49 protein-coding genes, 2 pseudogenes and 1 riboswitch (2 of these 52 cut by a window edge) are annotated in these 57671 nt (G+C 38.5%); of the genes and pseudogenes, 27 read left to right on the forward strand and 24 right to left on the reverse strand.

Annotated features, from left to right (window positions below):
* From C7H19_RS13725 to C7H19_RS13745, 6 genes and pseudogenes are all read left to right on the forward strand, one after another.
* Positions 1 to 1307, forward strand: partial view of a GTP-binding protein gene (locus tag C7H19_RS13725; protein ID WP_106457449.1) — the 3' portion only. 115 nt of this gene lie to the left of the window's left edge; the window shows 1307 of its 1422 coding nt (coding positions 116-1422); its start codon lies off the left edge, out of view; the stop codon is at positions 1305 to 1307.
* Positions 1283 to 2239: a chromate resistance protein ChrB domain-containing protein gene (locus C7H19_RS13730; protein ID WP_245927520.1), complete on the forward strand. Its 957-nt coding sequence runs from the start codon at positions 1283 to 1285 to the stop codon at positions 2237 to 2239. Before C7H19_RS13725 ends, C7H19_RS13730 begins: the two co-directional genes overlap by 25 nt.
* A 78-nt stretch (positions 2240 to 2317) precedes the next feature.
* Positions 2318 to 3529, forward strand: coding sequence for a chromate transporter (locus C7H19_RS13735; RefSeq protein WP_106457450.1), 1212 nt, complete (start codon positions 2318 to 2320; stop codon positions 3527 to 3529).
* Positions 3530 to 3674: 145 nt separating this feature from the next.
* The gene (locus C7H19_RS13740) at positions 3675 to 4562 is read left to right on the forward strand and encodes an Hpt domain-containing protein (protein WP_106457451.1); all 888 of its coding nucleotides are present in this window, start codon (positions 3675 to 3677) and stop codon (positions 4560 to 4562) included.
* A gap of 125 nt (positions 4563 to 4687) precedes the next feature.
* Positions 4688 to 4878, forward strand: a pseudogene (locus C7H19_RS25705) (hypothetical protein); the annotation flags it as partial.
* A 198-nt stretch (positions 4879 to 5076) separates the two neighbouring features.
* The gene (locus tag C7H19_RS13745) at positions 5077 to 6273 is read left to right on the forward strand and encodes a Coenzyme F420 hydrogenase/dehydrogenase, beta subunit C-terminal domain (RefSeq protein ID WP_106457452.1); all 1197 of its coding nucleotides are present in this window, start codon (positions 5077 to 5079) and stop codon (positions 6271 to 6273) included.
* 2 nt (positions 6274 to 6275) lie between these two features.
* On the opposite strand, the gene C7H19_RS13750 is transcribed toward C7H19_RS13745, so the two are convergent.
* Positions 6276 to 7331, reverse strand: coding sequence for a D-alanine--D-alanine ligase family protein (locus C7H19_RS13750; protein ID WP_106457500.1), 1056 nt, complete (start codon positions 7329 to 7331; stop codon positions 6276 to 6278).
* Positions 7332 to 7430: 99 nt separating this feature from the next.
* Here C7H19_RS13750 and C7H19_RS13755 point away from each other — a divergent pair, with 99 nt between their 5' ends.
* Positions 7431 to 8291 (forward strand): polysaccharide deacetylase family protein, encoded by an 861-nt coding sequence (locus tag C7H19_RS13755; protein ID WP_106457453.1) that lies wholly within the window; start codon positions 7431 to 7433, stop codon positions 8289 to 8291.
* Between the two features lie 50 nt (positions 8292 to 8341).
* Here the strand turns inward: C7H19_RS13755 and metK are convergent, their stop codons facing one another.
* The 7 genes from metK to C7H19_RS13790 all read right to left on the reverse strand — a co-directional run bounded on the left by metK (position 8342) and on the right by C7H19_RS13790 (position 14455).
* Positions 8342 to 9604, reverse strand: a complete 1263-nt coding sequence (gene metK, locus C7H19_RS13760) for a methionine adenosyltransferase (RefSeq protein WP_106457454.1) — start codon at positions 9602 to 9604, stop codon at positions 8342 to 8344.
* Positions 9605 to 9674: 70 nt separating this feature from the next.
* Positions 9675 to 10418 carry an HAD family hydrolase gene (locus tag C7H19_RS13765; protein ID WP_106457455.1) on the reverse strand — a complete coding sequence of 248 codons (744 nt, stop codon included), beginning with the start codon at positions 10416 to 10418 and terminating at the stop codon, positions 9675 to 9677.
* A 26-nt stretch (positions 10419 to 10444) separates the two neighbouring features.
* Positions 10445 to 11128, reverse strand: a complete 684-nt coding sequence (locus C7H19_RS13770) for a hypothetical protein (protein WP_106457456.1) — start codon at positions 11126 to 11128, stop codon at positions 10445 to 10447.
* A complete protein-coding gene (locus C7H19_RS13775; RefSeq protein WP_106457457.1) occupies positions 11125 to 12288 on the reverse strand; it encodes an ATP-binding protein in 1164 nt (387 codons plus the stop codon). The genes C7H19_RS13770 and C7H19_RS13775 overlap by 4 nt, the downstream gene beginning before the upstream one ends.
* A gap of 154 nt (positions 12289 to 12442) precedes the next feature.
* Positions 12443 to 13498: a 30S ribosomal protein S1 gene (locus C7H19_RS13780; RefSeq protein WP_106457458.1), complete on the reverse strand. Its 1056-nt coding sequence runs from the start codon at positions 13496 to 13498 to the stop codon at positions 12443 to 12445.
* Positions 13499 to 13700: 202 nt separating this feature from the next.
* On the reverse strand, positions 13701 to 14240 hold the full coding sequence (gene nrdR / locus C7H19_RS13785) for a transcriptional regulator NrdR (RefSeq protein ID WP_106457459.1): 540 nt from the start codon (positions 14238 to 14240) through the stop codon (positions 13701 to 13703).
* Between the two features lie 119 nt (positions 14241 to 14359).
* The gene (locus C7H19_RS13790; RefSeq protein ID WP_106457460.1) at positions 14360 to 14455 is read right to left on the reverse strand and encodes a photosystem II reaction center protein T; all 96 of its coding nucleotides are present in this window, start codon (positions 14453 to 14455) and stop codon (positions 14360 to 14362) included.
* A 692-nt stretch (positions 14456 to 15147) separates the two neighbouring features.
* On the opposite strand from C7H19_RS13790, the gene C7H19_RS13795 reads away from it, so the two are divergent.
* The gene (locus C7H19_RS13795; protein ID WP_106457461.1) at positions 15148 to 17580 is read left to right on the forward strand and encodes a VCBS domain-containing protein; all 2433 of its coding nucleotides are present in this window, start codon (positions 15148 to 15150) and stop codon (positions 17578 to 17580) included.
* Positions 17581 to 17629: 49 nt separating this feature from the next.
* On the opposite strand, the gene C7H19_RS13800 is transcribed toward C7H19_RS13795, so the two are convergent.
* The 3 genes from C7H19_RS13800 to C7H19_RS13810 form a co-directional block, all read right to left on the reverse strand.
* Entirely contained in the window at positions 17630 to 18643 is a 1014-nt protein-coding gene (locus C7H19_RS13800; RefSeq protein WP_106457462.1) for a DnaJ C-terminal domain-containing protein, read from the reverse strand.
* Between the two features lie 98 nt (positions 18644 to 18741).
* Positions 18742 to 20622, reverse strand: coding sequence for a glutamine--fructose-6-phosphate transaminase (isomerizing) (gene glmS / locus C7H19_RS13805; protein WP_106457463.1), 1881 nt, complete (start codon positions 20620 to 20622; stop codon positions 18742 to 18744).
* A gap of 46 nt (positions 20623 to 20668) precedes the next feature.
* Entirely contained in the window at positions 20669 to 21205 is a 537-nt protein-coding gene (locus C7H19_RS13810; protein ID WP_106457464.1) for a DUF3172 domain-containing protein, read from the reverse strand.
* A gap of 206 nt (positions 21206 to 21411) precedes the next feature.
* On the opposite strand from C7H19_RS13810, the gene C7H19_RS13815 reads away from it, so the two are divergent.
* The 4 genes from C7H19_RS13815 to hisA all read left to right on the forward strand — a co-directional run bounded on the left by C7H19_RS13815 (position 21412) and on the right by hisA (position 26460).
* Positions 21412 to 23229 carry an SLC13 family permease gene (locus tag C7H19_RS13815; RefSeq protein ID WP_106457465.1) on the forward strand — a complete coding sequence of 606 codons (1818 nt, stop codon included), beginning with the start codon at positions 21412 to 21414 and terminating at the stop codon, positions 23227 to 23229.
* Between the two features lie 101 nt (positions 23230 to 23330).
* Positions 23331 to 23482: riboswitch (cyclic di-AMP (ydaO/yuaA leader) on the forward strand.
* Positions 23483 to 23715: 233 nt separating this feature from the next.
* Positions 23716 to 25059 carry an ArsB/NhaD family transporter gene (locus C7H19_RS13820; RefSeq protein ID WP_106457466.1) on the forward strand — a complete coding sequence of 448 codons (1344 nt, stop codon included), beginning with the start codon at positions 23716 to 23718 and terminating at the stop codon, positions 25057 to 25059.
* Positions 25060 to 25074: 15 nt separating this feature from the next.
* Complete coding sequence (locus tag C7H19_RS13825) at positions 25075 to 25683, forward strand: exopolysaccharide biosynthesis protein (protein ID WP_106457467.1); 609 nt, start codon at positions 25075 to 25077, stop codon at positions 25681 to 25683.
* Between the two features lie 3 nt (positions 25684 to 25686).
* Entirely contained in the window at positions 25687 to 26460 is a 774-nt protein-coding gene (gene hisA / locus C7H19_RS13830) for a 1-(5-phosphoribosyl)-5-[(5-phosphoribosylamino)methylideneamino]imidazole-4-carboxamide isomerase (protein WP_106457468.1), read from the forward strand.
* A 2-nt stretch (positions 26461 to 26462) separates the two neighbouring features.
* Here the strand turns inward: hisA and C7H19_RS13835 are convergent, their stop codons facing one another.
* A complete protein-coding gene (locus tag C7H19_RS13835; protein WP_106457469.1) occupies positions 26463 to 28301 on the reverse strand; it encodes a CARDB domain-containing protein in 1839 nt (612 codons plus the stop codon).
* A 372-nt stretch (positions 28302 to 28673) separates the two neighbouring features.
* Positions 28674 to 29480 (reverse strand): HpsJ family protein, encoded by an 807-nt coding sequence (locus tag C7H19_RS13840; RefSeq protein ID WP_181280610.1) that lies wholly within the window; start codon positions 29478 to 29480, stop codon positions 28674 to 28676.
* Between the two features lie 405 nt (positions 29481 to 29885).
* On the opposite strand from C7H19_RS13840, the gene pgl reads away from it, so the two are divergent.
* The 5 genes from pgl (at position 29886) to C7H19_RS13865 (ending at position 35766) form a co-directional block, all read left to right on the forward strand.
* A complete protein-coding gene (pgl, locus tag C7H19_RS13845; RefSeq protein ID WP_106457471.1) occupies positions 29886 to 30608 on the forward strand; it encodes a 6-phosphogluconolactonase in 723 nt (240 codons plus the stop codon).
* A gap of 493 nt (positions 30609 to 31101) precedes the next feature.
* A complete protein-coding gene (locus C7H19_RS13850; protein WP_106457501.1) occupies positions 31102 to 32313 on the forward strand; it encodes a site-2 protease family protein in 1212 nt (403 codons plus the stop codon).
* 584 nt (positions 32314 to 32897) lie between these two features.
* Positions 32898 to 34034: a Re/Si-specific NAD(P)(+) transhydrogenase subunit alpha gene (locus C7H19_RS13855; RefSeq protein WP_181280608.1), complete on the forward strand. Its 1137-nt coding sequence runs from the start codon at positions 32898 to 32900 to the stop codon at positions 34032 to 34034.
* A 37-nt stretch (positions 34035 to 34071) separates the two neighbouring features.
* Positions 34072 to 34362, forward strand: coding sequence for an NAD(P) transhydrogenase subunit alpha part 2 (locus C7H19_RS13860; protein WP_106457473.1), 291 nt, complete (start codon positions 34072 to 34074; stop codon positions 34360 to 34362).
* On the forward strand, positions 34363 to 35766 hold the full coding sequence (locus tag C7H19_RS13865; RefSeq protein WP_106457474.1) for an NAD(P)(+) transhydrogenase (Re/Si-specific) subunit beta: 1404 nt from the start codon (positions 34363 to 34365) through the stop codon (positions 35764 to 35766).
* Between the two features lie 38 nt (positions 35767 to 35804).
* Here C7H19_RS13865 and C7H19_RS13870 read toward each other — a convergent pair whose 3' ends face one another.
* The 4 genes from C7H19_RS13870 to C7H19_RS13885 all read right to left on the reverse strand — a co-directional run bounded on the left by C7H19_RS13870 (position 35805) and on the right by C7H19_RS13885 (position 38840).
* Positions 35805 to 36368, reverse strand: coding sequence for a hypothetical protein (locus C7H19_RS13870; protein ID WP_106457475.1), 564 nt, complete (start codon positions 36366 to 36368; stop codon positions 35805 to 35807).
* A gap of 10 nt (positions 36369 to 36378) precedes the next feature.
* Positions 36379 to 37146, reverse strand: coding sequence for a hypothetical protein (locus C7H19_RS13875; RefSeq protein ID WP_106457476.1), 768 nt, complete (start codon positions 37144 to 37146; stop codon positions 36379 to 36381).
* Positions 37147 to 37661: 515 nt separating this feature from the next.
* Positions 37662 to 38111: a nucleoside-diphosphate kinase gene (gene ndk / locus C7H19_RS13880; RefSeq protein WP_106457477.1), complete on the reverse strand. Its 450-nt coding sequence runs from the start codon at positions 38109 to 38111 to the stop codon at positions 37662 to 37664.
* A gap of 72 nt (positions 38112 to 38183) precedes the next feature.
* A complete protein-coding gene (locus C7H19_RS13885; RefSeq protein WP_106457478.1) occupies positions 38184 to 38840 on the reverse strand; it encodes a hypothetical protein in 657 nt (218 codons plus the stop codon).
* A 114-nt stretch (positions 38841 to 38954) separates the two neighbouring features.
* Here C7H19_RS13885 and C7H19_RS13890 point away from each other — a divergent pair, with 114 nt between their 5' ends.
* From C7H19_RS13890 to C7H19_RS13910, 5 genes are all read left to right on the forward strand, one after another.
* The gene (locus C7H19_RS13890) at positions 38955 to 40514 is read left to right on the forward strand and encodes a phytoene desaturase family protein (protein WP_106457479.1); all 1560 of its coding nucleotides are present in this window, start codon (positions 38955 to 38957) and stop codon (positions 40512 to 40514) included.
* Positions 40515 to 41288: 774 nt separating this feature from the next.
* Entirely contained in the window at positions 41289 to 42527 is a 1239-nt protein-coding gene (locus C7H19_RS13895; RefSeq protein ID WP_106457480.1) for a sedoheptulose 7-phosphate cyclase, read from the forward strand.
* Positions 42527 to 43321, forward strand: a complete 795-nt coding sequence (locus C7H19_RS13900) for an O-methyltransferase (RefSeq protein ID WP_106457481.1) — start codon at positions 42527 to 42529, stop codon at positions 43319 to 43321. The genes C7H19_RS13895 and C7H19_RS13900 overlap by 1 nt, the downstream gene beginning before the upstream one ends.
* Positions 43322 to 43443: 122 nt before the next feature.
* Positions 43444 to 44724 carry an ATP-grasp domain-containing protein gene (locus tag C7H19_RS13905; protein ID WP_245927524.1) on the forward strand — a complete coding sequence of 427 codons (1281 nt, stop codon included), beginning with the start codon at positions 43444 to 43446 and terminating at the stop codon, positions 44722 to 44724.
* Positions 44725 to 44825: 101 nt separating this feature from the next.
* Positions 44826 to 46184 carry an MATE family efflux transporter gene (locus C7H19_RS13910; RefSeq protein WP_106457483.1) on the forward strand — a complete coding sequence of 453 codons (1359 nt, stop codon included), beginning with the start codon at positions 44826 to 44828 and terminating at the stop codon, positions 46182 to 46184.
* Here the strand turns inward: C7H19_RS13910 and C7H19_RS13915 are convergent.
* Both C7H19_RS13915 and C7H19_RS13920 read right to left on the reverse strand, forming a co-directional pair.
* On the reverse strand, positions 46175 to 47437 hold the full coding sequence (locus C7H19_RS13915) for a glycosyltransferase family 4 protein (RefSeq protein ID WP_342752295.1): 1263 nt from the start codon (positions 47435 to 47437) through the stop codon (positions 46175 to 46177). The genes C7H19_RS13910 and C7H19_RS13915 overlap by 10 nt on opposite strands.
* Positions 47438 to 47444: 7 nt before the next feature.
* A complete protein-coding gene (locus C7H19_RS13920) occupies positions 47445 to 48305 on the reverse strand; it encodes a phytanoyl-CoA dioxygenase family protein (protein ID WP_106457484.1) in 861 nt (286 codons plus the stop codon).
* Positions 48306 to 48660: 355 nt separating this feature from the next.
* On the opposite strand from C7H19_RS13920, the gene C7H19_RS13925 reads away from it, so the two are divergent.
* Positions 48661 to 49689, forward strand: a complete 1029-nt coding sequence (locus C7H19_RS13925; RefSeq protein WP_106457485.1) for a D-alanine--D-alanine ligase family protein — start codon at positions 48661 to 48663, stop codon at positions 49687 to 49689.
* A gap of 33 nt (positions 49690 to 49722) precedes the next feature.
* On the opposite strand, the gene C7H19_RS13930 is transcribed toward C7H19_RS13925, so the two are convergent.
* Complete coding sequence (locus C7H19_RS13930) at positions 49723 to 50094, reverse strand: HEPN domain-containing protein (RefSeq protein WP_106457486.1); 372 nt, start codon at positions 50092 to 50094, stop codon at positions 49723 to 49725.
* Positions 50091 to 50411 carry a nucleotidyltransferase domain-containing protein gene (locus tag C7H19_RS13935; protein WP_106457487.1) on the reverse strand — a complete coding sequence of 107 codons (321 nt, stop codon included), beginning with the start codon at positions 50409 to 50411 and terminating at the stop codon, positions 50091 to 50093. Before C7H19_RS13935 ends, C7H19_RS13930 begins: the two co-directional genes overlap by 4 nt.
* A gap of 115 nt (positions 50412 to 50526) precedes the next feature.
* On the opposite strand from C7H19_RS13935, the gene C7H19_RS13940 reads away from it, so the two are divergent.
* Complete coding sequence (locus tag C7H19_RS13940; RefSeq protein WP_106457488.1) at positions 50527 to 51396, forward strand: SMP-30/gluconolactonase/LRE family protein; 870 nt, start codon at positions 50527 to 50529, stop codon at positions 51394 to 51396.
* Here the strand turns inward: C7H19_RS13940 and C7H19_RS13945 are convergent.
* Both C7H19_RS13945 and C7H19_RS13950 read right to left on the reverse strand, forming a co-directional pair.
* A complete protein-coding gene (locus C7H19_RS13945) occupies positions 51368 to 52915 on the reverse strand; it encodes a GMC family oxidoreductase (RefSeq protein WP_106457489.1) in 1548 nt (515 codons plus the stop codon). The two genes, C7H19_RS13940 and C7H19_RS13945, sit on opposite strands and share 29 nt — an antisense overlap.
* Positions 52916 to 53284: 369 nt before the next feature.
* Positions 53285 to 55102, reverse strand: coding sequence for a VWA domain-containing protein (locus C7H19_RS13950; protein ID WP_106457490.1), 1818 nt, complete (start codon positions 55100 to 55102; stop codon positions 53285 to 53287).
* Positions 55103 to 55272: 170 nt separating this feature from the next.
* Here C7H19_RS13950 and C7H19_RS13955 point away from each other — a divergent pair, with 170 nt between their 5' ends.
* Together C7H19_RS13955 and C7H19_RS26785 are read left to right on the forward strand one after the other, a co-directional pair.
* Entirely contained in the window at positions 55273 to 55566 is a 294-nt protein-coding gene (locus C7H19_RS13955) for a type II toxin-antitoxin system TacA family antitoxin (protein WP_106457491.1), read from the forward strand.
* 151 nt (positions 55567 to 55717) lie between these two features.
* Positions 55718 to 56053 (forward strand): annotated as a pseudogene (locus C7H19_RS26785) (GNAT family N-acetyltransferase); the annotation flags it as partial.
* Position 56054: 1 nt separating this feature from the next.
* Here the strand turns inward: C7H19_RS26785 and serS are convergent.
* The gene (gene serS, locus C7H19_RS13965) at positions 56055 to 57341 is read right to left on the reverse strand and encodes a serine--tRNA ligase (RefSeq protein WP_106457492.1); all 1287 of its coding nucleotides are present in this window, start codon (positions 57339 to 57341) and stop codon (positions 56055 to 56057) included.
* Between the two features lie 89 nt (positions 57342 to 57430).
* Between serS and lnt the strand changes: the two genes are divergently transcribed.
* Positions 57431 to 57671 carry the start of an apolipoprotein N-acyltransferase gene (gene lnt, locus C7H19_RS13970; RefSeq protein WP_106457493.1) on the forward strand. Its footprint extends 1289 nt past the window's final position, so only the first 241 of its 1530 coding nucleotides appear in the window; the start codon lies at positions 57431 to 57433; its stop codon lies beyond the right edge, outside the window.

The following is a 57671-nucleotide window of genomic DNA, read 5'->3' on the forward strand; positions in this document are numbered from 1 at the left end:
AAAATTTGGTCATTCATATTGATCTTTGTGAACAAGAAAAAATCGGTTTAGAATCAAATATTGCTCATCTAGTTTCAATGCTAGAAAAAATGGAGCAATCGGTTGTACAAATTGCCGCTTTTGGTATGGTAGGACGCGGTAAATCATCGGTTCTTAATGCTATCCTCGGACAAGAAATATTTGTTACTGGCCCTTTACATGGGGTGACTCGTTCGGTTGATGCGGCTAACTGGAAACTCACACAGGATGAAAATTATCCCGAAGTCCAAAAATTAATTATTTCAGGAATGGGGAATGCTCAAATTCAATTGATTGATACACCTGGAATTGATGAGGTAGACGGCGAAACCAGAGAACTTTTAGCTAAGGAAATGGCAAAACAGGTCGATTTAATATTATTTATTGTGGCAGGAGATATTACTAAAGTCGAGTATGATGCGTTGTCTCAGTTGCGAGAAGCGGGTAAACCGATGATTTTGGCTTTTAATAAAATTGATCAATATCCGGAAGCCGATCGCATGGCTATTTATCATAAAATCAGAGATGAGCGAGTTAAACAATTACTCTCACCCGATGAAATTGTCATGGTGGCTGCGTCTCCCTTGGTAACAGAAGTTATTAAAGACAAAGACGGCAAAATAAAAAGTAAAAAGATTCGCTCTAAATCCCAAGTTGATGCTTTAAAACTCAAGATTTTAGAAATTTTACATCGTGAGGGTAAATCCTTAGTCGCACTAAATACGATGTTGTACGCCGATGAAGTGAACGAACAAATTGTACAACGTAAATTAGTGATTCGAGAAGAAGCGGCTAATCAACTAATCCAAAAAGCGGTTATGACAAAAGCTGTAGCGATCGCACTTAATCCAGTAACAGTCATTGATTTATTCAGTGGTGCTATCATTGATGTGGCAATGATTTTAGCCTTATCTCATCTTTATGGGATGCCGATGACTCAACAAGGCGCAATTTCTTTACTACAAAAAATTGGCTTTAGTATGGGCAGTATCAGCGCTTCGGAGTTTTTAGCGACGTTAGGATTAAGTTCTCTCAAAGGGTTACTGAGTTTATCGGCTATTCCGACAGCAGGGGTTTCACTCATTCCCTATGTTTCTGTTGCCATCACACAAGCTGGTGTCGCGGGAGTTTCTTGTTATGCCATTGGACAGGTGACTAAAAAGTATCTTGCTAATGGGGCTTCTTGGGGGCCAGACGGTCCGAAAGCAGTAGTTATGAGCATTTTGGACTCTTTGGACGAAACATCGATTTTAAACCGCATTAAATGGGAATTGCAACAACGGCTATGAATTGGCTGGTTTTCTCCTATTCTCTGCCATCAAAAACGCCATCTAGCCCTAGAGTAACTCTGTGGCGACGCTTACGCCGTATTGGTGCGATAACCGTTAAAACAGGGGTTTATGTTTTGCCGGCGAAAGATGAATGTATCGAAGCTTTTCAATGGTTAGCACAGGAAGTACAACAAGCAAAAGGAGAAGCTTTAGTTATTCATGTCGAACAGTTTGAGGGTTTAAGCGATGAACAACTTATCCAACTGTTTCGAGATGCTCGCTATGATGATTATGGGGAAATTGAGCAAAAAGCTACTGAGATAGAAAATACGATTGATACGGAGCTAGAAGCAGCTATTAAAGAGCAAATACGAGAAAAGCTCACTAAAATTCGGAAACGTTATACAGAAATCCTTAATATTGATTTTTTTGATTGTCCTGCTGCGACTTCTGTGGCGATTCGTCTGAGAAGAATTGAGCAATTACTACAACCTTCTTTAGTTAATTCTTCGATCTCAGTTCTTTTATCAGACTATCACGATAAACAATGGGTTACTCGTCCTCGTCCTTTTATCGACCGTTTAGCTTGTGCTTGGCTGATTCGTCGTTTTATTAATCCTTATGCTATTATCCGATATTCTCTACATCCTCAGCCCTCTGAAATTGCTTTTGATATGAAAGAAGCAGAATTTAGCCATCAAGGTAATTTATGTAGTTTTGAGACGATGTTGTTACGGTTTGGTTTAGAAGACTCCGCTTTGCAGTCGATAGCGATGATGGTTCATGAACTAGATTTAAAAGATGGAATTTATCTATCACCCGAAGCTATGGGGGTTGAAACAATTGTTAGAGGATGGTTACTGGCAAACTTATCAGATACCGAGTTAGAAACCAGAGGCTATCAGTTGTTTGAGGGTTTGTATTTGGCTTTTTCCCAACTCAAAAAATAAATGTAATATTTGTTGCATTGAATAGCAATATATTTTACATTAATACAGAAAAAGTATTTTTGTTGGTGCAATCTAATCATGAACAATCATCCAGAGGAAGAGATTTTATTAGAGTCTCCCGAAACAGTCCCTTATTCTTTGTGGCAAATCACTCTTTATGCACTCAAATTAGGTTCTATCGGTTTTGGTGGCCCTATTGCTTTAGTGGGCTATATGCACCAAGATTTAGTCGAAAAAAAGAAATGGATTTCTGAAAAAGACTATGCTGATGGATTAGCACTCTCTCAACTTGCACCAGGCCCTTTAGCTGCACAATTAGCGATTTATCTCGGTTATGTTCACTATTACATCTTGGGAGCTACTTTAGTTGGGCTGGCTTTTGTTTTGCCGTCTTTTGTAATAGTTGTTGCATTGGGCTGGACGTATACCCGTTATGGTGGCATTAGCTGGATGCAAGCGGTTTTTTATGGTGTGGGAGCTTGCGTCATTGGCATCATTGCAAATAGTTCTTACAAACTTAGCCAAAAAATGGTCAAAGGGTGGCTATTGTGGGTGATTTATCTGATTAATGTGGCAATTACTGTAATTACTGAATCAGAAATTATCTGGACATTTTTAGTAGCAGGGATTTTAGTCTGGTTAGCCGAAGCACCGCCCAAAGACTGGTTTAAAGGGTCAAAATCTTTTTCAATTTCTTTAACTCCTTTATGGATATTGGCTCAAAGCGGAATTCCTGCGGTTAATAATGGAATATTAGGGAAAATTTTCCTATATTTTGCCCAAGCAGGGGCGTTTGTTTTTGGTAGTGGTTTGGCAATTGTACCGTTTTTGTATGGTGGTGTTGTTAAAGAGTTTCAATGGCTTACAGATAAGCAGTTTTTGGATGCTGTTGCTGTAGCAATGATTACACCAGGTCCAGTTGTCATTACAACGGGTTTTATCGGTTTTTTGGTCGCTGGTTTTGCTGGTGCTTGTGTTGCTGCTTTAGCTACATTTCTGCCTTGTTATTTTCTCACGATTATTCCTGCACCCTATTTTAAAAAGCATGGCAAACAGCCGAGTATTGCTGCTTTTGTCAAAGGTGTTACGGTTGCTGCTACTGGCGCAATTACGGGAGCAGTCATTGTTTTAGGAAGACGAACTCTCGTTGACTGGCCAACGATTATTATAGCTTTGGTTAGTTTAACTCTGCTTTGGAAGTTTAAGAAACAATTACCTGAACCTTTACTGGTTTTAGGGGCGGCTTTAGTAGGATTATTGATTTATCCGTTAATTCATCATTCTCCATAATATGATGATGCGCCTTGAAATCAATCATTGTAAACTTTTTTTTCTTTAAGAAATTTAAGTGAGATTGTTACTTTAACTCTTCAAACTGGGAAATCTATCAGTAGAGTCTCTGCCGAATGAAGTTGGGCAAAGGGGGTTAACAATTTTGGATAATGTAAATACACAAAAGATTCTCGGCTTTTTTATTGAAGAATCCAAAGAACATTTAGAAACCATTGAGCAGGGTATTCTCAATTTATCTGCGACAGCGAATGATGCAGAGCAAGTAAATGAGATGTTTCGTGCCGCACATTCGATTAAAGGGGGTGCAGCAATGTTAGGATACAATCGCATCCAAAAAACTGCTCATCGTCTTGAAGATGCTTTTAAAGTATTGCGAGAACACCGTGTAACTATCGATCAAAAGTTAGAATCGTTACTACTTAAAAGTTATGATGCACTCAATGAATTGATAGAGAAATTACAAGGGCCATTCGGATTACAAGATGATGAAGCAGAAGCAATTATTAGTCAAGTTGAACCGACTTTTGGCGAGTTACAAAATCACCTCGCAAGTCTTTTAACCCCAAGTGGCGTACCAAAAACGTCTCCAAATGAAAAAGTACAAAAAGATTGGGGAACAAAAGTTAGAGATTTGTTAAAACAAATGTTACAACTATTTAAACTTGAAGCCAATACCGCTACTCGTCAGCAACTCCAAAACCTTTGTACTCAACTTGGACAGTTAGCTCCTCATGATTCGGGTTGGCAAAAACTGATTAAAATGGCACAAACAGCGATCGCAAATCCTAAACATAGTTATCATACACTAGCGCCTGTTATTATTAAAGAGTTAAAACTGGCCAGTGATTTTATCGAATTGGGACAAAATCAAAGAATTACTCCTAGTACAGAACTACAATATCTTGCTGCTGCGAAACTACCGCAAATATTAGTTACTTTAGAACCCAAATCAGTCGCTAATACTCTTTTGCAAATGTTCAATCAACAGCAAGTGTCACAAATTATCCAACTTTTGCAATCTGCTCAGTAAAAAATAGTACACTGTTGCGTCACTCGATTGAGTTTAATTACATAATAGAATTGGCTCCCTAGACTTCGTACTTCTGGGGAACATCAAAAAATTTTTCTTGATAGGACGTATCATCAATGAGCGATGAAGAAATCAGACAACTTATTGCATCTAATGCTAAAGCAATTCAAGCCTTAACAGGTAGCTTCAGTGATTTAAAAAACAAGAATGGCAAAAAGACCGCGAAGAATGGCAAAAAGACCGAAAAGGACTCTATCAACTCTTAGGACATTTGACTCGTTCGATGTCAGATTTTTATGAGATACAGTCCGACTTTTAAAACCGTTTTGACCAAATAGACGAGCGACAAGCTGATATCGCGCAAATATTACGGGAATTGAAAGACTCAAAAGATACCAACGAAAACGAATAAACTGTTAACTTCTTTAAAAAGCCTGACAATTGGGTGAGGTTCTAGGGTAAGGTAAACAATTGTTAGCAAAAGTCAGTTAACAACTTACTATACTTAATATTTATGACCTTGGTTGCACCTCACAAAAAAGCAAAAGCCCTAAAAAATGGAAGTCGTCGCCCTGCTAAAGAACTTTGTAGCGAATGCGGACTCTGTGATACATACTATGTACATTATGTCAAGGAAGCTTGTGCCTTTATTCATCAACAAGTTGCCGAATTAGAAGAACAAGCACATAGCAGAAGTCGAGATTTAGATAGTTCTAATGAACTATATTTTGGTGTACATCTAGATATGATGGCAGCGAAAAAGAAACAACCGATCGATGGGGCGCAATGGACTGGTATCGTTAGTACTATTGCCTGTGAAATGCTTACCCAAGGGTTCGTAGAAGGCGTGGTTTGTGTGCAAAATACTCAAGAAGACCGTTTTCAACCTGCACCCATTCTAGCCCGTACACCAGAAGAAATCTTAGCCGCTAGAGTCAATAAACCTACTTTATCCCCTAATTTATCGGTATTAGAAGAGATTGAAAAATCGGGCATGAAACGCCTTTTAGTCATCGGTGTTGGATGCCAAATTCAAGCACTAAGAGCAGTCGAAAAACAATTAGGATTAGAAAAACTCTATATTTTAGGGACACCTTGCGTCGATAATGTTTCTCGTGCGGGGTTACAGAAATTTCTCGAAACCACCAGTAAATCACCCGATACAGTCGTTCATTATGAGTTCATGCAAGATTTTCGGGTACATTTTAAGCATGAAGACGGCTCAATCGAAAAAGTCCCCTTTTTTGGCTTAAATACTAAAGAATTAAAAGATGTTTTCGCACCCTCTTGTATGTCCTGTTTTGATTATGTTAACTCTTTGGCTGATTTAGTCGTTGGCTATATGGGTGCGCCTTTTGGGTGGCAATGGATTCTAATACGCAATGAAACGGGACGAGAAATGTTAGAGTTAGTCCAAGATCAGCTAGATACTCAACCTGTGATGTCTAGTGGAGACAGAAAAGCCGCAGTACAAAACAGTATTCCTGCCTATGACAAAGGCGTTACCCTACCGATGTGGGCTGCGAAAATGATGGGTATAGTCATTGAAAAAATCGGGCCCAAAGGTTTAGAATATGCCCGTTTTTCCATTGATTCCCATTTCACCCGCAATTATCTTTATCTCAAGCGCAATTATCCAGAGAAATTAGAATCTCATGTACCCGAATATGCTAAACGAATTGTCAGTCAATATGAATTACCCGAAAAGTAAGTCTAGGTATGACGTTCTAAGGCTAATTGGATCAATTGATCTACTAATTCTGGGAAAGATACCCCTGATGCTTGCCACATCTGAGGATACATACTAAATGCTGTAAAACCGGGTAAGGTGTTAATTTCATTAATAAACACCTCACCTGTGCTTTCTACATAGAAAAAGTCAACTCGCCCAATTCCTGCTGCATCTACCGCAGTAAAAGCCTTTATCGCCATTTCTTGAATTTGAGTTGAAATATGAGATGGAATTGCTGCGGGAATGCACATTTGAGAACATCCATCTGTATATTTTGTTTCATAATCATAAAAATCGCTATTAAAGGTAATTTCGCCAACGACTGACGCTTTGGGATTATCATTCCCTAAAACGGCACATTCTATCTCACGAGCAATAACACCCGCTTCTACAATAATTCTACGATCGTAACTTGCCGCATGATCCAGCGCTTTTTCGAGTTCTTGACGAGTACGCGCTTTACTAATACCCACCGATGAACCCAAGTTAGCGGGTTTAACAAAGCAAGGATAACTGAGATTTTGCTCGATTTCGTCACATAGTTTCGGAAATACACAAGGATTTGAGTAAATTTGAGCGCGGGTAATTGCCATATAGTTGACTTGGGGTAAACCCACCGCAGCGAAAGCAGTTTTCATGGCTATTTTATCCATTCCCACCGCAGAACCGAGAACCCCGCTACCCACATAGGGACATTGCATCAATTCGAGTAAACCCTGTAGTGTGCCATCTTCGCCGTTTGGCCCGTGTAAAATAGGAAACCAAACATCAATTTCTGTGACTTGTGGAGGAAACTGCCAAAGTTGTTGCGGAGTCGCTGTATCAGATGAAAGAGGTTGCGCTGAGTCTAAAACGTGTTGTGCGATATCTGTGGCTTGCCAAACGCCATTTTTTTCGATATATATGGGGAAAACTTCGTATTTATTTTGATTATTATCTGATTGTAGGGCTTTTGCGATCGCTCTTGCTGAATTAATCGATACTTCGTGTTCTCCAGAACGTCCCCCAAATAATAGACCAATTTTTAATTTACTCATAGCATCAACCATTAACGTAACTCATTCAAGATAATTTATCTTATCAGTAAATTAGCTAGACGCAATAAGATCAAGTTAGTTTCTTTTTGATTAGATTAGATGTTTAGATTATTTATTGTTCGCAAAAATATTATCTTCAATTTATTTGCACTTGTTTTAATTGGTGTTATATCTATTAGCAGTATTCTTCAATTTATTCTTTTACCTTTACCTGTTTTTGGCTTTCATGGCATTATTGAGCAAAACCGTCCTAATGAAATGCCCTCAAGATCCTCTTCTCTTGATTATTCTCTACAGAATATCGAAAAACTACTAACATATTTAGTTAAAAATGATTACTGGTTTTTATCAACTCAAGAATTTTATGATTATTTCGTAAGCAAATCTAAAACAATTCCCGAAGACAAGCAAAACAGTAAACCTGTCATGCTAACTTTTGATGACGGCTATAAAAATATTGATCTGTATTTACTTCCTTTACTGCAAAAACTTCAACAACAATCAAATAAGCCTATCAAAATCGTTCTTTTTATTAATCCTAAACATATGAATAGCGATGATTCACAAAAAAAAGTTAAGTATCTAAAATGTGAAGACTTAAAACGAGGGACAGAACTAGGATTTTATGATGTTCAGTCTCATGGCTATAGTCATGTTGATGTAACTCGCCTTACGCCCCAAGAATTAGAATATGAATTATCAGAATCTCAACAAGCTTTAAAAACCTGTATTTCTAATTTGCCCTATAGTAAAATTGTTGCTCAACACATAGCATATCCTTACAATAAAGTCAATAAAAATGTTGAAAAAATAACCTCTAATTATTATCAATCTGGTTATCTTTTCAACAGTCGTTTAAGAAATTTATTGTTTTTTACTAACCCCTACAAAATTCCTCGAATTGGAGTTTATAAAAAGGATTGGCCAGAAAACCTCATTCAATTCGCTAAACGGTATTAAACCAAATCGTCTTGACAAATAATGTAGGAATTTGGTCTCCAAACACATGATTAGGTGCGGGCTGCACTAGCAGTTGTTTTTAAAAGAGATTTCAAGAGTTCTGCTTTGTCAGTTTGTTCCCAAGGTAAATCGAGATCACTGCGCCCCAAATGCCCATAGGCTGCGACATCCTGATAAAAACGTCCGCCTCTAGAGGCTGGTAAACTTCTCAGATTAAAGGTTTGAATAATTCCCGCAGGACGTAATTCAAAATTTTGGGTGACAAATTCTAATAAAATCTCTTCATCAACCTTACCAGTGCCAAAGGTTTCGATGAGAATACTAACAGGACGAGCTACCCCAATAGCATAACTCACTTGTACCTCACACTTATCCGCTAAACCCGCAGCTACAATATTTTTAGCCACATAACGACAAGCATAAGCCGCCGAGCGATCGACTTTTGTAGGATCTTTACCAGAGAACGCACCACCACCATGACGGGAATAACCACCATAAGTATCTACAATAATCTTACGTCCTGTTAATCCTGCGTCGCCTTGGGGTCCACCAACGACAAATTTACCCGTCGGATTCACTAAATATTTGGTATCGTTATCCGGTTTAACGTCAATATCAGCGAAAACGGGCTGTACAACAGCTTTTTCTAGGTCATCTTTAATTTTTTTCTGAACTTCGTTATTATCGGTAATCTCACCAATAGCCGCATCATGTTGCGTCGAAATTAAAATCGTATCAATCCCGACTGGTTTTCCATCTTCGTAGATTACAGATACTTGAGTTTTGCCATCGGGACGCAAATAAGGTAATTCTCCTGTTTTGCGAACTGCTGCTAAACGACGAGCGATTCGATGAGCTAAACTAATGGGCAAGGGCATAAATTCGGGGGTTTCGTTACAAGCAAAACCAAACATTAACCCTTGATCACCTGCACCAATTTTATCGAGTTCATCATCACTAAGAGATTCACGGTGTTCTTGGGCTGCGGTGACTCCTTGAGAAATATCGGGAGACTGTTCATCGAGTGCGACTAAAACGGCACAGCTATTAGCCGAAAAACCATTATCGGCATCTATATAGCCAATTTCAGCGATTTTTTTTCTCGCCAAGTCAACAAAGTTAACCTGCGCTTTTGTGGTTACTTCTCCAGTAATGAGCACTAAACCCGTATTAACTACGACTTCGGCGGCAACCCGACTATGATCATCTTGAGCTAAGAGAGCATCTAAAATAGTGTCTGAAATTTGATCACAGATCTTATCAGGATGTCCCTCGGTAACAGATTCGGAAGTAAATAAGTAGCGTCTAGACAATTTGATTAAGCCTCACTTGGGTACAGAATTCGGTTTTAGATATTAATGAATATTTCCATATAGGTTAACATCAAGCGTCAAGAATTGAAATCTGATCGAGATGAGAAATGATTACATCGGCGTTTTTTAAGATTGATGCGGCACTTTGTCCCCAACAAATGCCAATGACTCCGGCTGCATTGGCTTGTTTTGCCATTTCGATATCAACTTGTGCATCGCCAACCATTAAAGTTAATTGTGGCTCAACATTTAAGATTTGACACGCTTGTAAAAATAAGGCTGGATCGGGTTTTTTAAATCTTTGATCTGCTCCGCTCATGAATTGTATGATGTCACTTAACTGATGATGTTCGACAAAACGCTGGATATTAGCCGTTGAATCAGCCGAAAGGATTCCTAACTTTAAACCTGCCTGAGAAAGTGCTTTTAATACGTCTAGACAACCCGCAAAAATCGGAGATGTACGAGGATTTCTTTGTAAGTATTGATCGGCTTCTTGAAAGGCATGGTGCGCGATCGCTCTTGACTCAAACCAGCCTCGCCCCGTTTCTGCAATATAAGCCGCCGCCGCTATTTCATTTTCTTGACGCGTTCCAACTGCCATTAAGCCTGTTAAATCTAACTTATTATCTAAAATGCCAAATGACATTAATAGAGGTTCTCCAATACCTGGTATTTGAGCATCAATTAATCTAGCCCGTTTAATGCCTAATTCTCTTAAAAAACTTTGTGAGTCTTCTAATGTGCCATCTTTATCAAAAAGAACAGCTTGGATATTTGTAAATATTTGATTTTTACATTGAATGGTGACCAAAATCTTCTCCTAATTATTAATTAATTTTAAATACTATTTTTAATTAAACTACAAAAATTTATAAATTCTTGAAATGATTTAAGATGACTGTTTTGCTGTTGTGTCCGTTTTATTAACTGTTCTAAATAATACTGGTCTTGAGCTTCACCAGGAAAATGTTTAGTATAAGTTGTATTTTTAGCTTGAAAAATAGCTTGTAAGTAAGCATAATGAAAGTCAGCATGATTTCTTCGGTTATATGAACCTAATTTTTCTGGATCATTTTGAGACACATCATAATACTGTGCATAATCTGATAACGGACTTTGTCGAGGTTGTCTAGAATCAAAAACTTTATTGTTTCCTAATAACCATGTTTCAATACATCTATTTTGAATAAATATTTTTAATTGTGTATTCCCTAAATCTAACTTTTTATCTATTATAAACTGCTCAACATCATCTTTTCTTTCTGCTATAGTATCTTCATCCGCATCTAGGCAAATCACTAAATAATTGTATCTTCCCACTTCTTGAATATGATCTATTACAGTTGGTATTCCCTCTGATAGAATTTTAGGATATCCATTACCACTAAGAATAAAATAATTATTTTGAATAACTTGAGTATACAATTTAACTCGCTGAAGTTTAGGAACTATATATTGTAACCATTTAGGATAAAGCTTTTTTTCTGTACTTCGTCCCTCGACTAAAAAATAAAGATTCATTCGTTATCAATACCTTCAGGAAAATCTTCTAATACATTAATTAGCTCAATAAATGCTTTTTGTCGAGTTGGCGAAATATGGAAATCTTCAGCATTATGGACAGTAATAGTACTACCTTTTCTAGTTACAATTTTCCAATATTCAGGGCTAATATTGTTGATAATATACGGATGATGGCTAGTAATAATATATTGTCTATCATAATTACTAAGTAAGATATCATTAGTAATACTATTAAGACAGTTAACTCCTAAACTATTCTCAAACTCATCAATTAATATAACGCTTCCTTCAGAAGATAAATAAAGTTCTGCAATAAACATTAATGATTTCAGCATTCCTGAAGAAATGTTACGAATAATCCATTGATTTATCCCTCTTTCTTTAATCTGTATTACTGCGGCATCTCTTAACAAATTAGCAAGAGAAATAGGTATATTAGTTGAATCAATCGATTTCCAAGAAGCTATTTTTATATCTTCTACTTTTGTAAATATATTAGTGAAGCTATCTTTAATTTGCTGAAAAACTTGCGGATGATTTTGATAGGCTATAAAAAGCTTATCCTCAATTGGTATATTACTAGCTTTTAGCTGATCTATATTTAATTGATCATATTTGTTCAACCTATAAATTGGCCCAATAAATAAATTTTCTAAATCACCATCAGATTGACTAAAAATAATTTTTTTAAAAGCATCTCTAATTGGTAAAATTTTATCTTCTTGACTAAGTAGCTCAACAATACTTGTAACTGGTGATAATTTTGGAGTTTGTTTATTATCAAAAATAATTTTATTTTCAGTTCTATCTAAAATTACATCATTATTTACATATATATTTTCTTGAATTATTTTAAAACGATTCTTTTCTTTTGATTCTTCATCTTCTCCAGAAATATATATTTGAGATTCTTGAGTTTCAAACTCGCCAATCCAACGATACTCAGTATTCTCATCTGTTAAAAATAATACATCCCAACCAACACCATTTAAAGATTCACCAGTAGCAATGGCTTGAAGACTTCTAATAGCTTTTAAAATCGAAGTTTTTCCAGCACCAGAAATACCGACCAAAAGATTTAGATTTGGCAAAAATTCAACAAGTTCTAACTTCCACTCATATTCTTTATCGTAATATTCTAACTTTTTAATTTTCATTGTTGCTTTTACAACTTGAATTTAATAATTGAATGTGAGCAGTATAAATGTATTTAATATAAAGATTTTGCTCTACTTTTTATGGTTAGTATATAACAAAAAAGAGGGAAAGCCCCCCTTTTTTAATTGCTTGTTTTTTAAACAAAGATAGTTTTTATTCTTGGGCACCCGCCATAACGACTTTTTCTGCTGTATCTTCTGGTGCATCTTCTGGTGCATCTTCTTCGAGGGCGGGTGGTACTTCCATTTCTGAAGAAATAACTTCTTCTGCTGCATCGGGAACATCTTCTGCTATGGGAATTCCGGCTGCTTGCGCTCTAAGTTTTTCACGGTATTTTGCGGCCATATCTTCCGCTTGATCGATGACTGCTTGTCGGTTTTTCAGCATATCACCGGGCTCGGGTTCAAGTTGCTTGGTTGATAGAGAAATTCTTCCTCTTTCAGCATCTAAATCAATAATCATGACTTTTATTTCATCATTGACATTGAAAACACTATGAGGCGTATCAATATGATCATGGGAAATCTCGGAGATATGAAGTAGTCCGCTTACACCACCAATATCAATAAAGGCACCGTAAGGTTTAATTCCTCGAACCGAACCAATCACCACTTGTCCGACTTCTAAACCGTTCATCTTCCGTTCTACTAAAGCGCGGCGATGGCTGAGAACGAGACGGTTACGATCTTCATCGACTTCTAAAAATTTTAGGGCTAAATCTTGTCCAACTAAATCTTCTTTAGCTTCTTTGGTGCTAATATGAGAGCCAGGAATAAAACCTCTTAATCCTTCAATTCTGACCAAGGCTCCACCTCGGTTAGTCGCAAAGACTTGAGAGCGCACGGTAGCGTCTTCGGCTTGCAGTTGACGGACTCTCTCCCAAGCCCGCATATACTCAATACGACGAATTGAAAGAGTTAATTGTCCATCTTCATTTTCATCCGTTAAAATGAAAAATTCGCGGGTTTCATTGGATTGTAAAACTTCATCGGGATCATCAACCCGATTAATGGACATCTCTTGAACAGGAATAAAGGCGGCCGTTTTTGCGCCAATATCAATTAAAGCCCCTCTCGGCTCCATGCTGAATACCGTTCCAGGAACAATATCTCCTGGATTGAAATGATAGTCGTATTTATCTAGAAGGGCGGCAAAATCGTCATGAGTAAAGCCTATATTTTTAGTTTTTGCGGTTTTTTGACTGATCATGTAGTTTTGTTATCCTTAAGGTTCTCTCCGTAATGGTTGGACTGGGTAGCGTTTCACAGTTTCTAGCCGTGCTAGTTAACAAGGGATAACTGCGATGCCCTTTTCCTCTGGGTATGAGCAGTGCTATACTTAGATTCTAAGATAGTTAACCCGTCTAACTTTTAGGATACAGAATTATAATTATACTCCACTATTGACCTTTTCAGGTACAATTATTCGGTGTTAAGACCGAAGATGTGTTTTGATTTGTTGTGCGATCGCTCCAATTTAGATTAGATTCACTTGGCTCAGAAGAGTTCTGTAAGTGGTCTAGTGTAGAAATAAAATCTTTAATACCTTGAAAATTGCCGTAAACTGATGCAAAACGGACGTAAGCTACCTCATTCTCTGCTCGTAAACTTTTTAGGACTAATTCTCCAATTTGTTGCGTAGATACATCTCGTATTAAACGATGTTGCAATTGAGTTTCGATCTCGTCTACAATCATGGACAGCCTTTCAAGAGAAACTTTGGTTTTCTCGCAAGCTCTTACCATTCCTCGTAAAATTTTTGAGCGATCAAAGGATTCTCGGCTACCATCTTTTTTTATCACCCTAATCGGCACATATTCGATCCGTTCATAAGTCGTAAAGCGATGTTTACATTTTAAACATTCTCGACGACGGCGAACACTTTGACCATTTTCAGTAGAACGAGACTCCAAAACACGGCTATCGGTATGCTGGCAATTAGGACAGTGCATGAGGGATTCTTATAATAAAATAGGAAAAATCGAGCCGTTGCTTGCCTTCTATTAAAATGATAGAACTAGGCGGCTCAGAAAAGAGTGAATCAATAATTAAAGAGTCAACCCGATTAAAATTATTTTTCAATCCGAGGAGGCTCACGAAAGGCAATGGCGAAGAAAAGAACAGCCAATGACATTGTTAAAACTAGAATGTAAGCTACGCTTTCCATGTGAAAAATTCCTAAAAAATACTTCTATCTCTTTAGTCTACCAAAGTTTGAAACACAATCAATAGATTTAGCCGTTAATTATGGCAGAGCCGAAAACCCTCTGCTCTAAGTTTAGTCAATACAAGTCTAGGATGATACCACATTTCCTTATGGTATTCAAGAAGCATTACTTAAGGAATCACCTGAACCAGAAGGGGAATTTTTTAAAGTGTCTCAAATTTTGAGTACAGACGACGAAGCTTAATAAATATAGGTGGGATTTTTTTCACCTTTTTTAATTTTATCTTAAAACTTATATTGTAAAAATTGAATCTCTAAACCATCTATAATTTTTATCCCAAATCTAATCAGATTCAGAGAAACTGCCCTAGTTTGCTCCTTTGCATTTTATTGAGCAGAAGATTTAGAGACTAAATCCCTACAGAGTGTGACGAAAAACACAGGTTGATGGTGAGCGAGATCACTGCGCTCAAAGCCGATTACTGATTAAATTAAAAAATTACTTAATGTAATCGAAAACTATTTTAATAAGGCTTTTTATTGTCCATGCTGCCTTCAGCACATCCCTGACTGGAGCGCTTTTTTAAATATAGAGCAATTATTTATCATAAAAATGATAATTTGTCAAGAATTCGCCAGTAAACCAAAGTTTTCTTTCACCTTCTATTTAATAAACTATTAGGAGAAAAACCATGTTATATGTCCAACTTATTGGCACAGCAAACCCCTTTAATGGAATTGATGTAGGGGCTTTTAGTACGCCCACTTTGGCTGACATTGATTCGGATGGCGACCTTGATCTGGTGGTCGGCGAAGTATACGGCAAGCTCAAATACTATCAGAATACAGGGACAGCAACCAACCCCGTCTATACGGAGCAAACTGGAACACTTAACCCATTTAATAAGATTGATGTGGGGTTTTCCAGTAAGCCCACCTTTGCTGACATTGACTCGGATGGCGACCTTGATGCGGTGGTCGGCGAAGTATACGGCAAGCTTAAATACTATCAGAATACAGGGACGGTTACCAATCCCGTCTATACCGCGCAAACTGGAACACTTAACCCCTTCAATGGCATTGATGTGGGGGGGGCCAGCAAACCTGCTTTGGCTGACATTGACTCGGATGGTGATCTTGATGCAGTTATCGGCGTAAATGACGGCACTTTATACTACTATCAAAATACAGGGACGGTTACCAATCCTGTCTATACATTACAAACTGGAACACTTAACCCCTTTAATGGCATTGATGTAGGGTCTTGGAGTACACCCACCTTGGCTGACATTGACTCGGATGGCGATTTTGATGCAGTTATCGGAGAATTGTACGGCAAGCTTAAGTACTATCAAAATACAGGGACGGTTACCAATCCTGTCTATACATTACAAACTGGAACACTTAACCCCTTCAATGGCATTGATGTAGGTTCTTACAGCACGCTCACTTTAGCTGATCTTGACTCGGATGGGGATCAAGATCTGGTTGTTGGAGCATCTAACGGCATCCTCAAATATTACATCAATAACCAAACTCCCGTTGCAGTCAACGATAGTTCAACAACCGATGAAGATACCGCCATTACAACCTTAAATGTTTTGCTTAATGATAGCGATCCAGATGCCCAAGATACCCTCAGTATATCCCAAGTCAACGGCACTGCTATCACCCTCGGTAGCTCCATCACACTCTCAGATGGCGCACTACTAACCCTCAACGCTGACAACACCTTCACTTTTGACCCCAACGCTCAGTATAATTTCTTGAAACTAGGAGAAGTATCAACCCCCAGCTTTACCTACACTATCAGCGACAGCAAAGGGGAAACGGCTACCACTACTGTTACAATTACTATTAATGGCGTAAACGATATCGCTACAATTACAGGAATTAATAGTGCATCTGTTAGTGAAGATGATAGTGATCCTGATCTAACAGCAACTGGTTTCCTCACCGTTAGTGATCCTGATACCGAAGAAAGTTTTTTTAGCACAACTGTTACAGATGTAGGAGTAAATTTAGGTAGCCTCAGCATTACAGATCTAGGAGCTTTTACCTATACCGTTGCTAATAGTGCCGTAAAGTACCTAGGTGCGGGCGTTACCAAAACCGAAATCTTTAACATTTATAGTATTGACGGAAGTGCAACCCAAAACATCACTATTACCATTAATGGTATCAACACTGCACCGATCGCCACTGATGATAGTGCGACAATTTATGTTAATACTCCAGTCGTCATTCCCGTGTCTTCATTATTAAGCAATGACACTGATGCCAATGGAGATATCTTAAGCATTACCAGCATATCTAACATTACGGGTGGCACAGCAACCCTCAGTGATAACGATACACCAAGTGATCCCAGTGATGATTTTATTACCTACAACCCAACAAGTATCGGTAATTTTAGCCTAGACTACACCCTAGATGATGGACAAGCTGGTACAGATATTGGTACTTTAAATTTGATTGTATCGGGATTTCTGATCGGCACTAAATACCCTGATACGCTTTCTGGTAGTGATGGTGATGATTTGATCAGAGGACTAACAAGTAACGATCTTGTCTCTGGTTTGGGCGGAAATGATACACTCTATGGCAATGATGGAGATGATACACTCGATGGCAATGATGGAGATGATCTCCTTGAGGCTAGTAATGGCGATGATCTGCTTTTTGGTAGCAATGGAAACGACACCATTTATGGAGGGAATGGGCTAGATACTATCTATGGCGGTGACGGTGATGATCTTCTCTATGGGCGCTCAGGTAATAATGTACTAATTGGTGGGGCGGGTAATGATATCATCTATAGCGGTTCACAGGTTAACCAAATTGTCTATCAACAAATCAGCGATCGCGGCACTGCAACAACTGGCGATAAAATTAATCAGTTTGATTATACCCAAAATAAGCTAATTCTAACGGAATTATTCGACAATATCGGCTATAGTGAAATTGATCCCGTTACTGACGGTTATTTACGCTTGTTCCAGTCAGGAAATAGTACCTTATTACAAATTGACACTGATGGTGGGGCTAATAGTTTCGTCAGAATGGCGACTCTGTATAATGTGACTGCAACTAATCTAGTCGTTGGGATAAATGTAATTATTTAGTCTGTTTAAATATTAGAGATAGATATAAGATTTAAACATTCTAAAAAACTTATAAAGCTGTTTGCTGTAACTTTTTACGAGGTTCATAAGTTCTATTTGCTCTAATTTTTTCATACAAATCTTTTTCAATTTGACTTAAATCTTTAGGAGTATCTATTAGAATTCGGACTAATTGATCACTTTTTGCACCTTGGGAATTTGGCCAACCTTTCCCGCGTAAACGGAGAGATTGACCCGAACGTATTCCCGATGGTATCTTCATTGTCACCATACCATCTGGTGTGGGAACTTCAATGGAACCGCCTAAAACTGCTTCATCTGGAGTAATTGGTACTTCACAAACTAAATTATCACCCTCAAACTGATAAAAAGGATGAGCATCTAATTCTATTTTGAGATATAAATCGCCTCTTTGCTGATTATTCGGACTACTTTGCCCTTTTCCTTTGACTTTGAGACGACTTCCTGTTTTAACCCCTGCTGGAATACGAATATCTATAGTTTCAGTTCCGATACTAATGCGCTTTTGAACGCCACGATAAGCTTCTGATAAGTTTAAACGTAGAACCGCTTCTCTGTCTAATTGGCTAGTTGATTGGGGAGTATTGCCAAATCCTGCCGAAAAATCATTAAAATTACTATAATCATTAAATCCAGTGCGTCCGCCTGATGATGTGCGATAATAACTTCCGGTTCCCGTTGCTCCTGGTGTGGCAAAACGACCGAGCAATTCATTGATAAAATCTTCAAAGCTACGATATTGGTCGAAATTAAAGTTACCGACATCTACACCCACATTACCGAAACCGCCACCCGTTTGATTCGCTTGCTTCCAATATTGCCCAAATTGGTCGTATTTCTGGCGTTTATCAGGGTCTGATAGGACTTCATAGGCCTCACTAATTTCTTTGAAGCGTTCCTCTGCTGCTTTGTCTCCGGGGTTACGATCGGGATGATATTTTACTGCTAATTTACGAAAAGCTTTTTTAATTTCATCATTACTAGCACTTTTGCTGACCCCTAAAACAGCATAATAATCTTTAAAGTCGGTAGTTGAAGCCATGCGATCGTTTTCTCCTCTAGATAAATTTACACTACCCCTTAATCTAGATTAACAAAACAACCTAGAAACATTGGTACGGTTTCCCGATATGTAATTAACTATTCAACGGTAACGCTTTTGGCGAGGTTACGCGGTTGGTCTACATCTAATCCTCGGCGGGCTGCGATATGATAGGCCAATAACTGTAAGGGAATAACAGCAATAATAGGCGATAATAACTCATCGACTTCAGGAACCGACAATAAATCATTAAAAATATGAGTCGCTTCTAGGTCATTCATCGCAACAACTCCAATTAGTCTAGCATCTCTAGCTTTTGCTTCTTGGGCATTGGAGAGAACTTTATCATATACTTTACCTGGAAGGGCGATCGCAACGACGGGTACTTTAGAATCAAGTAAAGCAATAGGCCCATGTTTCATTTCACCTGCTGGATAACCTTCCGCATGAATATAACTTATTTCTTTGAGTTTTAATGCACCTTCTAAAGCGATGGGGAAATTAATTCCTCGTCCAACAAAAATAAAATCTTGAGTATCATTAAACTCATGGGCTAAATCTTCGATATGTTTTTCTTGCTTTTCTAAAATAGTTTCAATTTGTCGCGGTAAATGGTGTAATCCTTCAACGATACGATAAATTTGCTCTAATGATAGGGTTTGACGACGATAGGCTAAATCTAAAGCTAATAAATAAAATCCCATCAACTGAGCGATAAAACTTTTGGTTGCTGCGACCCCTATTTCAATTCCAGCCTGAGTATTGATAATTTGGTCTACCATATAGGATAAAGTACTTTCAGGTCGATTTGTAATCCCTAAAAGTCGAGGTCTGTATTCCCTTGGTAATGCCAAACGACGCTGTTTTTCGGTTTCGAGTGCAGCTATTGTATCTGCTGTTTCGCCCGACTGAGTAACGCCAATGGTTAGAGTATTGGTTGTAATGGGAGAGGGAGCATAACGAAATTCTGAGGCATATTGTACAACAGTGGGAATATTCGCCAATTGCTCAATTAAATATTTTCCAATTAAACTAGCGTGCCAACTCGTCCCACAGGCTAAAATCTGTACATGATCAATATCATCTAATAAGTCAAATAAGCCCAAATTAATCGGGTTTAAGTCAGTATTTTGCTCATTCCATGTTGGATTAATGTAAGCTTCTAAACAAGTCCGAATTACATTAGGTTGCTCATAGATTTCCTTAATCATAAAATGACGAAATCCGTGTTTTTCTACTGTTGTCGGATTCCAATCAAGAGTACGAGGCATCTTTTTAAGGCGTTTACCCGCAAAGTTATATAATTCTACTCCTAATGGAGTTAAACGGGCTATTTCGCCATTTTCCATCGCTAAAACGGCGTTAGTATGGGGAACTAAAGCTGTCACATCGGATGCACAGAAAAATTCACCTTGACCAAATCCGATGACTAAAGGGGCTTGTTGACGTGCGACAATGATTTCATCGGGGTAATCTGCACAAATCACAGCGATCGCAAATGCACCCTCTAGACGATGTACTGCTTCTCTAACGGCTATTAAAAGACCATCATCATCATTATCTTGCTTCATTAAATCTGCGATGAGATGGGGAATGACTTCTGTATCGGTTTCGGATTGAAATTTATATCCTTTTGCGATGAGTTCTTCACGTAATGCTTGATGATTTTCGATGATGCCATTTTGGACAACGGCGACTCTTCCAGACATATCTCGATGGGGATGGGCGTTATGTTCTTCGGGTTTGCCATGAGTTGCCCAGCGTGTATGACCAATACCAATATTAGCGGGGTTGATGTCCTGTTCGATCTTTTCTCGCAGATTATATAGTTTTCCTTTAGCCCGTACACAATGTATTTCACCTTCAAGTACAGTAGCGATACCTGCGGAGTCATATCCGCGATATTCTAAGCGTTCTAAACCACTCACTAAGATAGTAACGGCGGTTTGTGTTCCGATATAGCCAACAATTCCACACATGGACTTTTCTCAAAAGAGGGATAAGATTAATGAGATGAGACTGATTTTAAAACTTATCTGTTTCAGGACGAGGGCCAACTGCTCCCGATGGTGTTACAAATAAGTTACCTGCTGCTTCATTTTGGTAGATACAGTCAATTTTCGGTTTTCCTTCCAATGGCCCTGTAAACCCAAAGGTATTCATTCTATTTTTACAATCTTGCACCTGCCGTGAGTCTACAAGTTTTTGTTGTTCGAGTAAAGCCCAGTTATTACGACGCAACACACATCCAGGCTGCATAACGGGTTGAGTGACAAAGACATTAAAAGGGTTTAATGTGACAAATACTCTGACATCTGTTACGATCGCACTTGAGCCAAATTGTACACATAGTTCGGCATTGGGGGCGCTACGGTCTATGACTTCCCTTGATGCTACGTTTTCTGGGCTAAAGTTTGCCGTTGAGTTAAAGACAAGTCCTGCACCAATTCCCAAGACAAATATACCACCCAGCAGGGCGATCGTAGCATAGTTAAGCTTCATGCCCAACGATTCAGAACTAGAAGGGCGAGACGGTGGAGTATAGCGAGGTCGGCGATTCATAAATAATCTTGATAGCTAGGTCAATGTTTAAGAACTTCAATTAATGGTGTATCTATGCTAACAATACTTCTAAGGGTTTGTTGAGCGTGGTATCATCAATCAATTTTGCTTATCCACAATTAAAGTTTGATTTTATTTCTCAATTTTTAAAATACTATGATATCATGTCGTCTAACTTAGCCAATTCTTTTATATTCAATTTATATATGGCCGATTCTACAAATATTTTTCTAACTCTTGGTGTTGTAGTTGTTGCTTTAATCTTTTTTATCGGTGAATGGTTTCCCATTGATTTTGTCGCAATTTGCGTCGCTGTTGTGCTTATTTTGCTCAAGTTAGTAACGCCTGAACAAGGAATTGCTGGATTTAGTAATAATGCCACAATTACGGTTATGGCTATGTTTATTTTGAGTGCCGGCATCAGTCGAACAGGTGCGATTCAAATTATGAGAGACTTATTACTTAGATGGGGCGGAAAAAACCAAACTCAACAAATGCTAGTGATGGGTAGCTTAGTTGGAACAATTAGTGCTTTCATCAATAATACAGCCGTTGTGGCTGTTTTTCTTCCTATTGTTGAAGACTGGTGTAGAAAACAGAGAATTGCTCCATCACAAATGTTAATTCCTCTTTCTTATGTAACCATTTTAGGTGGAATGATTACCGTAATTGGAACATCAACTAACGTTCTAGCAAGCGGTATTTCTGAGAAATTAGGATACGGTCAATTTGGTTTATTTGATTTTACGGTTGTCGGAATTTTAACATTTTTAACTGGCTTAATCTTTTTAGCTCTTTTTGGCTCCAAATTATTGCCTAATCATAAAGTGTCTGATTCAGATAATGTGGGAGAAGAATATTATTTACAAGATTATGTTAGTGAGATTATTATTCCTCCTACTTCTAGTTTAATTGGACAAACCCTCAGAGAGAGTGGAATTCAACGAAAATTCGATCTAGATGTTTTAGAAATTATTCGTGATGATAATCACTTTCCTCAACCTTTAGCCGATCAAACTTTAAGTGCTGGTGATATTTTGATTGTTAGAGGGAAACGAGAAGATTTACTAAAAATACGTGATGAAAAAGGGATTGAGATTGTCGCCGATGTTATATTCAAGAATGATTTATCGCAAGAACTAACAGAAGGACAAGAAAAACTCGCCGAGGTTTTAATTCTTTCTAACTCACGTCTAATTGGTTCAACTCTAAAAGAATTACGATTCAGACAACGTTATAATGCTACGGTTTTAGCCATTCGTCGTGGTGAAGAATTAGTGCGAGAAAGACTAGGAAAAGTTTCTCTAAGATTTGGTGATTTATTATTAGTTCAAGGTCCAAAAGATAGTTTTATCGGTTTACAAACAACCCGTGAATTATTAGTACTTGAGCAAAGAGATGTCGAAACATTAAAATCGAGTAAAGCTTGGATATCTGTAGCTATTATTTCAGGGGTTGTTCTTTTAGCAGCTTTTGAGATTTTACCCATTTTAGTTAGTTCTCTCATTGGTGTAATTTTGATGGTTTTAACGGGTTGTCTCAAACCTGGTGAACTTTATGGGAGTATACGCTGGGATGTAATTTTCCTCCTTGCGGGATTAATTCCATTAGGTACAGCAATGGATAACTCTGGTGCTACTGAATGGTTAGCAAAAGGTTTAGTTTCATTAGGAGGAAGTTTATCGGGTTTTTGGATCTTATTTTTCTTCTATGTCATTACCTCTTTATTAACTGAGATTCTCTCAAATAATGCAGCCGTCGTTTTAATGATTCCCATCGCTGTTAAAGTAGCAGAAACTCTTAATCTCAATCCTTATGCTTTTATGATTGCGATTACTTTTGCTGCATCAAATAGCTTTATGACTCCCATTGGCTATCAAACGAATACGATGGTTTATGGTGCGGGAGGTTATAAATTTATGGATTTTGTTAAAATCGGTGCACCCATGAATATATTATTAGCCATTGTCGCCCCAATTCTAATTACTTGGTGGTTTGGTTTAGCACCAATACCAAAACCGTAATCTACAACACAATTATCAAAGGGAAACTGAGCAATTTTTCGGCTCTGTATTATCCCTTTGGTATTATTTTAAAGTTTTTATGTTATCTTAAGGATGAAACTAGAGTAAGTCAGCCTAATTCTATTAATAGATAGAAGCGGAGGAACCACATCAGGGGCGTATTTCTATATTGATTTAAGACAATCATTATAGAGAAGGATATCTCCTAATCCTAGCCCGTCAGCTAACTTCGTCGGCATCAGGGGAAGACTGAACAATCACTTCATTTCTAATCTAATGTTTTGATGATTTCAGTCAATTATTATATTACTTGTACGGCTCAGTTATCGGCTTATTTTTTTAACTGATAAATTTGCTCGGTTCTGTTTCGATATTAATTAGGTGTGACATTTTAGTTTTGCGCTCCGATTCTACACAATTAAGTTAGTCTAATTTTCTGACGACTTATTGTAAAAATATTGTCTAAATTTTGCACGCTTTAATTAAATGTCTACAGAAAACATACAAGCTATTATTGCTGCTGCTACTTTTATTGGTGCGATCGTTCTAATTATGTTAGAACAATTACACATTACTGTCATTGCTTTACTGGGTGCTTTAATCCTTGTTTTTACTCACGTAATGACACTCAATGAAGCAGTAGGATACATCAGTCGAAGTCATGCGACACTTGCTTTATTTTTTGGGGTAATGGTATTGGTTCGCTCTTTTGAACCGACTAAAATTTTTGATTATTTAGCCACCCAAATTGTAACAATAGCCAAAGGTCAAGGAAAATTATTATTACTGGGAATTGTAGCGATTACTACGCCAATTTGTGCAGTATTACCAAATGCAACAACAGTCATGTTACTTGCGCCCTTAATTCCTCCTATTGCTCAAGATATTGGCATTGATTTTATTCCGTTGCTGATTTTAATGGTTTTTATCGCTAATAGTTCTGGTTTATTAACCTTAGTCGGTGATCCTGCTACTTTTATTGTCGGTGATGCGATTAATATAACTTTTGTCGAATATCTACAAAAATTAAGTTTAGGAGGTGCGATCGCTGTTTTAACGGTTACACTAATGTTACCTTGGTTATTCCCGAAAATTTGGCGGACTAAATTTGAGCATTTAGAAGATTTACCCCATCCTGAAATTAATCATCCTAAAGTCTTAGCATTAGGTGGAATTTTAATCGCATTTGTCCTCATCTTTTTTGTCATTGGAGAATCATTTCCTGTTCCCATTTCTCCTGCTGCGGTGGCTTTATTTGGGGCTACATTCGCCTTACTTTTAGCCCATCAAAGTAAAATTGATACCGTACAAAATATCCTCAAAGATGTTGACTGGAGTACACTGATCTTTTTTATGTGTATTTTTGTACTAATCGGTGGATTAGAAAAAACAGGTGTAATTAATGGTTTATCTGGAATACTCGCCAGTATTCTCGGAAAAAATATTGCATTAGGTTCACTTGTTTTACTGGTTGTTGTTGGTTTACTGTCTAGTGTCGTGCCAAATATACCTCTAGTTGTAGCAATGGTTCCACTTTTAAAACAATATTTAGTTAATGTCGGATTTGTCGGTACAGAAGTCTTAGATCCTAGCTATTCGGGACAATTTCCGCCAGAAGTATTACCACTTTTCTACGCTATGATGTATGGTGCGACACTTGGGGGAAATGGTACATTAGTCGGCGCGTCCTCAAATATTGTTGCAGCAGGGATCGCGGAACAACACGGGGGAAAAATGACCTTTAGAACCTTTTTAAAATATGGAATCCCTGTTATGATCATGCAATTACTAACAGCCAGCATCTATGTAATTATTGTTTTTTTATTATAAATATTACTTAATCTTATGGAGTTAAAATTCTCTCACGAATTAGAAACACTGTTAAAGAAATTAGCCGATCAACCTTTAACGATTAGAGAACTTTTAGACGGAACATCAGAAAAAGGGTTAATGTTACTTTCGGGTTTATTCGCCTTTCCTTTCCTCTTACCGATGCCCCCAGGAGTATCTAGTATTTTAGGTGGAAGTTGCTTTCTGCTTTCATTACAGTTAGCTTTGGGTAAAAAAGATCTTTGGCTACCGAAAAAACTCGCTAATTTTCGCTTTCCCGATAAAATCATTTATCCCCTACTCAGATTTATCAAAAAGCTAAGTCTAGGGTTTGAAAAAATTACCGCACCACGCCTCAAAGTGATCGCTAAAAATCCCTATATTTGGCGTATTAACGGAATTTGGATCGCATGGCTGGCTATTTTATTAATGTTACCTATTCCCCTAACCAACCCTTTACCCACAATTGGCATTGTGTTACTGGTGATCGCCACCATCGAATCAGATGGCTTATTGATGTGTGTCGCTTATCTTTGGAGTATAATAGTTAGTCTTCTCTTTATTCTCATGCCCACCCTTTTAGTTAGATGGGCAGAACAATTAATACAACAATTTTTTGGCTAAAACATGGATGTTATCCCCGCGATCGACTTACTAGATGGACGTTGTGTGCGCTTGTACCAAGGAGATTATGAAAAATCGCAAGTTTTTAATGAAAATCCTCTAGAAGTCGCCCGTCAATGGGTAGAACAAGGTGCTACTCGTCTGCATTTAGTTGATTTAGATGGCGCAAAACAGGGCAAACCCATTAATTTACCCACCATTGCCAAGATTGTTCAAGAAATACCGATCCCAGTACAAGTCGGCGGAGGATTACGAGATTTTCAAAGCGTCGCTAATTTACTAAAGTTAGGCGTAGAACGAGCTATTTTAGGAACCATTGCCGTCGAAAAAGTTAGCATAGTTGAGCAACTTTGTCAAGCATTTCCTCATCAAATTGTTGTCGGCATTGATGCCCGTAATGGAAAAGTAGCAACCAAAGGATGGCTCGAAACCTCAGAAGTTAACGCCACCGACTTAGCCCAACAAATGGAATCTTTAGGCGTTGCGGCAATCATTTTTACTGATATTCATCGAGATGGCACCCTAAGCGGGCCAAATCTAGAATCTCTGCGCGAGTTAGCCCATGCCGTCAATATTCCGATTATTGCTTCTGGTGGTGTTAGTTCACTCACCGATTTACTCAGTTTACTGTCTCTTGAACCATTGGGCGTAACGGGGGCTATTGTCGGCAAGGCTTTGTATACGGGTGATCTCAGTTTATCAGAAGCGATTCAAGCAGTAGGTCAAGGTCGTTGGCAGGATGTACCGCCTAACTTGGGTTTTTCGTCTTTCGCATGAGATTAACCAACGCTTTGAAAGAAGTTTTCGGTGACATATTCACCAATATTTAAACCAGTGGGTAAGGAATCAATAACCGTCGCTTCTCTCGTGTGAACCCCGCCATAAATCCGACTAAGCGCGTTTTCATAAGCCGCCTCATAAAAACTATCAAAGCTACGCTGCACACTTGGTAATTCTTGGGAAACAGCCGTAAAGTTGTAGTCTTCGCCAAAGAAATGATTCATCACGCCAGCCCATGCTCCACCAAAAATCGAATGACCCGAAATATAATCAGGAAAAGGAGGTGTATTAAGCAAGGGTTGCCAATTGGGATCGCCTACAGTAGAAGCCATACCATCATTAGCAGCAATTCCTCCAGCAATCACATCTTCGGGTCGAGGCTGCATATATTTGTACTTAGCTTCCCAGGCAACGATCGCCGCGTCTGCTATCGCCACATTCAACGCAGCAAATAAACGAGCATTATCTAAGATAGAATTTCCTTCTCTAATAGCAATTTCTTCAGTAATTTGATTTAATTGCCCATAGGGACGAAACGTATCTGCGCGATCGTAAGCCCAAAACACAGCAATTTCCGTTTGATCAGCCGTACGAGTGAGTGTGGTTAGATCCGTGTTATTTCTGCCGCCAAAATGACGAACTTCTTCAATTTCTTGGGCATATAGTATCGGATCGACAGTGGGAGCGCAATCCATCCCATTAGGCGAAAAATCCGCCATACTAGGAATGGCAAACGTTTTTACTTTTCCCCAATTTGCCCCAACAGCTAAAAAATCTGGTGCTTTAGGATGCCAAATATAGTCACCAGTGGGCGGAATATAGGGATCGTCATTATCTGAGCCATCACTAGATCGTAAAAAGAGAAGTCTATTAGCGATCGCTCGTCCGAATTCTTCACCTATCAATTCATTCGCGGGTAAGTCATTGATTTCTTTATTGAGAGAATGAGACAGTTGTTGATCTAAAAAAGAAGCTTGTTTAGGTATTAAAGTGGTTAATACTTGATGGGCAGCACCAGCAACAGAAGCGGATAGAGAAGCATTAGCAGGAGCAACCAGATCAAGGGCATAAGCATTACGGTTTGATTGAAAGGCGTTTACTGTGTCATATATTGCCGTAGACAGGATAGCGAGTAAGCGAGAGCCTACAGTGGGTGGAATTCCTCGCCCCGCCTCACCTTCAGCTTGAATGGCATTTAAAGCGGCGGCATTCCAATCAATAACGACATCTGTTCCTGGTGCCGAAAGCAGTTTACTGGCGCGATTATTCTCTTCGTTGCGTTCTAAGATCTGATTTTTCGTGTCAACTTTTGCGATTAGATAATATGAACCAGGGGCGATCGCAGAAGTATTATTTTGATATTTGAATGATATATTTTTGGACTCGTCAGCACTTAAGTTAATTTTGCTAATTTTACTGGTCAGCAATACATCATTTTGATCTATATTTTCATCAGTGGAAAGCCAAAGCTTAATTTTTACGTCTCCAATAGCGATCGCATTTCCTTTATTGATCACTTTCACTTCAACTTTACCGAAATCGCCAAAATCGATCGTATCTGGTAATTCAATCGAGCTTATTTTCACTATTAGGTCGGGTTGTCCTTGAGTGGTGAGGCTTGCTAAACTCAGAGAATCAACTGAATAATTAGCCTCTTCAAGCTTCACGGAGGAATCTGGCGATGATAAAGGCTGTTGTTCAACTAATAGGATTTTAGACGTTTCTTGGCTCTTAGCTTGTTGTTCTGTAACATTAGATGACACTGTAGCAACAGAAAGATTCTCGTCAAGAAACAGACTGGTTAAGTTTTCGCCAAAAAGAGAATTTAAAGCATTCATAAAAATGATAATCCTTATCTTCATTTACAAAGATGATTGTTTAGACTAAATTGGCTTCGGTATTTAGATAATAATCACAAAAATAATCCGAGAAGAGCGAATAATGCAAGTAAATAAAGATTAAATATTGTTGTGATGATGTATATTCTTACCCGTGGTTTGTAGAATGCTAAAGTCGGAATGTTTTTTTAATCATTTCAGGTTTTTCTACTAAATCAGTCACCAATACCCTATGCAAAAAATCTGTAGGGATTTGAAAATCCAACCCTTGCTTAGTTTAAAATGCTTTAAAAGACAAGATTGTATTAACAAAAATTTATATTTTTTTAAATAAAAAAAATCCCGCAATGGTTAGAATGCGGGAGATTATTTTTAGCGTTTTGCTTCTTTAAGATTTCCTGACATCAGACCTTGCGCCCGTAAACCTAGCCAACCAATGACACTGTAGCCTATAGCTAACATTAAACTACTTAAACAAATTCGTAACCATTGTTTGAGGGATTCAATATTAGCCTGATTTTCTGCATTGCGTCTACGCTCTTCTAATTGAGTTCCCAGTTGATTTTTAATCTCTTCGCGTCTTTTTTTAAATTCTGCTGGTTTTTGCGCCAAATCTCTTAGGTTTTGTAGCTGATCTCTTTGTTGGCGAAGCTGTACTAACTGTTGTTCTGTTAGAGGACGACCTTGAAACTGTCCACTTTCAATTACTTGTGTCCGTTGTGCAATTTCTTGATTTAATAATTGTGGATTTTGGGACAAAGAGTTTAAATTTGCTAAAAATTGTTTAATTTGCTCTCCGCCTTGATCAGCCCCTTTTTGAATTTGCTCTAAAGCATTAGTTTTGACTTGATTAATATTGTTAAAATGAATCGGAATCAACAATAGAAAAATTAATCCTAACAAACTCGCTAGAATAAAAGAAAAAATTCTTAAAAAGGTTGTGGGTTTAGCGTTAGCTGCTGAAATATTAAGGGTACTATCAATCCAACTAGCGATTATAATCAACGCCATTCCTACCATCGGAACAATCCCTCGATCAACAATAGCAGTTACGAAACCGATCTGCCATTGTGGATTCTGCCACTGGAGAGGGATAGCAAAGGTCAAGGTATCCAGTAAAAAGGAGAGAATAAAAATTAACCCAGCTAATTTGAGACAAAGAGTCGTGTATTTTGAAATGTTCATCGCTTTTTATCAGTTGAGTTCATGAAGTTTAGTTAGACCTTTGTGAATCTATTAGAGTTAATCTAGTAATCTCTTTCTATTCAAGAGTTACAAAAGAAGAAACGGTTAAGCTTGATAGCCAAACCTTAGAAAAACCTAAAAATCAAGTCAAATCACCTTCAATTGGTTTATTCTACTTTGATAGTAGGCTAAAAAGAAAGCAATATGGATTATAGATTACACTAGGCGAAGAAGGAAGCTAATTGGTGAAATGCCATCTATGAAATCACATTAGATTTCCCCAATATATATAGTATAGGCAAAATGGAATTCACCCAAAATTTGTTTTTTTAAGCTTGTTTAACTAATCATAAATACTAGCCCATGAATGACACATTTTACTAAATTGATGAAAAATCTATGAAAAAACAAGTAATCACCTTAAACGATAAAGAATCTCTCGTTCAACAAGGATTAACGCTAGTTCTTGAGAAAATAAATCAAGCTATTCAACAAAGAGGAGAATGTACTCTCGTTTTATCGGGTGGAAGTACGCCAAAACCACTTTATGAAGCACTTGCCGAACAATCTCTCCCCTGGGATAAAATTTATATTTTTTGGGGAGATGAGCGTTATGTGAGTCCCGATGATCCTGATAGTAATCAAGGAATGACCCGAAAAGCAATGCTCGATCGCATAGAAATTCCCGCAAGTAATATTTATGGGATGCCGACGGATAGTAATGATCCCGCTCTTGATGCTCAAAAATACGAAACCGCGCTCCAAGAGTATTTTAAGGTGTCTTGGGGTGAATTTCCCGCTTTTGATGTTGTTTTGTTAGGAATGGGAGATGATGGTCATACGGCTTCACTGTTTCCTCATACCGAGGCTTTACACGTGAGCGATCGTTTGATTACGGTGGGAAGTAAAGACGGACAACCGCGTTTAACCTTTACCGCTTCTTTAATTAATCATGCCCGTTGTGTGATTTTTTTGGTAGCAGGAGCGAGTAAACAAACTGCTCTAGCTGAGGTTTTTGCGCCCGATGGTGATGCGATGACTTATCCGTCACGACTCATTCAACCAGAAGGTGAACTTTGGTGGCTTTTGGATCGAAGAGCCGCAGAAAACTTAGATCTTTAAATTTTCCTTTCTCTTTTTTCGGCTTTGGATGACTATCCTAGAAATAGGAGTTTGATTAAATCAAAAAAATATTAATTAAACTTCATTAAATGTAACTAGCCTAAATAACTTCAATCAGTTATAATTAGGTAAGTTGCCGAAAACCAAGGCTTAATAATTTTCGGTTTGTAAACCGCAGTCGAGTTAAAACTAACCAGCCTGAAGAAAAGGTCAAACGGAAGCCCACGCTTTGTTAAATAGGTTGAAAATAATGGATAACCAAAGACTAAAAGATTCAAACAAAATTTTAATTTATACATTTTTAATTTATACATAGGGAGGGCTACTCCCAAATTAACGCTTGTGGACAAGAAGAGGCCGACCTCCTTGGTTGAAGCAAGAAGCAGACTCTTCAGAAGTAATTCTGATTAAATGGGAAGACTTAAATAAGTTTGACCAAGTTTTGTATAGCAGGACTTGTCTTTCAATAAAAGTAGGACGACAAAAAATCATTATGCGATCAAGCTGGCGAATTGGTACTTTATTTGGTATTCCTCTTTATATTGATGCGTCTTGGTTGTTGATTTTAGTCTTTGTGACGCTGATTAATGCGGGAAACGTTACAGCAACAGGATTAACTCACGATAATTGGTTTTTAGGTGGATTTTTCGGGTTTTTATTGGCTTTGCTGTTGTTTGTTTCTGTTCTACTTCATGAATTAGGACATAGTTTAGTCGCTCGCGCACAAGGAATTAACGTTAAATCAATTACTTTGTTTCTGTTTGGCGGTCTTGCATCGATTGAAAAGGAGTCTCAACAACCTTTAGGGGCTTTGTCGGTTGCTATTGCCGGTCCTTTGGTTAGTTTGTCTCTTTTTGTCTTGTTTTCGGCACTTTCTCAGTTTTGGTCAAGTTCTACGATTATTGGTTTTCTCACCGAAGATTTAGCCAATTTGAATTTAGTTTTGGCTATTTTTAATCTTATTCCAGGTTTACCCCTTGATGGTGGACAAATTTTAAAAGCTTTGGTTTGGAAAGCAACAGGCGATCGCTTAATGGGGATGCGTTGGGCTTCAGCGAGTGGTCAGATTTTAGGCTGGTTAGGAATGATTCTCGGTGGGTTGGTAGTAATTATAGTCGGTGATGTGGGCGGTTTATGGGTGTCTTTTATCGGCTGGTTTATTCTTCGCAATGCGACGGCTTATGAACGTTTGACGGTTCTACAAGAAAGTTTACTCGATTTAACGGCATCTGATGCGATGAGTCACGATTTTAGAGTGGTTAATGCTCATCTGAGTATACAAGAATTTATTGAGACTTATCTTTTGTCTGGGTTAGCGACTCCAATGGTTTATTATGCGGCTTCTGATGGACGCTATCGCGGCATGATCGAGCAAAACGAAGTACAAGAGATTGAGCGTAGCCAATGGTCTAGTAAAACTTTATCAGAGATTGTTCATCCTTTGACTGTGATTCCATCAGTAACAGAAAAAACCCCTCTTGTTTCTGTGATTAAAGCCTTAGAAGCGAGTAAAGAACGTTATTTAACGGTTTTGTCTCCTGCTGGTGCGGTTTCTGGGGTGATTGATCGCGGTGATCTGGTGAAAGCGATCGCCCAAAAACAGAATATACCGATTACTGAAGCCCAAATCAAGCAAATTAAAAACGAGGGAACTTATCCAACTTATTTACAATTAAGTGCGATCGCGCAAAGTCTGGAAAATTAGCTATCAGCTATTAGAACAATAACAAGTGATAGTAATTCTTCCTGCTTTCATACCTCATACTGATGACTGTAAAGGGTTTGGAGACCAAACCCCTACAATTTCTACGGATTTTATTTCATTAAAACCAAATGAGTCGCCGATGGAATGCTCTTAAATAGATTTGCAAACTGTTGTAAATATTTGATACATTCTCTTTGCTAAATTTAACAATTATTTCAAAAATCGATGTTATGTAATGGTTAATTTATTGTGATTTTATGACAAAATCAGACAAAGAGATTTAAGAGAATTGATATAATGCAAGAGCAGAAAAAAGAGTTTAGACAATCAACATTAAGCTCGAAAAATCTGTCTAATGAGTGATCAATTAGTGTTGTTAATTGAACAATACTGGGTTGAATCGGAAAAATTAAGTATACATACTTAGCTAAACAAGGGGAATCATTAAAACAAAAATATGTTTTTGAAGGATTCTTCATTTTCTCCTGTTAATTAGTTATAGGGAGAAAAAATTTAAACGCTTATTGCAACCGCGATCGCTTACCCATCTAAATTAGCCCTACTACGTCTATGGAGAGTAGATAATGAAAATTGCTGTAGCCAAAGAAAGTGACTTAGGAGAATTAAGAGTTGCACTCGTTCCCGATATCGTAGCCCGTCTCGTCAAACAAGGGTTAGACGTGATGGTACAAAATGACGCAGGTACTGGCTCATTTTTTGCGGATGAAGCTTACGCAGAAGCGGGTGCTACACTCGTTAATGATTCGGTCGCCCTCTGGCAAGAAGCCGATATCGTTCTGAAAGTGGCTCCCCCCAATGAAGACGAAATTAGAAGCCTCAAAGCTGGAACCGTTTTGATTAGTTTTCTAAACCCCTTAAGAAACCCAGAACGGATCAAACAATTAGCCGAGCAAAAAGTAACTGCTTTTAGCATGGAACTGATCCCGCGAACGAGCCGCGCTCAGAGTATGGATGCTCTATCTTCTCAAGCGAATATCGCAGGATATAAAGCCGCCGTCTTAGCTGCCGCTTATTTACCTAAATTATTCCCCATGATGACCACTGCGGCGGGAACCATTCCCCCCGCTAAAGTTTTAGTCTTGGGAGCAGGAGTAGCCGGGTTACAAGCGATCGCCACCGCCCGCCGTTTAGGTGCTGTCGTCGAAGCATTTGATATTCGTCCCCAAGTTAAAGAAGAAGTTCAAAGCGTTGGGGCGAAATTTATCGAAGTGACGATCGAAGAAGATACCGTCGCACACAATGGTTACGCGAAAGAAGTCAACACCAACACCCAAGATCGTATCAGAGAAGTTTTAACCGAACACATCAAAAAAGCAGATGTAGTCATTACAACCGCCCAAGTTCCGGGGAAAAAAGCCCCCGTCCTCGTCACCGAAGATATGGTAAACCAGATGAAACCAGGTGCAGTCGTAGTAGACTTAGCCGCCGAACAAGGTGGAAACTGTGCCTTTACCGAACCTGGTAGAAATATCAATCATAACGGTGTCACCATCTTAGGAACCCTGAATTTACCTGCTTCTGTTCCCACGAATGCCAGTCAGGTTTATGCCAAAAACCTACAAACCTTAATTCAATACTTGATCAAGAACGATATGTTAAACCTTGATTTTGAGGATGACATTGTCAATGATTCTTGTGTAGCACATAATGGCGAAATTCGCAACCAAAAAGTGAAAGATGCTTTGGCGGTTGCTGTCTAGATTTGATTTTGTCCTTTTTCTCAATAATGAATGATCTATGAGTCCAGAACTTTTAACGGGTTTAGTTGTCTTTGTCTTAGCCTCCTTTGTTGGCTTTGAAGTGATCAATAAAGTCCCCCCTACTTTACATACTCCCTTGATGTCGGGATCGAATGCCATTTCGGGTATTGCGGTTGTTGGGGCGTTATTAATTGCCGGTACGCAAGATTGGAATGTTACGACATCCCTCGGCTTTTTTGCGGTTATTCTGGCCACCATAAACGTTGTGGGCGGTTTTCTCGTAACGGATCGGATGTTGCAAATGTTTAAGAAGAAGGAAGCTAAGTAGATGAATAATACTTTATTAACCGGAATTGAATTATCTTATCTCGTTGCAGCAGCCCTGTTTATTGTTGGCTTAAAAAAACTGGGATCACCTGCAACCGCCCGTCAAGGAAATGTGATCGCAGCAGTTGGTATGTTAATTGCGATCGTCGCCACCTTGATCGATCAATCGATTGTGAGTTATGAGTTAATTATTGTGGGGATCGTCATCGGTTCACTCATTGGCGCAGTAACTGCCCAAAAAGTAGCTATGACTGAAATGCCTCAAATGGTGGGGATCTTCAACGGTGTTGGAGGTGCGGCGAGTGCCTTGGTTGCAGTTGGCGAATATTGGAGACTGTTGGATAAAGGCACAAATATTGGATTTGATGCGGTATTAATCGCAATTTTGGGAATTTTGATCGGTGGCGTTACTTTTACGGGTAGTATACTCGCTTTTGCCAAGTTACAAGGTTTAGTTAGTGGTAGCCCTGTTACTTTTCCCTTTCAACAACCTTTTAACGCTTCTCTTTTATTAGCCTTTCTCGCGGGTAGTGTCTATCTGTTTATTCATCCAACTTCCCCAGAGATTTTGCTGGCTTTAGTGGCTATTTCGCTGGTGTTTGGGGTGATGTTTGTACTGCCCATCGGTGGCGGTGATATGCCTGTGGTGATTTCGCTTTTGAACTCTTTTTCGGGAGTTGCAGCGAGTGTCGTCGGGTTTATCTTGTACAACAATATGCTAATTATTGCGGGTGCTTTAGTCGGTGCTTCTGGGTTGATTTTAACTCAGATTATGTGTAAGGCGATGAACCGTTCTTTAACCAGTGTTCTCTTTACTGCTTTTGGTGGCGAAACATCGGGTACTGGCAATGGAGCAACCGCAACGGATAAAACTGTTCATGCGATCGATGCTGAAGAAAGCGCGATGATGTTAGGCTATGCTCGTAATGTTGTGATTGTACCTGGTTATGGAATGGCAGTCGCTCAAGCCCAACATACCATTAGAGAGTTAGCGGAACAACTCGAAAAAATGGGAGTAGAAGTACGCTACGCCATCCATCCCGTCGCTGGAAGAATGCCCGGACATATGAATGTACTCTTAGCTGAAGCGAATGTGCCTTACAATCAACTTTATGATATGGATGATATTAATCCAGAGTTTGAAAGAACGGATGTCGCTTTAGTCATTGGTGCGAATGATGTGGTTAACCCAGCCGCCCGTCATGATAATACTAGCCCAATTTATGGTATGCCGATTTTAGAAGTTGATAAGGCACATCATACAATTGTAATCAAACGTAGTATGAAGAGTGGTTTTGCTGGGATCGAAAACGAACTATTCTACGATGATAAAACCTTTATGCTATTCGGTAGCGCACAAGATGTCGTAGCGAATTTGGTTTCACAGGTGAAACAACTGCAATAGGTTCAAAATTAAATTTTATGATTGTAGGGGTTTGGTTTTCAAACCCTTTTTTTTATCCAATTTTCGATCCCTTTTTTAGTTGGTACACCAGTATTAGTAAATGTCCAAATATCTCGTTTATGTTGGGAACCATAACTAATATGAATTGGTCGATTTTTTCCATAAAAATAGAGGGAATCAAACGGTAATTTTTGATTTAAAATCCATTCGACTAACTCATCACTTGGATAATTAATAATTAAAAAATCGCAAGATGCACCCAATCTATTACAGTAATATTGTCCATTTTTTTTGGTTTCATGAGCCATATGCTGATCCCGACTCGGATCAATACGACCATTTTTGATTCCAGTAATCGGATCTTTTTGATTGAGGTATTTTTTTAAATCGTAAGAACAAAAACCATAAGTTAATTTAAATTGCTCTTTTCCAAAATAATCAATAATTGGATCAATAATAAATTGATTTAAGTTTTGGAGAGCTTGCATCGTATCCGAATTTTTTGGATAAGGATTAATTTGATCAATATGTTTTTGGTAAGTCTTCGTACAAGTACAAAAATCCTCTAATGTTAAATACTTACCAAGAGAGAAATCTAACATTTAACCAAATTTATAATGTTTGTTGTAAGACGGCTTTGAGCTTGGAATAAAGAGCAGAATAATCTAAATCGGGTTTAAATTCATCAATAGTTTGTCCCGACATGATTCGTCTTTCGGTTTTTGCGGGAGTTTCTTCGGGTGATATTGTGGGTTCTGATGAAGGTTCTTTCGTTATTAATTGAGCAAATAATTCTTTGACATCAGTTAGTTGAGTTGCCGAAGAATCAAACCGAGAATTGTCGATAAAAGTAGGTTCATCGTCAGCCAAGAAATTCTCTAAATCAAAGTTATTTTCTGGTTCGATTAATTCATTTTCTTGTACTTCACTTTGGGGTAATTCTTTTGAAGTTTCTTCTACTGCTAAGTCCGATGTTGTAGCAATTTCTTGGCTAGAAGAGAATAAAAAAGTAGTAGATTGTTCCTTTTGGTAAAAACTCGGTAAAGCTGTTTGAGCTTGACGACGTTGGGCTATATCAGTGGAATTTGTCACCACAGAGCCTATCATATTATTACAAATCATCCGTTCAAATTCATGGTTAAAGTGGAATGTCGGATGCCCTCGTCTTAACCACAAACTCAAAATGTGTTCAACAGAAATAACTTTATATCGCCCTTGATATAAAGCTTCTACCACAGCTAAACGTATCCATCTTACTGGGTATAATGGTTGCCACTGCTCTAGTAATTCTTGTGTATTGTTTCCTTTCATCTCAAATTGATAGCGGCTTAGTAAAATAGCTACTTGATTGAGATTGATATCTTTTGTCATCTCTGCCATAGTGAGTACCTAAATAAAAAGAATCTGTCTAAAGGAAGATGTTGATCCTATCTTTAAATTTGTTTAATAATTTGTAGCAATCAATACGTTTCTTTTTTATTTATCACGCTAGTCTTTTTATTTTCAAATCTTGTTACCTAGATAACAAAATCAAAATATCGTTAACTGATCTTACCTTGCAAAAGTATTTAGTATTGTTTACGTTTTCTCAATTTTTAGGGTACACCCATAGCGAGAAATAAACAAGAGTTTGATTAAAAAAATCTAGAGGAGGGTTTGGAGACCAAACCCCCAAAAAATTTATAAGCCGCGCCCGTACACCCGTGACTGAATGTCATGGGATGAGAGGCGGCGAAACTATGGTATAATTATTAAGTACCGCACTCCCGTGCGGAAACTTACGCCCACGGAAAACACTCGTTAAGTGGTGGCTACTCAAAAAGTAGATCATCGAGTGTGAATCAGTTCGGTTGCGAATTGAGTCTGGGAAGCCTTTGACTTTAGTCATAGGTGCTTCACTCGTATAACCAAGGTGTTAGATTTGGTTCCCAGCTAACGAGTTCATCTTCAGTAAACCAAAGACTGATTTCTCTTTGTGCGGTTTCGGTGGCATCAGAACCATGAATTAAATTACGACCAATGCTAACACCATAATCACCGCGAATGGTACCAGGTTCGGAGGTAAGTGGGTTGGTTGCACCGATAATCTTTCTAGCGGAGGCGACAACTCCATCACCTTCCCAAACCATCGCTACAACTGGGGAAGAAGTAATAAAATCAACTAAGCTACCAAAAAAAGGTCTTTCTTTATGAATATCATAATGTTGCTCGGCTAGGGTGCGAGATACTTTAATCAGTTTAAGACCAACTAGAGTAAAGCCTTTTGCTTCAAAACGACGAATAACTTCACCTACGAGGTTGCGTTGTACTCCATCGGGTTTAATCATTAAAAAAGTTCGTTCCACAGTATGTCTCCTTGTTTGGTGGCAAATTTTCCCAAAACCCAGATTAACCCAGATTGTCTCTATTTTGCTAAATCATTGTTGAGGAGTGGTATAAATAGTTGGTTCAGAAATACTCGCTTTTTGCATACTGAAAAAATATCCTATTGATAAACCCGTTAGTAGCCCAATGACGAATGATAATACCAATGGAAAAAGAGATAAAGACGATTTTTGGGGAGGTTGAATCAGTGTTTGGGGGACTTCCTCTGTTATTGATAGATTTTCTTCAATTGTTTCTGTTACTGAGGAAATGTTTTCTACTTCTGTTTGTTCTTCTATAAGATTTTCTTCTTCAGAGGAGATATCAGCAACTATTTCAGATTCGTTTTCTTCATAAATAGAACGTTTTCCTTTAACGACTGCATCGGCTAGGTTTTGAGCAGTAGACCAATCTTGTTCGAGTATAATTGAAGTTTCCCAAGCTGGCTCACTGGTGATATCTGTCAGTGCATAGATTTTGACTTTTTCTAATAATTCTATTCCTAAACTACTGATTTCATCTCGTAAAAACGGAATAAGTTTGTACTGGTTAGGAACTTTCGGCGATACTAATTTGAGTTCTAAACAGTTTTCATTGAGATTGGTTTCTACAAGACTAACTCGTCTAACCTGAAGACATCGATTTAAAAGAATGCTAATTGCTTCGGTGTCTCCTCTCTTTGCTGATTGTAGTAGTTGAGCGTGACTCATAAAAAGCGAGCGAAATACGGAATAGAATACTGTTTTTAATCAGTATTCCCACTTGCGGCACAAAATTTATACGAGCTAATGTTAAGCTTTGTTACAGGAAAAGGATGATTAAAGATGAGTGAATTAACGACTGATATTGTTGTCATTGGAAGTGGCATCGGGGGTTTAAGTTGTGCTGCGTTACTTGCCCGCTATGGCTTTGAGGTGATGGTTTGTGAGAGTCATAGTATTGCTGGTGGTGCTGCACATGGGTTCAAATATCAAGGATTTTTGTTTGATTCTGGCCCATCTTTGTATTCTGGTTTATCCTATAGTCCATCCGCTAACCCACTGCGACAGGTTCTCGATGCGATCGATGAAGATTTAGAATGGGTAAACTATGATACTTGGGGTTGTTGTTTACCCGAAGGCGATTTTAAGACAACGGTTGGAGCCGAGCAATTTTGTGAAGTTTTATTACGGCTACGGGGACAAGAAGCAGTCCAACAATGGCGAAAGTTACAACAAGTCATGAAACCCTATGCTGAAGCGGCTGTTGCGATTCCTCCTGCTGCAATTAGATTAGATTTAGGGGCGATTCTTACTACTGGGCGTTTTTTGCCAACACTTGCCTTACAAGCAGGAAATACGCTTAAATTAACGGGTGCTTTTGGAAGAATTCGAGATGAAGTGATTAGTGACCCATTTATCCGTAATTGGCTAGATTTATTGTGTTTTTTGCTATCGGGTTTACTGGCGGATGGAACTAGCGCGGCAGAAATGGCGTTTATGTTTGCTGATTGGTATCGTCCTGGGGTGGTTTTAGATTATCCTGTAGGGGGTAGTAGTGCGATTGTTAATGCGTTAGTAAGAGGAATTGAAAAGAAAAGGGGAAAAGTTTGTCTCAATGCACACGTAGCAGAAATTTTTATTCAATCTGGACACGCTACAGGAATCAAGTTACGCAATGGCGAAATCATCAAGGCTAAACGGGCGGTTATTTCTAATGCGTCGATTTGGGATACTCTAAAATTATTACCCAAGGATTCAGTATCAGATAGTTTTCGTCAAGAGCGTGAAGCAACACCTAAGTGTGATAGTTTTATGCACCTTCATTTAGGAATTGATGCAAGTCATTTACCTTCAGATTTAGCGTGTCATTATATTATTGTGAATGACTGGGAAAAGGGAATTACTGCACCACAAAATCTAATTTTAATTTCTATTCCTTCGATTTTAGATCCGTCTCTGGCACCACAGGGTAAACATACCATTCATGTTTATACTCCCGGTAATGAACCCTATCAACTTTGGCAGGAAATGGATAGAAAAAGTATTGCATATCAACAACAAAAAGAAAATCGCTCTGAGGTAATGTGGCAAGCTTTAGAGAGAATCATTCCTGATATTCGTTCTCGTTGTGAAGTTACTTTAGTCGGAACACCATTAACTCACGAACGCTTTTTACGCCGTCATCACGGTTCCTATGGCCCTGCAATTGCCGCAGGTAAAGGCTTTTTCCCCAGTCCAAAGACTTCTATTTCGGGTTTATGGTGTTGTGGTGATTCGACCTTTCCGGGTATTGGTTTACCTGCTGTTGCCGCAAGTGGCATGATTACCGCTAATACACTTGCATCAGTCTCGAAACATTTAGAGATGTTGAAAGAGATAGAAATTAACAAATTATTTCGGTGATATGTTAGTTTTACAGACCACCGTGAAATGAATTTCTCATCGCCTAAGTCCATTGATGAAAGTTAAAAAAATAATTCGCTGATCAAGTTAGTTCCATAGACCACCGTGAAATGAATTTCACGGCTTATAGCTAAAGACGGTTCAAACCGTCTCTCTATAAGCTCCTTAGTCCATTTTAATGGACTTGTGCTATGAGACAGAGAATTCATTCTCTGGCGGTCTAGATAATTTGATAATTTGTTGACACTCCCCGCCCTAAAGGGCTAGGATTCTTAGGCTGCCCACTGCCTTAAACTTAGTTAACTAAGTTTTCGGTCTTACACGAGCAAATCTGATCAGCCTCGACTACACCTTTTACAGCAAGCCACTTAACGAGTCACTCCCGTAAGCGTAAATTCGGGTAAGCCCTACCCTATTTAATTATTTTTTGTCCTTGCCGTGTGGATTCATTTTAATACCATTGACGGTTCAGCAACAAGAGTCTACGGAGTGTTTCTTGTTTCTTCACGCCTAGCAGGTCAACGACCAAATTAATTGTAGCACAAAGTCGTCATAAATGACGGGGTTTTTTACCCAATTTTTTGATAATTTTCACATTATTCTCTGGCAATCCTGAAAATTTAGAAAAATCTAAAAAAAGTTCACTCTTGAATGCACTATTTTTTGGACTTTTGAGAAAACCACAACAAATGTATTAATGTATATCTATTGACAGAGGGAAGCCAATAGAAAGGGAATTTAAGATATGAAGCGATAAATGTACTAAAAAAGACTATGGGTGTCATTCAGTCCAGTTTTACGGCAACAGATAACGCTTTTCATGTAGAAGGCTACGAAAAAATCGAATTTAGCTTACTTTATGTCGATGGAGCATTTAATAAAGAAAATCCTGAAATTGCAGATAGCTATCGCAAATTAGGACGCTGTTTAATGATCGTGGATCAAACAGTCTACGAGATCTATGGCGAACAAATGCAAGACTATTTTGATTACCATGAGATTGAATTAACTGCTTTTCCAATTACGATCAGAGAAACAGATAAGACTCTAGATACTCTTAAATTAATCATTGATCAATTTGCCGATTTTGGTTTACTGCGAAAAGAACCTGTACTCGTTGTCGGTGGTGGTCTAATTACGGATGTAGCTGGTTTTGCTTGCTCAACCTATCGTCGTGCAACCAATTATATTCGAGTTCCCACAACTTTGATCGGGATGATCGATGCAAGTGTAGCGATCAAGGTTGCCGTTAATCATGGTAAGCTGAAAAACCGTCTAGGGGCTTATCACGCTTCACAAAAAGTTATTTTAGATTTCTCGTTTTTACGATCGCTGCCGATTGCTCAAATTCGCAATGGTATGGCAGAATTAATCAAAATTGCGGTTGTTTCTAATTCAAGCATTTTTCAAGCATTAGAGAAGTACGGCGAAGAGTTACTAAATACCCATTTCGGCTATCTTAACGGGACTCCAGAACTCCGAGAAATTGGTCATCAACTTACCTACGATGCCATTAAGACGATGTTGGAACTAGAAGTACCCAACTTACATGAACTTGACCTAGATCGGGTGATCGCCTATGGACATACTTGGAGTCCCACACTAGAACTAACGCCCCAAACTCCCATGTATCACGGTCATGCGGTCAATATTGATATGGCTCTTTCCGCGACTATTGCCCAACAAAGAGGTTATATTACTGTTGAAGAACGCGATCGTATTTTAGGTGTGATGAGTCGTATTGGTCTAGCCCTTGATAGCGACTATCTCACCAGCGAACTACTCTGGAAAGCCACCCAATCGATCAGCCGTACTCGTGATGGTTTACTTCGCGCTGCTGCCCCAAAACCCATCGGTAAGTGTTTCTTTATGAATGATCTCACCCGTGAAGAATTAGATAATTCATTACTCTTACATCGGGCTATTTGTCAGAACTATCCACGTCAAGGTGATGGCGAAGAAATGTACATCAGTATCAAAGAAGTTCAATCTAATTTGATGGAGACATACTGATGGCGCGTCCAGTTACACCCTTGGGAATTTTAGCCAAAACCTTAGAGTCGATTGTTCAAAAAATTGATACAACGGATACAGTTTTAAAAGATGAGTTATGCTATGCGTATCAAATTGCGTCTGGACTCGATCCTTATCTAGAAGACTGTACCACACCCGACTCGGAGCCATTACGCCAACTGGTGACTAAGACTCAGCAAGAAGAATGGGGCCAAAATTGGCAAAAACAGGTTACTGAAGTTCCTCTAGAACAGGAAATGCTATCAGGACACGTGGAAGGGCAAACACTAAAAATGTTTGTCAGGATGACCCAGGCGACCCGAATTTTAGAAATTGGGATGTTTACTGGCTATTCTGCGTTAGCGATGGCAGAAGCGTTACCTGAGCATGGACAAGTCGTAGCCTGTGAAGTTGATCCCTATGTGGCTCAATTCGCTCAACACTGTTTTGATAATTCGCCTCATGGTCACAAAATCAAGGTTAAAGTTGCACCAGCCCTCTTGACAATGCGACAGTTATCTGATATGGGCGAGTCCTTTGATTTCGTGTTTATCGATGCAGATAAAGGGGGTTATATCGATTACTTCAACTTTCTGTTAGAGACGAATTTATTAGCACCAAACGGAATTATCTGTGTTGATAATACCTTGCTGCAAGGCGAACCTTATCTAAGTGAGAAATCTGCTAATGGTTCTGCGATCGCACAGTTCAATCGTCACGTCGCTAATGATCCCCGTGTTGAACAGGTATTATTACCCTTGCGCGATGGCTTAACGATTATAAGACGAGTCTGAGGTGAATCATGGATAATCTTTTTAATTCATCGGCTGATTCAAGTTCATTAAGTAAGGGATGGTTGCGATCGATACAAGGGTCATCACTGAAAACGCTAGGGACACTGTTATTGTTATTATTGATGTTGCCCTTCAATTTAGCACTGACTCTCACTGCTTTAGTTTGGAGTTGGGTTTGGCCATTTAGAAAGCGAGTGATAGCATCTAACCCTAAAACTGTAATGATTAGTGGTGGAAAGATGACGAAAGCCTTGCAGTTAGCGCGATCGTTTTATATGGCAGGGCATCGAGTCATATTAGTCGAAACCCATAAATATTGGCTAGTCGGTCATCGCTACTCATGGGCAGTCGATCGCTTTTATACCATTCCCGACCCCAAACAAGATACAGAAGGCTATCTACAAGGATTACTCGATATCGCTCAAAAAGAACAGGTCGATCTCTATGTACCCGTCTGTAGCCCTGTAGCCAGTTATTATGATGCTTTGGCTAAAGAATTGCTGGCTCAACAGTGTGATGTTTTCCATGAAGATGCTAAAACGGTACAACAACTAGATGATAAGTATCAGTTTGCTCAAGCTGCCACCAACTTAGGTTTAACCGTTCCCAAATCTTTTAAAATCACGCATCCTCAGCAAGTTCTCGATTTTGATTTCTCTAAGGAAACTCATCCTTATATCATCAAAAGCATTCCCTATGATTCAGTAAATCGTCTAAACCTGACTAAGCTTCCCTGTGCATCCCGTCAAGATACTGAAATGTTTGTCAATTCCTTACCCATTTCAGAAACTAAACCTTGGGTGATGCAGGAGTTTATCACAGGTCAAGAGTACTGTGTTCATAGTACAGTAAAGAATGGTGAATTACGGGTGTATTGCTGCTGTGAATCTTCCGCTTTTCAGGTGAATTACGAGGCTGTAGATATACCAGAAATCAAGCAATGGGTGACTCAATTTGTACAGGGAATGAAACTAACGGGACAAATGTCCTTTGATTTCATCCGTACCCCAACAGGTGAAGTATATGCGATCGAGTGTAACCCCCGTACCCACTCTGCGATCACATTGTTCTACAATCATCCCGACTTAGCAAAAGCCTACCTCGATCCAGAACCTTTCTCAGAACCCCTAGAACCGTTAGCCTCAGCCCGTCCTACCTATTGGACATATCATGAATTTTGGCGACTGGTGACGCATTTAAGTTCACTTCAAGAGGTTGCGTATCGTCTTGGTATTTTGTTCAAGGGCAAAGATGCTATTTTTAGTTGGAATGATCCACTACCTTTTCTGATGGTTCATGGGTGGCAAATTCCGTTACTGTTGCTTAAGAGCTTACGACAGGGTAAAGACTGGATTCGGATCGACTTTAATATTGGTAAGCTAGTTCAGATGGGGGGAGATTAAGGTTTAATTTATGGAAATAACTCCAAATCTTTTTGGGTTTGGAGACCAAACCCCTACAATCATTGTTCTTCTTTGGCTCATTCTTTCTCATTTCCGCTTACATGACCTCTACTTTACTGCGATCCAACCTTAAATCTGAAATCCGCGAATTTTTAAAACTCGCCATCCCTCTTGCCAGCGCTCAAGTTGCCCAATCAGCGATCGGATTTGCTGATACAGTGATGATGGGTCGCATGGGAGCCGATGTTTTAGGAGCAGGTGGACTAGCAGCAATGATCTTCCTCTCGATTATGACAACTGCGAGTGGCATTGTCATGGGTGTGAGTCCCCTAATTGCCGAAGCTTTTGGTTCTGAACAAAAAAATCGCATTGAACAAATTGCTCGTCAGGGAATTTGGTTAACATTATTAATTTCACTCCCTTTGATCATCATTACGGGACATCTTGACATTTGGTTAAAACACACGGGACAGTCAGATAAAACCCTACAATATGTCAACACTTACTTAGATATTATGCGGTGGGGCTTATTACCTGGTATGGGTTTTGCTGCACTGCGTGCCACTGTTTCGGCTCTTTCTCAAGCACGTCCAATTATGATCATCGTCGTAGGTGGAACGGTTTTTAATATTGTCTGGAATTATATCTTAGGGTTTGGTAAATTTGGCTTTCCACAATTAGGATTAGCTGGATTAGCAATAGCGAGTGTTTCGGCATTATGGGGAATGTTTATCGCCTTAGCACTATATGTCTTAATTAATCAAAACCTGAAAAACTATCGTATTTTCCAAAGACTTCATCAAGTTAAACCTCAAATTCTCTGGGAATTAGTTTGGGTTGGTGTCCCTATTGGCATCTTTACGGGCTTAGAAACGGGCTTTTTTATGGTGATCATGTTTTGGATGGGAACATTAGGAACTGAGGTTTTAGCAGCCCATCAAGTCGTGTTGCAGACTATTGTTATGGTGTTTATGGTACCGTTAGGAATTTCTTACGCGACTACGGTGCGAGTTGGTTTATGGTTGGGACGAAACGATCGCATCAAAATTAAACAAGCGGCATGGGTTAGTATGAGTATTAGTACACTTTTTACCCTCGGTGTATCGATCGCTTTTTTGCTATTTCCTAAACAGATTATTGGGATTTATTTAGATGTGCAGAATCCCGACAATGCTGCGATCATCGCCATTGCCTTACCACTGCTCCTGACTGCTGCGATCGCTCAAGTCCTAGACGGTCTTCAAAAGGCGGTTTATGGCGCATTACAAGGTCTTCAAGATACACAAATTCCCATGTTCATGAATATACTAGGCTATTGGGGTATTGGTCTATCGGTGGGTTATGGACTAGGTTTTGGTTTAAACTTAGGTGGTGTTGGTTTGTGGATTGGGCAATTAGTTGCTACTGTCGTGGTTGCGGTTCTCTTTATCTGGCGATTTAATCATCTAAGTCAAGAGTGAAGTAATTCTTCAAACAAAGATAAATAACGACCTGCTTGTGTTAATAAATTAAATTCCCGTTCGGCTTTTTCTCGTGCTTGTAAACTCAGTTTTTGAGAGCGTTCTGGGTTTTCGATCACCCACGCAATACCATTCGCTAAATCTTCACTACTCAAACACTCTGCACGATATCCATTCTGTTGATGATCGACCAAATCCTTTAAGCCCGTTGTATCAAAACAAACTACAGGCGTACCACAGGCTAAAGATTCAGATGCAGTTTGTCCGAAAACTTCTTCAGTCGATGGCACAATCATGACATCAGCCGATGAATAAAGTAGAGCTAGTTTACGCTCATCATCGATTTTACCTAAATAATGAATCGGGAAACCTAATTCTATAGTTTTTTCAGGTTGAGAAGCCCCAAATACTATTAACTCTATTTTATTTTGTAATGAAGAATGACTCAGTTTTTGTAATGCTGCTTGTAATAAAGCAAATCCTTTTCGATGATTATTAATGGCGTTAATTGCCCCAAATAAAACTAAATGCTTATCTTGTGGCAGGTTTAGTAAGTTTCTTGCAGTTTTTTGCTCCGTTGGATGATATAACTCAATATCTAAACCATGATGAATGACTCTAATATCTTTATCGCAAAATAGTGAACTCGATCTAGCACATTGGGCCAGCCAATGACTCGGTGTAACAATGGTAAACTTTAGATCTCTCCATGCTTTAGCTTTGCGCTGCCATGTCAAACGAGATAAATCCCAACTGCGATCGCTTTTTAAGATTGGACACTTACCACAAGATTTTGTATAGCCATCACATCCTTGAGAATAGCAACATCCGCCCGTAAATGCCCACAAATCAGCAAATGTCCAAACGATCGGTTTTTTGATTTTTGCCAGTGCTTCAATTGGTAAAAAACCATCACATATCCAGCGCAAATTAACAATATCGGGAGCAAGTTTATTAATTTGTGGATTAATAATATCTGGAAGCCATTGAATCGGAAAAAGTACCGCACCCTTTTGTCGATTTTGATAAAATTTTAGAGGTAAAGCATCCAAGTTTCGACGCGCTTTCCAGATTTTTTGAGCAAATTGATTCGGTGCGCTCACTAAAGTCGGATCATCCATCCGTTTATCTTGAACGAGCATTCTAGAATCAATTCCTAACTTAAGAAAGCCTTGATGGAGTCGATAAGCTGAACGAGAAGCACCCGCACCACCTACAGGATCATAGCTACTAACAATTAATGGTTTAATCATTATTAATTTAAAGGCGATGAGGGAATTTCAAAAAATTAGGGTTTTGTTCCCCTCTACTCGTAGGAGAGGGGCTAGGGGTGAGGTCAATTTTAGGAAAAATTTCACAATCAATTGATTCACCAGATCGAAGCGTATCAAGTGAATTAAATTCTGAAATTCCAATTTCTTCAATCGGTTGAAACGGCCAAGTTTGCGGACTTGGATCATAAACAACATCATCACCAGTCCAATTTGTGACAATAGCACGCCTTGACTTATAAGTTGTATTTCCTATTGAATGATGAATCGTCTGGAAATGATGAACTAAAGCATCACCTGGCTCCATATCCCAATATAAAATATCAGAATATGACGGCTCAGAAAACCAAGAAACATTAGAATTTTCTCGTAAATCTTTATTCCATAAATGAGAGCCTTTAATATATTCTAATCGCCCATTTTCTTGATTGACTGGATCTAAAGCCAACCAAATTTTACAACATTTCCACCCCTTAACTGGCCAATAAGGTAGATCATTGTGCCATCCCACATGACTATCGGCTTTTGCTTTTTTCACAAAAAAACCGTCACACAAAAAGTTAATTGTTTCTGATTCCATAATTTGAGCAGCAACCCTCGCTAAAGGAGATTTAAACACTAAATCACGGAAATCATTATCTTTTAGCCAAAGTCCATAATCATGAACAACATCACCTGTTTTTAGTTTTCTTCCTCTGACTCCATTACTATTTAATAAATTGCGATCAACGGCTTTTCGCATCCGTTCTACCCAATAATCATCAACAACATTTTTAAGACAGATCACACCGTCTCGCTTAAAGTTTTCTACTTCTTGACGGCTAATTTTACTGCTATTTGCTATCAACATTCTATGTTTTATCCTTTTTAAGCTTGATTAATGCTTTGAGCTAATGAAGTGACGATATGACAAATTGTCTCTTTGTTGAGCCTACTTGATTAATATGGATTTCGCATCTAACTAAAGATTAATTCAAAATATCTGACTTATGACAGTTGTATTTCTTGTTAAATAACCAATATTTTTATAAGTTTAAATAACAAAAAAGCTCAAAAAATAATTTGCTATTTCTCAATTTTTGATAGATGATATATTGAGAGAAAGTTGGCTTACTAAATAAGAAGTTTTAGTAAAAATCTAACCGCTTCTAAGAAATTTGATAGATGACAGTAAAGTTAATTATTTGAGTTAAGGAGATTTATCTATGTCAGTGCTTCGTATCCTTCATGTAGTTGGGTCTGCACAAAATGAATTTTACTGCGATCTATCCCGTCTTTATGCTCAAGACTGTCTCAGCGCAACAGCAGATCGATCGCGTTATGATTTCCATATTGCATACATCACACCCGATGGTCTATGGCGTTTTCCATCATCCCTTAATAGAGAAGATATCAATACAGCGAAACCGATGTCTTTAGCTGATGCGATACAGTTCATCACTTCAAAAAATATTGATCTAGTATTGCCACAAATGTTCTGCACTGCGGGAATGACTTATTACCGCGCATTGTTCGACTTGCTAGGTATTCCTTACATTGGTAATACTCCAGATGTAATGGCGATCGCACTCCACAAAGCTAGAGCAAAAGCGATCGTTAGTGCAGCAGGTGTTAAAATTCCTCATAGTGAATTACTTCGTCGCGGAGATGTCCCAACTATTAAACCTCCAGTTGTCGTCAAACCTGAATCTTCAGCTAATTCTTTAGGGGTTACTTTAGTGACAAATAGTGCTGACTATGAAACTGCACTAAAAAAAGCCTTTGAACATTCAAAGGAGGTCATTGTAGAAGAATTTATCGAACTAGGTCGAGAAGTCAGAGGCGGTATAATTGTCAAAGATGGCGAATTAGTCGGTTTACCCCTTGAAGAATATTTAGTTATTCCCGATGAAAACCCCATTCGCACCTATGCTGATAAACTTAAAGCTACGGACGAAGGTGAATTAAGTTTTGCGGCTAAAGATAATAAGAAATCTTGGATCGTAGATCCTAAAGACCCTGCAACGGAACGAGTTCAAGAAATAGCTAAAAAATGTCATCAAGCTTTAGGCTGTCGTCATTATAGTCTTTTTGATTTCCGCATCGATCCACATGGACAACCTTGGTTTATCGAAGCAGGGTTATATTGTTCTTTTGCCTCTAAAAGTGTCATTTCTACGATGGCAAAAGCTTCGGGAATACCTCTTAATGAGTTATTTAGTAAAATGATCGATGAAACGTTAATCTCAGTTTGAGAAACGATTAATTTGATAGATTACTAGAAGAAATTAGAGTAATCTTTTTCCTAATTCTAAAAATTCTGCTGCATGAGCAATCTGTTCTCGCGCTTGAGATTCAGTAATATTCGAGTCGATACTATAATCACCTTTATTTCGTTTATCTTGAGCATCAATGAGATATCGATGATACTCTACAGGAACTGCCCCTTTACCAGCAAATTCTCGACCAAATGCCGAAATAACGGCAGAATGCTTAGAAAACGTTAAATTTTGATTTAATAATAAAGCTTCTGCCACATAAAACATCGTGTAATAAGCTCTTGAAGCAGCAAAATCATATAAACCATTATCTGCTAATAAATTCGCGGCGGTTAAACTTTCTTCAGCTTTATTGAGTAGTGCAGCTTGTTCGGGAGTCACAGTAATATTCCTTCACGACGTACATTCATATAAAAAGGGCTATTTTCTAGTTGATATCGTGACTTAGAGGCAAAATTTCTAGAAATAAGAGTATCATATTTTAAACACAGTTCACTAATATACTGACTGGTGCGATTAATTTCAGTCCAAGCATCAACAGCATCGTTGAGAACGACTAAAATATCGATATCAGAATCGGGATCAGCGTCACCTCTTGCTTGTGAGCCATATAAAATAAGATAAGCTAATCGATCGCCGTATAATTTTTGGAAGTATTGACGGAGTTGGTCTAAAATCTCGGTTAAATTGGGATTCATCTTAATTTCTATTTTTCTAAATAATGTTTGTTTGAATAAATCTCTACTGAGAAGGATTAACAAAAAACATATAAAATGCTAATGTTTCACTAAAAATTAACAAATATTCTATTCAATGATTCCTGAAGTTATTCTAACAGTGAGAGCGCGATTAGGTGAAAGACCGTGTTGGGATGCTCAAGCTCAATGTCTCTACTGGGTTGATATCTATAATCATCGTGTGCATCAGTTCGATCCGAAAACAGAACAAGATCGCTTTTTCGATGTGGGTGAGGTGGTGACTTGTTTTGCACCTGCCTCTAATAACCGTTTAATCATTGCGCTGCGTCAGCATCTTGCTTTTTTAGATACTCAAACGGGTACAGTGACACGCTTGGTAGAGTTAGATAAACCGTCCGACATTCGATTTAATGATGGGAAATGCGATCGCTTGGGACGTTTTTGGGTGGGGACGCTGTGTATTTCTGGCCCAAACGCATCTCTTTACCGTTATGATCCTGATGGTACTCTAAATGAGATGGAAACGGGTTTAAATATTTCTAATGGACTGGGTTGGAGTCTAGATCAACAAACATTTTATCTAACAGATAGTAAGCCAAAAATTATCTATGCTTATGATTTTGATCTAAATCGGGGTAATATCGAAAACCGACGAGTATTCATCGATCTATCTGAAGAATCTTTTGGGCCTGATGGCTTAACTGTTGATAGCGAGGGCTGTATCTGGTCTGCCATGTGGGATGGATGGTGTATCATCCGTTTTGATCCAAATGGTAAAGAAATGTTACGGGTGTCTTTACCTGTGCCACGTCCGAGTAGTTGTACCTTTGGTGGGCCAGCTTTAACAACACTTTATATTACAACTGCTTCTATTGGTTTAAGTGAAAAAGAAATTCAAGATAGTATTTTTTCAGGAGATCTATTTGCTGTAGAAACTCCCGTAAAAGGTACGCATACTAACTATTTTGGAGTTGGTAAAGGTTAGCCATAATCAGATCTGCGGCTTTTTCCGCAATAGCAAATATACTAGATTGAGCGTGTCCAGTAACGACGGAGGGCATAATACTACTATCGACCACACGCACATTATCTAAACCCCTAACGATTAGTTCTGGGTTAACAACAGCCATGTCATCGATCCCCATTTTACAAGAACCGCAGATATGCCATTGAGACTGTGCTTGTTCTCTGACAAATTCGTCTAAATCTTCATCTGTTGGATATTTATCACCTGGGGTTAGTTCCCGTTCTATAAGCGATGCTAGAGGTTCTGTTTTGATTAATTGTCGTATTTTTTGGATAGCTGCTACTAAACGATCGCGATCGGCTTGTTCACCTAATAGATTAGGATGAATTAAGGGATCGGCTAATGGATCATTACTAGCTAGTTTAATCCAACCTCTAGAAACTGGCACTTGAATAGAGATATGAATTGTTAGTAATTTAACTTCTTGTTCTGATTCATCTTGTTGGCTTGTGATCATCATTAAATATTCTAAATCGCTAACGGGCATTGATAGATCAGACTTGGCGAAAAGTGCGACACGGCATAAATTACAAAGAGGTTCTTCAACGTCTGATTTTAGGATGAAATGGCTAGAAACGGTCACATGATCATGAAAATTTTGTCCAACGCCGGGTAATAAAAGTTTTAATGGTATTTGGTGTTTTTTTAATTCATCTTCTGCCCCAATTCCAGATAATAAAAGCAGTTTTGGTGATTCGATGCTACCTGCTGCTAAAATGACTTCTCGCTTAACTTCGGCTTGTATAGGCTGATTTTGGTGCATATATTCAATACCAAAAGCGCGATCGTTTTCGATCAGGATACGGGTTGCGGTGGCATGGGTAATGACTGTAAGATTAGAACGGTTCATCACAGGTTCTAGATACGCTTGAGCCGCCCCATATCTTTTATTTTCTTTAATATTAGCCGCAAACCATCCCAGACCCTCAGATCCTTCTATAAAATCAGAAGCACTGAAATTATCATAGATGGGATAGCCTAAATGCTCACAGGTTTCAAGTATATTTTTGTAAATATGATGCTTTTCAGTATTGACTTTTTGCGTTGTTAGATGTAGTGTGCCGTGATGTCCTAAAATGGGTTCGCCGCTTTCATCAAAGTTTTCTAGTTTCTGTAAATAGGGTACTATATTTTCGTAATCCCATCCGATCGCACCTTGGTTCGCCCATTCCTCAAAATTGTGGCGTAATGGACGAGTATACAACATCCCATTAAGGCTACTCGTACCCCCTAATAGTTTACCTCTGGGTTGTTTGATTTTGCGGTTATTTAATCCTAGTTGTTCTATGGTTTGATAATTCCAGTCTATCTCCGTTCCAATTAGATTACACCATTGCTGTACGTCTTCTGAATCGGGTGTGACATCTCCACCGACTTCTAATAGTAATACACTTAGATCAGATTTTTCTGACAGTCGATTGGCTAGAACACAGCCTGCTGTTCCCCCACCCACGATGATAAAATCAAATGTATTCATAGATTTAGCCTTACCTTTGTGTCACTACAAAAATAGCAAGTTGAATCAGTGGGAGATACTGTCTAGAGTTAGGTTAGATTCTATGTCTTAGGTTTTGGGTTGGAGGATATTTTTTAAATGATGCAAAATAATTTTGCAATAATCAAGTAATGGTTATAACATCAATACGCCAGAGAATAAATTCTCTGTCTTAAAACAAAAGTCGGTTGAAACCGACTAAATTCAGATATTTTAGTCCATTTCAATGAGGGGCTGTCTGCGCGACCTGCGCGCGCAGCTTGTAAGCCCCGTAGGACTTTCGCTATCAGCCGTGAAATTCCCGATCGCGGTAAGCTAAATATTAGACGTGATTATTATAAAAGCAATATTCTATTGTACTAATCTTTTGACTTTGCCCATTGCGATATAAGAACCGCCTTGTCCTGCTTCTTTGACTGCATCGACGACAAATAAAATTCCTTCTTGTCGAACACCACGAGGAAAACGGACGTTAAAATTAGGATCATAGCCATCCGAAACAACTCTAGCTCTTAATTTCTTGCCATCTTGCACACATTGTATTAAAATACCATTTCCGACACTATCGGTTGTATCTAAGTCTGCTAAGGTTAAAGTTGTTTTAACGGCTTGATATTGGGTGTTTCTTCCAGTAGATTGTGTTCTAACGGGCGCTTTTCCTAAACGTTTAATATTTCCTGATGCGCGATAAAATGAACCATTGGCAGAGGGTATAATTTCATCAACAACATAAGTAACGCCTTCTTCTCGAATACTGCGCGGAAACTGTACATTTAGATCACTATCATATCCATCAGATATTACTCGTATGCGTAATTTACCGCCAATTCTTTCGCATTTTACGAGTACGCCACTATCGGGAGTTTCTACATATTCTAAGTTATCTGCTGATCCTGATGTAATACCTCTTGAGTGTAAATCCTCCCTCGTCCGTCTTCGACTTTGATATGATTGATCTCGCATCTCTTTACGAATATCAGCGAAATATTGTCGATTTTCGATTTGTTGGGCATAATATTCGAGTTGGCTGATTTCTTCTGCAATACTAAAAAATTCTTCTAATGCTTTTTGTTTTAATGCTTCTGTCATCTGACGCAGGGTAGTCGCTGCTTTTTGATAGTCTCCTTTGTCAGCTAATGCGATCGCTTCATCTTTGACTTGTGCTATTCTAAGTTGACTGGTTTGTTCTATGACTTTACTATCGGGTTGTATTTTGTTTGCTTCGTCTTTTTCCCCAATTTGAATAGTAATAGGCAATTCTTGGCTGATATGCTCGATACTATCATTAACAACGGTATTATACTCATAGTTGAGGTTGAGTAAGGGTAATGTTCCTGTTTTCGACACCGCAGGAAGTGTAACCGTTAACGCAAGGGGTTTACTCTCGACTCCGTAAACATCCTCTAAGAAAATCTTTAATTTTTTGCCATTTTGTGTCAAACCATAGTTATTTAAACTTTCTACTTTTATTCCAGATGCGGGTTCAATATTAACGGTTAGGTTTTGTGCGACAACAGAGACTAAGCTTTCCATTTCTATTGTAAAAACATCTGCTGCATCATCTGGAGACTGGATAAAGTAAAAATTCCCTTTACCTGCATTCGACATTCCTATCAACAAATCTTCATTAAAATAAGTACCAAACCCTAATGTAGTGGTTGTTATACCTTGTCTGGCTTGATCACTTGCTGTTTTTGTGAGAGTATTTGGATCTGTAAGCCCGACATTGGCTAATCCATCAGTTAATAATAATACTCGGTTGAGTTTATTTGGTGATAAGTTTGCTTTGACATGGTTGCATCCCATTAACCATCCTCCGCTTAGGTTCGTACATCCGCCCGCACGAATTTGACCAATAAGAGATTTAATAGAAAAAGGATTGGTCACGTTTTGAGGCGATAAAATGGTTTGAACGTGATCATCATAGATTACTACTGAAAGAATATCATCGGGTGTGAGAAAATCGACTAATTTCTGTGCTGCTTTGATGGCATATTTTAGAGGTGTACCCGCCATCGAACCTGAGCGATCGAGAACTATACTTAAATTAAGAGGACGACGAGTTTTATTTTTTTCGGCTTCCGGGGCTTGAAAGTTTACGATTAAGTCTACTGTAGTAGGACTATTTACCGCAATTAACGATTGACTTAGAGTATAGGTTGCTTTCATAGGGCATAGTTCTCATCGCGTTTTGCTGTTAGTATGCCCAAAGTCGAGAGAAGATCGAACAGATTGTAACAAAAGTTAGTATATTTGTATTTATTGAATATTTGTGTGTACTTTTGCCGTAATCAAAGTAAAATTGAAATAATACATTTATTTAATGGAGATGCGCTTTTATGTCTCTTAAAAGTAAAGAAAAACGGATTGATCTTAGAGTCACCAGTGAGCAAAAAGAACTTCTTGAAAGGGCAGCCGAGCTTAAAGGCATGAGTTTAAGTGCTTATTTAGTGTCGCATGGATTGACCGTCGCACAGGCTGAACTCGAATCTTATCATAAATTAGTACTCAGCGATCGCGATCGAGATTTATTTTTAGAATTAATGGCATCTCCCCCTAAACCAAACTCTACTTTAAAAAAAGCGATGAGGAAGTTTCAAGAAGAATACGAAACAAATGAGATGGCGTATTAGTAAATTAGATAGCTGTTTCGAGCGTGACGATTTTAATTGTGGTGAGTCAAAACTCAATGAGTATCTAAAAAAGTATGCCACTCAAAACATGAAAAAAGGCTACGCGATAACTTTTGTAGCTACTTAGAGCGAAAGTCAAAAGGTAGTAGGTTATTACTCAGTTAGTGCTTCTAGTATAGAGTTTGCTAATCTGCCAGAAGATATTAAAAAAGGTCTGCCGAAATATCCTGCACCAGTGATGCTCATTGGAAAGTTGGCGGTTGATTGCTCAATGCAAGGACAGGGACTAGGAGAAACATTATTAATGCACGCTTTAAGTCGAGCTATCCAGATTTCTCAAGAAATAGCGATTTATGCGGTTCGGGTGGATACCAGCGATGAGCAAGCCAAAAAATTTTATCTCAAATACAGTTTTGTTTCTTTACAAGATGTTCCTCTGTCATTACTGTTACCTCTAAAAACTATTCAACAGAGTAGGATAGTTTAATTCAATTATCCCCAATGACATCGCGTTTTAGATAAGGTTGTAGCACTTCTGGAACTTTAACAGTACCATCATGTTGATAGTTTTCTAAAATAGCAGACATGGTACGACCAATCGCTAAACCAGAACCATTCAAAGTATGTACAAACTGGGTTCCTTTTTTTCCTTTTTCTTTAAAACGAATACCCGCCCGTCTCGCTTGGAAATCTCTAAAATTAGAACAACTCGAAATTTCTCGATAAGTATTTGAAGACGGTAGCCAGACTTCTAAATCGTAGCATTTCGCCGCACCAAAACCGATATCACCTGTACAGAGTTCAATTACCCGATAAGGTAATTTTAACGCTTGTAAAATAGCTTCGGCATTCTGCACTAAACTTTGATGTTCTGCTTCTGAAGTGTCAGGATGAACGATTTTTACGAGTTCTACTTTATTAAATTGGTGCAAACGAATTAAACCTTTAGTATCTCTCCCGTAGCTTCCTGCTTCTCTACGAAAACAAGGTGTATAAGCACAATGTTTAATCGGAAGTTGTTCTAATTCTAAGATTTCATCCCGATAAAGATTGGTGACGGGAACTTCAGCAGTCGGAATTAACCATAAATCATCATCAGCACATTTGAAACTTTCTTCGGCAAATTTGGGGAGTTGTCCAGTTCCTTGAAGCGAATTACTATTTACCAGAATTGGGGGTAAAACTTCTGTATAGCCTGCTACAGTTTGTTGATCTAACATGAAATTAATTAAAGCACGTTCTAAAGCTGCACCTAATCCAATTAAATTTACAAAACGGCTTTGCGCGACTTTTACAGCCCGTTCAAAGTCAATAATACCTAATTTTTCGCCGAGAGTCCAATGTGGGAGAATATTCGGGTTTGTTGGGATATATTCGTCACCCCAGCGTCGAACTTCGATGTTATCGGTTTCATCTTTACCGATGGGTGTGGTGTCACTAGGAATATTCGGAAGTTGCAACAGAAGGGTTTCTATTTGCGCTTTAATTTCTTTTTCTTGGGGTTCTAAGTCTGCAAGTTGGGTTTTAAGGCTATTTCCTTCGTCTTTTAGGGATAGAATTTCTGTACTATTTGGTTGAGTGCCGCTTTTAATTTTTTGTCCAACGAGTTTACCAATTTCGTTACTACGCGCTTGTAAGTGAGTTCGTTTGAGTTCTATTTCTCGTTGCTGCTGATCTAGTTCAACGATCGCGGTAAGATCATAGGCAGCATTACGACGGTTGAGGAGTTCTTGTACTTTTTCTGGATTTTCTCGAATCTGCTTAAGGTCTAACACCGATTTATCGTTCCTTGTTATTATATTCCCTTTGTTAGAATAGCCGATTTTGCTCACACTTTTGGCATTATATTTTTAGTTTACCCGAAATGAACCAAATTATCCTAACTTTTTTTGGTGGTCTTTTAATGGGGCTATCTCCTGCACCAAATTCGGTTTTTTATTTAGCATGGCTGGCTTTAATTCCACTGTGGAGCAATATCATTTTTTCTAAAAATTCTCTTAAACAAAATCTACTGTTAGGTTTAGTTTGGGGGATTGGTTTTCATGGAGTGGCGTTATTTTGGATTACGGGAATACATCCGATGACGTGGATGGGTGTTCCTTGGT

The organism is Aphanothece hegewaldii CCALA 016, from assembly GCF_003007785.1.
Taxonomy (GTDB): Bacteria; Cyanobacteriota; Cyanobacteriia; order Cyanobacteriales; family Microcystaceae; genus Chroococcus; species Chroococcus hegewaldii.

What these genes read in the sequence shown, in the direction of transcription:
- C7H19_RS13870 (WP_106457475.1), bottom strand. Translation starts at nt 36,368, where the DNA reads ATGTTAGATTTCTCTCTTGGTAAGTATTTAACATTAGAGGATTTTTGT.
- C7H19_RS13950 (WP_106457490.1), bottom strand. Translation starts at nt 55,102, where the DNA reads ATGAAAGCAACCTATACTCTAAGTCAATCGTTAATTGCGGTAAATAGT.
- C7H19_RS13820 (WP_106457466.1), top strand. Translation starts at nt 23,716, where the DNA reads ATGTCTACAGAAAACATACAAGCTATTATTGCTGCTGCTACTTTTATT.
- C7H19_RS13810 (WP_106457464.1), bottom strand. Translation starts at nt 21,205, where the DNA reads ATGAATCGCCGACCTCGCTATACTCCACCGTCTCGCCCTTCTAGTTCT.
- glmS (WP_106457463.1), bottom strand. Translation starts at nt 20,622, where the DNA reads ATGTGTGGAATTGTTGGCTATATCGGAACACAAACCGCCGTTACTATC.
- C7H19_RS13915 (WP_342752295.1), bottom strand. Translation starts at nt 47,437, where the DNA reads ATGATTAAACCATTAATTGTTAGTAGCTATGATCCTGTAGGTGGTGCG.
- C7H19_RS13755 (WP_106457453.1), top strand. Translation starts at nt 7,431, where the DNA reads ATGTTTAGATTATTTATTGTTCGCAAAAATATTATCTTCAATTTATTT.
- C7H19_RS13875 (WP_106457476.1), bottom strand. Translation starts at nt 37,146, where the DNA reads ATGGCAGAGATGACAAAAGATATCAATCTCAATCAAGTAGCTATTTTA.
- C7H19_RS13800 (WP_106457462.1), bottom strand. Translation starts at nt 18,643, where the DNA reads ATGGCTTCAACTACCGACTTTAAAGATTATTATGCTGTTTTAGGGGTC.
- C7H19_RS13895 (WP_106457480.1), top strand. Translation starts at nt 41,289, where the DNA reads ATGGGTGTCATTCAGTCCAGTTTTACGGCAACAGATAACGCTTTTCAT.
- C7H19_RS13855 (WP_181280608.1), top strand. Translation starts at nt 32,898, where the DNA reads ATGAAAATTGCTGTAGCCAAAGAAAGTGACTTAGGAGAATTAAGAGTT.
- C7H19_RS13945 (WP_106457489.1), bottom strand. Translation starts at nt 52,915, where the DNA reads ATGAATACATTTGATTTTATCATCGTGGGTGGGGGAACAGCAGGCTGT.
- C7H19_RS13955 (WP_106457491.1), top strand. Translation starts at nt 55,273, where the DNA reads ATGTCTCTTAAAAGTAAAGAAAAACGGATTGATCTTAGAGTCACCAGT.
- pgl (WP_106457471.1), top strand. Translation starts at nt 29,886, where the DNA reads ATGAAAAAACAAGTAATCACCTTAAACGATAAAGAATCTCTCGTTCAA.
- C7H19_RS13940 (WP_106457488.1), top strand. Translation starts at nt 50,527, where the DNA reads ATGATTCCTGAAGTTATTCTAACAGTGAGAGCGCGATTAGGTGAAAGA.
- C7H19_RS13850 (WP_106457501.1), top strand. Translation starts at nt 31,102, where the DNA reads ATGCGATCAAGCTGGCGAATTGGTACTTTATTTGGTATTCCTCTTTAT.
- C7H19_RS13730 (WP_245927520.1), top strand. Translation starts at nt 1,283, where the DNA reads ATGGGAATTGCAACAACGGCTATGAATTGGCTGGTTTTCTCCTATTCT.
- C7H19_RS13865 (WP_106457474.1), top strand. Translation starts at nt 34,363, where the DNA reads ATGAATAATACTTTATTAACCGGAATTGAATTATCTTATCTCGTTGCA.
- C7H19_RS13770 (WP_106457456.1), bottom strand. Translation starts at nt 11,128, where the DNA reads ATGAATCTTTATTTTTTAGTCGAGGGACGAAGTACAGAAAAAAAGCTT.
- C7H19_RS13925 (WP_106457485.1), top strand. Translation starts at nt 48,661, where the DNA reads ATGTCAGTGCTTCGTATCCTTCATGTAGTTGGGTCTGCACAAAATGAA.
- C7H19_RS13920 (WP_106457484.1), bottom strand. Translation starts at nt 48,305, where the DNA reads ATGTTGATAGCAAATAGCAGTAAAATTAGCCGTCAAGAAGTAGAAAAC.
- C7H19_RS13780 (WP_106457458.1), bottom strand. Translation starts at nt 13,498, where the DNA reads ATGATCAGTCAAAAAACCGCAAAAACTAAAAATATAGGCTTTACTCAT.
- C7H19_RS13910 (WP_106457483.1), top strand. Translation starts at nt 44,826, where the DNA reads ATGACCTCTACTTTACTGCGATCCAACCTTAAATCTGAAATCCGCGAA.
- C7H19_RS13790 (WP_106457460.1), bottom strand. Translation starts at nt 14,455, where the DNA reads ATGGAAAGCGTAGCTTACATTCTAGTTTTAACAATGTCATTGGCTGTT.
- C7H19_RS13860 (WP_106457473.1), top strand. Translation starts at nt 34,072, where the DNA reads ATGAGTCCAGAACTTTTAACGGGTTTAGTTGTCTTTGTCTTAGCCTCC.
- C7H19_RS13795 (WP_106457461.1), top strand. Translation starts at nt 15,148, where the DNA reads ATGTTATATGTCCAACTTATTGGCACAGCAAACCCCTTTAATGGAATT.
- C7H19_RS13735 (WP_106457450.1), top strand. Translation starts at nt 2,318, where the DNA reads ATGAACAATCATCCAGAGGAAGAGATTTTATTAGAGTCTCCCGAAACA.
- C7H19_RS13885 (WP_106457478.1), bottom strand. Translation starts at nt 38,840, where the DNA reads ATGAGTCACGCTCAACTACTACAATCAGCAAAGAGAGGAGACACCGAA.
- C7H19_RS13835 (WP_106457469.1), bottom strand. Translation starts at nt 28,301, where the DNA reads ATGAATGCTTTAAATTCTCTTTTTGGCGAAAACTTAACCAGTCTGTTT.
- C7H19_RS13750 (WP_106457500.1), bottom strand. Translation starts at nt 7,331, where the DNA reads ATGAGTAAATTAAAAATTGGTCTATTATTTGGGGGACGTTCTGGAGAA.
- C7H19_RS13745 (WP_106457452.1), top strand. Translation starts at nt 5,077, where the DNA reads ATGACCTTGGTTGCACCTCACAAAAAAGCAAAAGCCCTAAAAAATGGA.
- C7H19_RS13900 (WP_106457481.1), top strand. Translation starts at nt 42,527, where the DNA reads ATGGCGCGTCCAGTTACACCCTTGGGAATTTTAGCCAAAACCTTAGAG.
- C7H19_RS13905 (WP_245927524.1), top strand. Translation starts at nt 43,444, where the DNA reads ATGTTGCCCTTCAATTTAGCACTGACTCTCACTGCTTTAGTTTGGAGT.
- C7H19_RS13775 (WP_106457457.1), bottom strand. Translation starts at nt 12,288, where the DNA reads ATGAAAATTAAAAAGTTAGAATATTACGATAAAGAATATGAGTGGAAG.
- C7H19_RS13890 (WP_106457479.1), top strand. Translation starts at nt 38,955, where the DNA reads ATGAGTGAATTAACGACTGATATTGTTGTCATTGGAAGTGGCATCGGG.
- C7H19_RS13935 (WP_106457487.1), bottom strand. Translation starts at nt 50,411, where the DNA reads ATGAATCCCAATTTAACCGAGATTTTAGACCAACTCCGTCAATACTTC.
- hisA (WP_106457468.1), top strand. Translation starts at nt 25,687, where the DNA reads ATGGATGTTATCCCCGCGATCGACTTACTAGATGGACGTTGTGTGCGC.
- C7H19_RS13815 (WP_106457465.1), top strand. Translation starts at nt 21,412, where the DNA reads ATGGCCGATTCTACAAATATTTTTCTAACTCTTGGTGTTGTAGTTGTT.
- C7H19_RS13825 (WP_106457467.1), top strand. Translation starts at nt 25,075, where the DNA reads ATGGAGTTAAAATTCTCTCACGAATTAGAAACACTGTTAAAGAAATTA.
- nrdR (WP_106457459.1), bottom strand. Translation starts at nt 14,240, where the DNA reads ATGCACTGTCCTAATTGCCAGCATACCGATAGCCGTGTTTTGGAGTCT.